Source organism: Scytonema sp. HK-05 (genome assembly GCF_963872035.1).
Classification (GTDB): Bacteria; Cyanobacteriota; Cyanobacteriia; order Cyanobacteriales; family Nostocaceae; genus Kalymmatonema.
In genome coordinates this window covers 57,672-115,342 of the sequence record NZ_CAWMYC010000092.1, presented here as the reverse complement: position 1 = coordinate 115,342, position 57,671 = coordinate 57,672, and the positions used below count along the sequence as shown (strand labels likewise).

Sequence of the window (57,671 nt, the reverse complement as noted above, 5' to 3'; positions counted from 1 at the left end):
CTCTTTTAGCTTTGAAATGCCACAAGCAAAAGCTAAAAGAGCAAAATAGTCTTTTATGGACTTTGCCCCCGACTTCATTCGGGGGCTTTTCGTTGCTTTTTGAGGGTAGTTAGCGAAATAAAAATTATAATATATAGCGGTTTTCAATTGGGTGCAATACATCAAAGAATTAAGGAACGGCAGATGGACAAACCATTGCACGCAGATGACCTGTACTTCATCCGGATACACCTATATATAGCAGCAATATTGGCGTCAGAAGTCAGAATATGGCCTCCCTTGCCCGCTGCTTTGTACGCCTAGCGGGGGCGCTTTGCGCTTACAGGAGTAAAAGAGTCTCTATATCTAACTTTGAGGCTTCCACTTGTTGCTAATTGATGTATTTTAGGTAGAAAATACCTTGACAATAGAATTTGAAATTTGATAATATCACAACCCTAATTTATATGTTATGATAAATAGGGATAGCAATTGTTGCGTAAGTGAAATTTAGCAATATATTTTTCCTTGGGTTGTGTACAGGGCAATTCAAAGCGGGATAACCTGCTGATAATAGTAAGGAAAAACAGCTATTTAGTGACTTATGTAGATAAGCAAGTGTGCTGAATGCAGCGCAAGCTTCGCCGATTCCTTAATGAGGTTAAGTAGTCCTTGAAAATTAAAGCGTTGGATATCCAGGTTGGCGATCGCATCGTTGCGTATTGCAACAACAGAATGCAGATCTGCACTGTGAAAGAGATCATAGACCCTGGTCAGATAAATATCACATTATCAGTATTTACTGCTGAGCATTATCGCAAATCAGTCTCACGCGTAGTCCGGTTCCAGGGGGACGCTTTGGTTAATTTGGCAAGCTAATCAACCAGACATGATATAAAAAGTGCTTTCTAAAATAGATACATATGTGGGGCAGCAACTATAGGTAGTTGCTGCCCCAAAGATACTATTCGCTATTCTCCTTTGTTTATTTACGCAGGAATCAAGACTGTATCAATAATGTGGATCACACCATTATCAGCAGCAACATCCGGCGTTGCGACATTGGCATCATTTATCTTGACGCCATTGGAAGCGTCAATTTTGACTTCCGTTCCTTCAACTGTTTTAGCTGACTTCAGCTTAACCACGTCAGCCGCGAGGACTTTGCCTGAAACAACATGATACGTCAGGATTTTGGTCAGCTTTGGAATGTCCTGAAGCAATGCGTCTACCGTGCCTGCTGGAAGCTTAGCAAAAGCATCATCAGTAGGTGCAAATACGGTGAATGGACCAGCGCCTTTAAGAGTATCTACCAGACCAGCAGCTTTGACCGCAGCAACTAGGGTACTGAAAGAACCAGCATTAACGGCAGTATCAACAATGTCAGCCATGTGTTTTACCTAGTTTTGTGTAGTCTGTTAACAAGTATAAACTACTTTCTCAGAAAAGATACAGAAAACTGGTAGGTTTTTAGGAGATTTTATTGCATTCTTGACGACGTGAATTTATGGGAAATACGTAGCGTCTCGTATTGCTTACTGACGATCAGGTGTGTTGCCGATATCAATTTGAACGCAACTTGGTATAACTAATTGAAAACTGCTGTAATGATAATCAAGGGTGGCAGGTCAATCCTTGCGAGTTTGTAATTCCTCGTAGTCCTGTGGTGTATCGATATCAATGGCACCTGCGGCAAAGGGGACAGGAAACACCTCATGAGAGTATTTCTTGATGACTTGTTTTGCTCCTGATGTAGCTTGTAAATTCATCAGGTCTGAAAAAAACTTGCGGCTAAAAAGAGCGGGTACACCCAATGTTCCGGCATATTCAGAAGCAATAATTCCCTGACCTGTAGAATGGTAAGCAGCGACAAGTTGATTGATAACATCAGATGAAACGAATGGCTGGTCACAAAGTGTCAGCACGACTCCCTCAATTTCTTCACTAGCAGCGTTTAGTGCTGTCATACCAACTTGAATTGAAGCACCCATCCCCTCGTGCCACTGTGGGTTTTCTACCACCATAACCGGAAGCTGGTTAACCTCTTGGCGCATTTTTTCTGCATAAGCTCCCAGGACAACTACAATTGGCTTACAAACTGAGGCAATTGCAACTTCTACAGTTTGACGCAGGAAGCTACGCCCTTCAAAGTGTAGTAATTGTTTAGGTGTACCCATGCGAGTTGATGCGCCAGCCGCAAGCACGATCGCTCCAATTGCTGAGGCAGCATTTTCTACCTGTCGCGGGTTTATCATATACTGATGCGTTGCTGAGTGGACTGGATTGCTTGAACATCTAGTTCATCAATGCGATGATGAATCGGTCCAATTCTATCTCTCAACAACCCACCAGCACGTTTGGTAAGGACAGCCTGAATCTCAGCAACAATAGAAAGCGCAATTTCTACTGGTGTATCAGCCCCAATGTCAATACCAACCGGAGCGTATAATCGGCTAAGCTGTTCTTGAGTGTAGACCATTCCCTCTGCGTGCAAATCTTCAAGTAATTCTACGGTTCTGCGTTTTGGACCAAGCACACCAATGTAGCGTACCGCAGATGGCAGCAACATTTTGAGGAGTTCTCTGTCGTGGAAGTAGTTATGTGTCATCACAATCGCTACTGTGCTATCTTCTAGCAATATATGTTTATAAGCAGCTTCTGCACTCGTGAGAATCAAGCTATCAGCATAAGGAAATTTTTCTTGGGTGAGATAGGTAGGTCGATGGTCTACGACAGTGACGTGCCAACCTAGCTCTTTAGCAAAGTGTAGAACAGGGATAGCGTCTTGACCTGCCCCAAAAATGAGTAGTGGTGTTGGCGGTTGGATGAATTCTATCAAAACTTCTGCACGACCTGTTGCTAACTGGTAAGTTTGAACTTTTGACTTTTGCTGTTGCAAGGTAGCTTGAGCATCCGCAATCACAGCTTCGGTTAAAATAGAGTCTGCAATTTCATTGGTAATATTTTTATCTGGGTAAAGCATCAGGTGATTTCCCACCTTTGCCTGAAGTTGACCTTCTACACAGAAAACTGTTGCCAAAACTCCTGAATGTCTGTTAATGAGACACTCGCTGATAAATGTTAATTGTTTATCCAAACGCTCAATGAGAACATGAACTGCGCCATTGCAACCCAGCCCAAGTGCCCAGATAATTTCCTCTGCAACTTCTGGGTCATATTTCACCAAAGTTGGTTCACCTGAAGCCATGACCTGTTTGGCGTGTTCAAAAACGTCACTTTCCAGACAACCGCCACTAATAGAACCTGTCATGCAACCATCTTGAGTCATGAGCATTCTAGCACCAGGTCGTCGGTAAGTAGAACCTTTGACCTTGACTACTGTGGCAAGACCTGCAATTTGACCACGACTTTTGAGGGCAAGGAAGTCGGTAACAATATCTTGTAATTCTTTCATGTTTTTAGGAGATTGACTAGGAATTGGGGTTTGTAGTAGGCGCTTTAGCGCTAAAGCGCTTACTACGAACTATCAAGACTACTAGTACACGACGGCGGAAATAAAGCTACCATTCAAAAGCAGCGAAAAGCCCACAGAATCAGCCTTTTGACTTTTGACTTTTGACTTTTGACGAACGCCTTGCGGTACTAGTCCCTTTACAGCAGCTTGTCAGGGGTAATTGGCAGGTCGCGAATGCGCTTTCCTGTTGCGTGATAAATGGCATTGGCAATTGCTGCAGCAACGCCAGTAATCCCGATTTCGCCAACACCGCGCACGCCCATTTTACTGATATGTGGATCGGGTTTATCGATAAATAGCACATCGATGTCTCCGATATCTGCGTGGACAGGAACGTGGTAATCAGCTAAGTTACGCACGACTAGACGACCGCTTTGCTGATCAAGTACTGTCTCTTCCATTAATGCCATGCCTAACCCGAAGGTGACACCACCAAGGATTTGGCTGCGTGCAGTTTTGTGGTTAAGGATGCGTCCAACATCAATGGCGCTGACGAAACGTGTGACGTGTACTTGTCCTAAGCGGGGGTGAACGCGGACTTCAGCGAACTGTGCGCCAAAAGATTGAAACGCATACTGCTGCCAGTCGGAGTTTTCGTTTTTACCAACGCAGATTCTCACGACTTTGTTGTCTGAGCTTTGTTGTGTTTCTGAAGCAGCAGTGTTTGCGATCGCTTCAACTTCAACTACTGGTAAATTATTGCGTTGTAGAATCTCTGCGTAGGTTTCTCCTCTGGATGGCTCGTTTTTGAGGAAAACTCGTCCGTTTTCGGTTGAAATTGCCTCTTGGGCTGCTCTATACAATGGTGACGACTCGTCATCAATAGCAAGGCGAATCACTCTGTTACGTAATTCCTCTGCTGCTCCCTGTACAGCAGGTGCGACGCTTGCGGCTGACTGTGAACCGCCAGCAACAGGTGCTTTGGGCATGGATGATTCACCCAGCTTAAACTCAATTCGTTCCACAGGAAGCCCAAGGGCATCAGCAGCAATTTGCGTCATGATGGTGTAAGTGCCTGTACCGAGGTCATGTGTTGCACTCGACACGATAGTACGTCCGTCAGCGAAAAGTTGAGCTTTTGCTGACGCTGGAGAACGGTAGCCTGGGAAGGTCGCGGTTGCCATTCCCCAACCAATCAGATAGTCAGAATCCCGCATTGAACCCGGTGTAGGGTTACGACGTGACCAGCCGAATCTTTCTGCTCCTTTCTGGTAACACTCCTTGAGGTGTTTGCTCGACCAGGGCTTACCTGTGTGCGGGTTGACATCAGCATGGTTAATGATGCGGAGTTCTACGGGGTCAATTCCTAACTCGTACGCTAACTCATCTAGTGCCGATTCTAACGCGAACGTACCTGGTGCTTCTCCAGGTGCCCGCATAAATGTCGCAGTCCCAGTGTTGACTCGAACCAAATTATGCGCCACTTCTAAGTTCGGGCAAGCATACAGTATTCGAGTCATTAACCCACACCCCTCAACATATTCACCAACTTCGGCAGTTTGCAATGTTGTTATATGCCGAATGGCGGTGAACTTTCCGTCTCTTGTTGCGCTTAGTGTAAGTTGTTGAATTGTACGGGGACGATGACCGCAAGATGTAAACATCTGCTGGCGCGTAACCATAAGTTTGACCGGACGACCTACTATACGCGCGGCGACTGCTGCTAAGATTGTGTGCCACCACGTATAACCTTTACAACCAAACCCACCGCCAACAAAGTGCGAAATGATACGAACGTTTTCGTTAGGGATGCCGAGTGTGTGTGCCACAACATTGCGTGCACGAATCACGCCCTGCGTCGCATCGTAGACTGTGAGTTGATTGCCGTTCCAAACAGCGATGGTAGCCGACGATTCGATTGGGTTGTGGTGTTCAATTGGGGTTGTGTAAGTCTGTGAAATCTTCACCTCGGCTTGGGCAAGTGCTTTGGCAACATCACCCCGTTGCACTTGCAGTTCTTCACCAAACAACTGTTCCGGTTGGTATGCCTTTGGTAATTCTTGTTCTATATTAACGGTTGGCTTCTCTTCCTCGTAAGTGACACGGACGAGCGAGGCGGCATATTTCGCTTGCTCCAACGTTTCGGCGACAACCACAGCGATATGTTGCCCGTCGTAAAACACTTTGTCTGATTGGAGTGGTACCAGGTTCTCACCGGGCTTGGGTGAGTTTCCTTCTGTTTGGTTGAGTTTTGGCGCGTTACGGTGGGTAATAACGGTTAGCACGCCTGGTGCTTTTTCTGCAACAGAAGTATCAATGTCTTTAATCCGACCTTTCGCAATGGTACTTTGGATCAGCACAGCATGAGCGATGTTGTCTTGCGGAATCTCTGCTGTATAACGAGCCGCACCCATGACTTTGAGCCGTCCGTCAACGCGGTTAATTGGCTTACCAACAACTTGCTCTGTTTCTTTTGGGGGGGAAATAACACCTGTCATGCTTGACCTCCTGACATTGCTGCTACCGTCTTGAGTGCTTCTTCTAAGGTCCGCTTTGCTAACTCAATTTTGAATTGATTGTGTCGATATGGTCTCGCTTCCCGCATTGCTGCATTTGCTGCTGCTGCGAAAGTCTCTTCTGTTGCTGGCGCGCTGACTAACACTTCTTCTGCTTCCAGAGAACGCCACGGTTTTGTTCCTACACCACCAAGAGCAATCCGGGCATTGCGAATCACTTCGCCATCTATTTCGAGTACCACAGCTGCGGATACCAGCGCAAAGGCGTAAGATGCTCTATCACGTACTTTTAGGTAGTGAGAACGCCAAGCAAATGGCATAGCTGGCAAATCAACTGCTGTAATAATCTCCCCGTGTTCCAGCACTGTTTCCAAATGCGGCGTATCACCAGGTAATAGGTGAAAATCGCTGATGGGAATGCTCCGCTCACCTGTTGCTCCCTGTGTCTGCACAACTGCATCAAGCGCCACAAGTGCAACACACATATCACTGGGGTGTGCGGCGATACAGCGATCGCTTGTGCCTAAGACTGCATGCATCCGGTTGAAACCTTGTAGGGCGGCGCAACCTGAACCAGGCTGACGTTTGTTGCAGGCAAAGGCTATGTCGTGAAAGTACGGGCAGCGTGTTCTCTGCATGAGATTTCCGCCGACAGTTGCCATGTTCCGCAGTTGAGCGCTGGCTCCCGCAAGAATAGCTTCTGACAGCACAGCATAGCGTTCTTGAACTATCGAATTATAAGCAACATCGCTGTTTCGTGCTGCCGCTCCTATACGAATACCACCGTCCTTGGTAACAATTTCTGTGGACGGGAGTTTGCGAATATCTACGAGTTGGCTTGGCGTATGCACGCCTTCCTTCATTAAATCAAGCATGTTGGTGCCACCTGCAATGAACATTGCCTGTGACTCGCGGCTTACTGTGGCGATCGCTTCATTTGAGTTAGCGGCGCGTACATAAGTAAATGGGTTCATCGGTTTTGCCTCCGTTATTTTGCTTGAGGTGCTGAGGCGTTCCCGTTCGAGTTTTGCTCGTTGTCACACACTTCACGAACTGCCGCAAGGATATTTGCGTAAGCACCACATCGGCAAATATTGCCGCTCATTTGTTCGCGAATCTCAGCATCAGTTTTCGCCTGTCCTTCTAAAAGCAGTCCTACAGCAGACATGATTTGTCCTGGAGTGCAGTAACCGCACTGAAAAGCATCGTGGTGGAGAAATGCCTCTTGGACTGGGTGCAAATCTTCACCCTCGGCTAAACCCTCAATTGTGGTAATTTGTTCCCCATCATATGAAACAGCCAGCGCCAAGCACGAGTTGATACGGTGTCCTTCAACAAGTATCGTACACGCACCGCACTGTCCGTGGTCACAGCCCTTTTTCGTACCGCTTAGTCCGATGTATTCCCGGAGGACATCGAGTAGTGTGACGCGTGGATCTATCTGCAAAGTGTGTTCTGCACCATTAATATACAGTGTCACCGGGATGGTGTCAGAAGGCGCACAAGAGGTAAGTTGCGAATCGACTGGAGGTATTTGGTCGAGTATTGAGACGCGCTCTGAAGTTGCTGTGTTTGTGTTCTCCATTGGTGTCTGTCCTTAAAGATAAATCCTTTGATTTTTTCAAAGTTTTAGTATGATTTTTAGCAATTTATAGCGCGGGGTTTTCAACCTACTTCTTATAAACTCTAGCTTGCAGCAACAGCCGATCTACTCAAATTTTCTTTTAAGCCAAAACCTCAGTCTTAAGGTAGATCCTCATTAGGCAATAACTCAGATTGAATAGAACAAACCGTGTATGCATACGGATAAATATTCATGAAGCGCGATGCCACTGGTAAGTTTGTGAACAATTGGGCCTCAGAAACGAAACAACGAGTTAGCGTATCTCTTACCAGTACAGCGTGGCGATCGCTCGATAAGGCAGCTCACAAGCGAGGAATTTCTCGTTCTGAAGTGATTGAACACTTTGCCCGCAGTCTAGAAAATGAACAACATCTTGATGCCAATGTTCAGACGGGCAATGCTCAAAATGCTTTGCCACAAGAATGCATCATTGAGCAACAGCACACTCAACTCATCGCTGCTCAAGAAGCTGAGCGCAAGGTGGCAATAATCCTTGAAAGCATTACGGATGCCTTTGTTGCCTTTGATCGCAATTGGCGCTACACCTACGTGAATCAAGCGGCGGCTGAAATTTTGCACAAAACGCCAGAACAACTGATTGGAAAACACGTTTGGAACGAGGTGTTTCCCGATCTGGTGGGTGGAGTAGCATATCAGGAAATGCATCGAGCAATGGCACAGCAGGTGCCAGTTTCCTGGGAAGAATTTGGGGAGCCTGTTCAGCGCCCTTTAGAAGTGAATGCCTATCCGTCTGCTGAGGGTATAGCGGTTTATTTTCGCGACATTAGTGAGCGCAAGCAGGCTGAGGCAGAACGGGAACGGTTGCTGCACGAACTGGAAACTGAACGTACTCGGTTTGAAGCGGTTTTGCGACAAATGCCTGCTGGTGTGATGATTGCCGATGCTGCAACTGGCAAATTGGTTCTCGCGAATGAACAAGCCAAAGAGATTGTTGGGTACGGCTATGAACAATTGCTGGAACTGAACGAGTACGATCGCATCGTTTCATACATTCCACTTCGTTCTGATGGTCAGCACTATACTCATGAAGACATGCCCTTGGGGCGATCGCTTCAAACAGGTGAAGTGGTTTCTAATGAAGAAATGGAGCTACACCGGGAAGACGGTAACCGCATTTTCATCAATTTGAACTCAGCACCAATTTTAGATAACCGGGGGCGGATTGTTGCAGCTGTTGTCGTTTTTCAGGATGTCACTGAGCGCAAAGTTGTAGAGCAAGCGTTACGTGAAAGTGAATCTCGGCTACGAGGTTTAGTTGATGCGAATCTCATTGGCATTATTCTTGGCGATTTTCAAGGCAATATTTTAGAAGTCAACGACGCTTGGCTAGCTACTTTGGGTTATACACGCCAAGAAGTTTTATCTGGAGCTGTAAACTTCCTTGAAATTACCCCACCGGAATTTCGGCACTTAGACGAGCAAGCAATGGCACAGATGAAGCAAGTCGGTAGCCATGCGCCGTTTGAAAAAGAATACATTCGTAAAGACGGCACTCGTGTCCCGGTCTTGATTGGAACTGCCTACCTGGGAGGAGCAGACGATATAGGAATAGGATTTTTAATTGACTTGACAGAGCGCAAACGATTGGAATCAGAACTGCGACAGCGAGAGCAACAGTTTAAAATGGTGGCGGAAAATGCCCCAGATATTATTAGCCGAATGGATGCAGAGTTTCGCCACCTTTATGTCAGCCCTTGTGTAGAACTGGCAACGGGGATTCCATCAGAGCAATTTATTGGTAAGACCAATGCCCAGCTAGGAATGTCAGAAGACATCAACAGCATTTGGGATGACAGTTTGCGGCAGGTTTTTGGAACAGGTCAGGAACAGATTATTGAATTTCGTTTTCCGACTCCAAAAGGTCTTCGATGGTATCAATCGCGTATCGTCCCTGAATTTGCAAGTGATGGTTCTGTTGAAACGGTACTGAGTATTGCTCGCGATGTTACCGATTACAAACAGGTTGAGCGGGCATTACGAGAGAGTGAAGAGCGTCTGCGGCTGGCACTTGCAGCAGCACAGATGGTTGGATGGGATATGGATTTAATCACAAATCATGTGGTGTGTTCTCCGAATGCGCTAGAAGTTTGGGGCGTTCAAGAAGGCACGGCAGAAGAGTTTTTTGCGGTTATTCATCCAGATGATCGACAACGGATAATACAAGCGGCGCAACGGGCGATTGCTGGAGAACTGTCCTACAAGCAGGAGTACCGGGTGATTGCTCCAAACGGCATTGTCCGCTGGCTCAACAGCGTGGGACGAGTTTATCTCGATGCGACTGGACGGGGAGTTCGCATAATTGGCGTTTCCGTCGATATTACAGAGCGCAAACAAATTGAAGCACAGCGCGATCGCCTTTTAGAACGAGAACAGGCTGCCCGTCGATCAGCAGAAACTGAACGCAAGCGGTTGCATGATATCCTGATGCAGTTCCCTGCCATGATTGGAATTGTGACAGGTCCGGATCTTGTCTATGAATTTGCTAATCCAACCTATCTGCAAGTGGCTGGGCGGACTCGAGACATTATCGGTAAATCGATGCGCGATGTTTTCCCAGAGCTAGAGGGGCAAATTTACTTTGACGTGGTCGAGGAAGTTTACCGGACGGGAGAAACGTTCATTCGGGATGAGTCGCCCGCTTACTGGGATCGCAACGGCGATGGTGTGTTGGAAGAGGCATTTTTCAACTGCGTCTTTCCGGCTTGGCGGGATGCTGAGGGAACAATTCAAGGAGTTTTGATTTATAACATTGAAGTCACCGAACAAGTACGAGCAAGGCAACAAATTCAGCAACTGCTCGAAAATCTTCAACAGAAGGAGAGACAACAGCAATTCCTGCTTGAATTAAACGACGCGATTCGTGCCATTCAAGATCCGAAAGAAATCATGTGGCAGGTTGTTCGTGCGACAGGACAACACTTCCAAGTGACTCGCTGTACCTACGGTGAAATTGATTCCACGCAGGAATACGTCATCGTCGATCGCGATTTTTGCAATGGTGTCATCAGCGTGGCTGGTAGTCACCACATGGATTCCTTTGGTTCTGAAATTATTGCCGAGTTGAAGCAGGGCAAAACAATCGTTGTCGATGATGTTGATGCAGATCCACGCACGCGCGGATCTGCGGCGGCTGCTTTTGATGCCATTCAAACAAAATCTCTGTTGTGTGTTCCCTTGGTGAAAGAAGGGCGATTTGTAGCATTGTTTGTATTGCACCATGTTTCCCCTCGTCAATGGACACAAGAGGATGTGGCGCTGATGGAGCGAATTGCTCAAAAAACCTGGCTAGCCGTGGAGCGATCGCGCGCAGAAGAGGCACTGCGCGAAAGTGAGGCGCACCTGCAACTGGCGGTGAAAGTTGGACGCATGGGCACATGGGATTGGGATATGCAAACTGGCGCACTGCTTTGGTCGGAAGGACACTTCACGGTGCTAGGTCTGCAACCGAATGAGTGTGAACCTAGCCACGAGGTTTGGGCAAGTCGGATTCATCCGGATGACTTAACACAAGCCGAAGCAAAATTTGAGCAAGCCATGCAAGGCTTGAAGGAGTATCACCACGAATATCGCCTGCGTTGGTCGGATGGCTCGATTCATTGGGTAGAAGTGAGAGGAAAATTTACTTACGATTCTGAGGGAAATCCTAAACACTCGATTGGTGTTGTCATTGACATCACAGAGCGCAAGCAAGTTGAACAAGAACGGGAACAGTTGCTAGAGCGAGAACGAATTGCCCGTGTTCAAGTCGAAGCCGCGCAACGCCAACTGACAACCATTTTTGAAACTTCTCCGCTGGGAATTGCTTTGTTAGATAGCGAGCAGCGATTTATTGCCATTAATGAAGCATTAGCCCAAATCAACGGATTAACCCGCGAACAACACTTAGGGCATTCAATTGCCGAACTGTTTGGTCAATCAGATCCACAGCTAGTTGAAGTATTTCATGAAATTTACACCACAGGTAATCCCTTTATCTCACCTAGCTTTGCGGTGAATGTTCCAGGACGCAGCGATCGCACTCCCGGTTACTACAACGTTTACTATTTGCCAACAACGAACTCAAACCATCAGGTAGAAGAGGTTTTAGTGTATGTTGTAGACGTGACAGAGCAAGTACGGTTAGAGCGTGCTCAACACTTTCTTTCGGAGGCGAGCGCAGTTCTTGCCTCTTCGCTCGATTATCAAACCACCCTGGAGCGAGTGGCACAGCTTGCAGTACCTGCATTGGCAGATTGGTGTACAGTGCATATGGTTGAAGAAGATGGTTCAATCGAGCAAATTGCCGTAGCTCACACCGACCCTGCCAAACTCGAATGGGCGCACCAAATCAGAGATAAATATCCCCTCAATCCCGATGATCCTCGCGGCGCTGCATTGACATTGCGAACTGGGCAATCAGATTTGTTAGCGGATATTCCAGATGAATTGCTCGTACAAGCAGCCCGTGATCCAGAACATTTAGAAATTTTGCGCCAGGTTGGGTTCAAATCTGTGATGAGTGTGCCACTACGAACCCAAACGCGAATTCTAGGTGTCATTTCCTTTGTCTCAGCTGAGTCTGGACTACAATACGATTCAATCGATTTGCAACTTGCAGAGGAACTGGCTCACCGTGCTTCTTTAGCGATTGATAATGCTCAATTGTACCGGGTCGCTCAACGCGCTCGCGCCAAAGCAGAAGCCGCTAACCGAGTTAAAGACGAATTTCTCGCGGTGCTATCCCATGAATTGCGATCGCCTCTTAATCCGATTCTGGGCTGGACAAAAATACTGCGAAGTAAGCGGCTAGACCCCACAAAAGTTGACCAAGCCTTAGAAACAATCGAGCGCAACGCCAAGCTGCAAGCGCAACTGATTGAGGATTTGTTGGATGTCTCGCGCATCCTGCAAGGAAAAATGACGTTAAACGTTGCGATCGTCAATTTAGCTGCAACAATAGAAGCAGCACTAGAAACGGTACGACTGGCAGCAGAAGCCAAGAACATTCAAATCCAGACCACACTCAACCCAATTTCAGGAACCGTTTCAGGCGATGCGAACCGGTTACAACAGGTTGTCTGGAACCTCCTTTCTAATGCCGTGAAGTTCACACCATCTAGAGGACGAGTCGAGGTACGACTCGAGCAAGTTGGCACGTATGCTCAGATTCAAGTCAAAGACACAGGAATTGGCATCAGCCCAGAGTTTTTGCCTTATGTGTTTGAATACTTCCGGCAAGAAGATGGCACAACAACACGAAAATTCGGCGGGCTGGGATTAGGGCTGGCGATCGTCCGCCATTTTACTGAACTGCATGGAGGAACCGTTCAGGCAGATAGTCCGGGACAAAATTTAGGGGCAACATTCACCGTCCAGCTACCGTTAAACGTCGTTGAGCAGAAGTTATCTTCTTGTAATGACAGCCAGAAAGAAAGTGTAACAGACCTAACCGGTATTCAGATCTTGGTTGTGGATGATGATGCGGATATGCGGGAGCTGGCAGCATTCATCCTGACGCAATCCGGCGCACAAGTGACGACAGCTGCTTCGGGAGCACAAGCATTAACCCTGTTGAATCAGTGTGTTCCCGATTTGCTACTGTGTGACATTGGTATGCCATCCATGGATGGCTATTCTGTGATTCGGCAAATCAGAAAATGGTCAGCCCGACAGGGAGGAAGTATTAAAGCGATCGCCCTCACTGCTTATGCGGGAGAAATAAACCAGCAACAAGCCTTAGCTGCTGGATTTCAAATGCATATCTCCAAGCCTGTTGAACCAGAGCAGTTAGTGCAAGCAATTGTCCAATTGGTTCATCCCATCAGGCGAAGCAAATTATTGAAGCCTTGATTTTTCCGTTAGCTATTCTCATAAATTTATAACTATTGACAATCCTCTCCCTCGTTCCCAGGTTTTGCCTGGGAATGCTTTTTTGGAGGCTCCTGCCTCCTCTAAATACGAGAGGCAAGAGCCTAGGAATGACGGCGTTCCCAGGCTCCTGCCTGGGAAGAGCAGATCTGCGGAGGAATCCTATATATATAGGGGTTCTTGCTTGAGTGCAATACAAATTTTGTGGGGTGGGATTGGCACCATTGGTGTCAACTTAAGGTGAAAGCGCTCGTTTGCAATGCTTTGAGAGATTGCCTTGTTCCCAGTCAGAGACTCGGAATACCATTGGGAGACTCTGCCTGCTTTAAAAGCGGCAGAGCCGCTTCAAGGGCATTTCCAGGTGAAACCTGGAAACGAGATTAAAGACAGGGTTTTGGCTTAAATTGACACCAATGGATTGGCACCCGCCCAGATATAGGACGGGCAGGATGCCCATCCCACAAGAATTAAGAACTGTGTTCTTTTCAATTGAGAACTGCTATAAATTCCGCACTTTAACGTTATCTACCACTTAAAAGCAACTTCTTCATAATTTTTCAATAGTATTTTTGCTAAAATTGATATAATTGCTCAAACATTTAATTTGCCTCTTAAAAAGTCAGGAGAAAGAAAGAGAAAACTTTCTGTTAGAGCCTGTCTAAGCTCTTTTCAGTGATATTATTAGCTTCACCGAAAGTTGAATTTTAAATTTTCATTTTTTAATTGCAGTAGCAAGTTTAAAATGGAAGTAGAAAAACTTTTTACTCGCTCCAATCTTTTTCTTAAACCTGTGTTCAACAACATTTGCTTATGAACTTCTCGTCAGCGCGGCAATATTTTGACCAAGAAATCCAGCAGCCTGATGAGCATATTGACTTAGCAAAGGCAGCTTTATATATTGCACAAGAAGAATACCCTAACATCGACACAGAAGAATACCTCAATGCCTTTGATACAATGGCTTTGGAGCTACAAGAACGCTTGCCTTCCCAGAGGTATCCTCTGCGAGTTATTCAAAGTATCAATCAGTATCTCTACGATGACTTGGGATTTGCTGGCAATGTGGAAGATTACTATGATCCGCGTAACAGCTACTTAAATGATGTCATTGAACGTCGATTGGGAATTCCTATTACCTTGGCACTGGTTTACTTGGAGGTTGCCCGAAGAATAGACTTTCCTATGGTAGGGGTAGGAATGCCAGGACATTTCGTGATTCGCCCAGACATTGCGGATACAGAAATTTTCATTGATGCGTTCAATGGCGGCGAGATTCTGTTTCCTCAAGATTGCCAAGAACGGCTGAGTCAATTTTATCAACAACCCGTGCAGCTACAACCGGAATTTTTAGCAACAGTGAGTAAGAAGCAAATTTTGGCACGGATGTTGGCGAATCTGAAATATATTTACTTGAATCAACAGGAGTTGGAAAAAGCTCTAGCAGCGGTTGAACGGATTTTACTGCTGTTTCCTGGTGCGTCACTAGAATTGCGCGATCGCGGTCTTTTATGCTATGAACTTGGTCTATCTGATCAAGCTGCTAACGACTTGGAAGCTTATCTGGCAAAAGCTCCCCATGCTCAAGATGCTGCTACGATTCGGCAGATACTGACTCTGCTGGGGAGGATGAGTTAAATCACAACTATCAAGATATAGCGGGAGGGTGAGAACCCCTACCTTTTAATCCGGGGATGAAACCCGACTCGACGGGTTTTAACCCGGCGTTTCTTTTTCTTTCCGGAATCCTCTACAAAATAGCGTATAATTTCGTAGGCGGTGATGAAACAGTGTTGACTCTAACTTACGAGTACAAAGCAATACCCACTTTGGAGCAAATCCAGCAGATTGAGCATACTTTAACGGTGTGTCGTAAAGTCTGGAATTTTGCTCTACGAGAACGCAAAGATTGGCTTAATTCTCGTAAGTGCGCTGTTAACGCTTGTTCCATTGTTTCTGAATACATTACACCAATAGACACGCCCTACCCCAATTACTACGAGCAAGCCAATTCATTGACTCGTGAAGACAGCAGAATTTTCGGAACTTAAAACTGTTAATGCTCAAGTATTGCAGCAAGTTCTGAGGAAATTGGAAACCGCTTTTGTGGATATGAGTCGGAAAAAGATGGGTTTTCCGCGATTTAAGAACAAATACCGAATGCGGTCGTTCGTGTATCCACAACTAGGGAAAGGTCAGATTCTTAAAGGCAACCAGATTAAGCTGCCACAATTGGGGTGGATGGAATACCTCAAGTCTCGTGAAATACCCGATGGGTTCAAAGTGAAACAGGTTCGGGTTGTTCGCAAGGGGTAAACTAAATCTACTTAAACCTATGTAATAAGCAGAAGTGTCTTAAATTGCTGGTTTCAACCGTACTGGTTACTGCTTTTAGAGCGTTGTCGTTCAATCGGTTATGAACTTCCAGCCATCGGCGCTTAACCGTACCCGCTACCCCTGCGGGTGATACTGTGCTTCAAGTTTGAGTACGTTTGCTTTAAACTTAGGTAAGAGCCACCCAAGGTTAAGAGCATCGGTAACAGACTTACCAATAGAAGCCAAGTACTGCACAGTCCGAGTTAATAACTCAGATTCAACGTCACCTGACCTCATGAATCGGGTGATGTTGTTGTCAGTGCCTCGAATGCGGATATTTCTTGCCGCATTCAGATCAGCTTGTATCACGTCCCCCGTATAACGGATAAAGCGATCCCCCTCTCGACGACCTAAAAGCGTCCCGCTTTGGTGATCAACTTGCGACGTGTAAGCAGGATTTACCGAAAAAATGGGTCTAAAGCCCCGTCCTTCGTTTGACGGCTTTTTCTTTGTCTTCAGACTTCTGATGAGTTCTCTTAATACATCAGTTTTTGTTCTGCCAACTTCGGAGCAGTAGTCTTCAAGAATTTGAAGTTCATACTCTTCTACTCTAAAATAAGCATCGTTTCTTCATATTATTGTACAGCTTTATTGTGTACAATAGTAGCATGAGAACACTACGATTTAAGTTGTACTCACACAAACGAAATAAACACCTCAAGCGAATGATTAACGCTTCTGGGATGATTTATAACCATTGCATTGCTCTGCATCGTCGGTACTACAAGATGTGGGGTAAGCATTTGAATTGTGCTCTACTTCAATCTCATATTGCCAAATTGCGGAAGCGTAACCCGTTCTGGCAATTAGTGGGTTCTCAAGCAGTACAGGATATCTGTCAACGCATCGAGAAAGCATACCAGTTATTTTTTAAACACAGCAAAAAAGGAGTTAAACCGCCGGGATTCAAGAAGGTCAAGAAGTATAAATCATTCACCCTAAAGCAAGCAGGATACAAGTTTCTAAGTGGTAATCGAGTTAAGGTTGGGAACAGAGTTTATCAATTTTGGAAATCTAGGGAGATAGAGGGGACAGTCAAAACTCTAACCATTAAACGCACACCGCTCTTGTGAATTGTTTATGGATGTCGTGGTTGACGATGTACCTGAACCAGAAATCAAATTCACGACTGGTAGAATAGCGGGATTTGATTTTGGTTTAAAGACATTCCTCACCTGTTCTGACGGCTCCAGTATTGAATCTCCTCAATTTCTTAAACAGTCTCTCAACACCATTAAGAAAGCGAGTAAACAACATTCCAAAAAGCTAAAAGGGTCGTCCAATCGAGAACGGGCTAGAAAGAATTTAGTACGCAAGCATGAGGATATTTGTAATGCCAGACGTGATAGGTGAGTGGAAGTTAGCACACGACTTAACTAATAAGTTTGATGTGCTATGTTTTGAAACACTCAATCTTAAAGGGATGCAACGTCTTTGGGGACGAAAAATCTCAGACCTAGCCTTTGGGGAATTTCTACAAATTCTAGAGTGGATTGCCAAAAATATTGGCAAGCAGGTCATATTTATAGATCAATGGTATCCGTCTAGCAAGACTTGTTCTAATTGTGGACACGTTCTAGAAAAACTGGATTTGTCTATAAGAGAGTGGCGTTGTCCATCCTGTGAGTCGGTGAACGGGAGGGACGAGAACGCAGCGCGCGAATATTTGTGCAGTTGGGGCATCAACTGTTGGGTTAGGCGATGTAAGACGGGCTGTGCCTGCAATTGCTGTTTGAGCCTAGAATCCCCGTCCCTTTTAGGGCGGGGAGTATGTCAATACTGATAGAGTAGATCCTGTCTCCAACGAGATTTTCTCAATTGAAGCTTGTAATTCACCTTTCATCCATTGGTTCAGCTTGCGGTTGATGTGCTTGGCTTGTTGCTTTCCCGTCAGGGGTTGGGTGAGGTCTTCGCAAAAGATTTCAACGGCTGTTGTGATGCTCCGTCTCAAATCAAAGCGAATAAAATTCTGTATGGTCGCTTTTTCTCGGTGTAAGCGACGTGATTTTACCTTGTGCCCTAGGTTGTTTTTAAGGATAGTTGCAGATTTAGATGGCTTGCTTTGTGCGTGGGCAAATAACCTGTAGCGATTGCAGTTGGTGTGAGTAATGCGATTAGTTTTCGCTGTGAGTAGTTTACCCAATCCCGAAGCAATTTTAGTGCCATCACAGGTGTAAAAGCCTTCTGTGTAACCCTTGTCAATGCCTAGTTTTTGAGTTGGTAACCCGTGTGGTAATACTAGAGGTTTGCTGCGAGTGCAGTGAATTTCTAGAGTGCCTAATGTAGTGCGAATGAGCCGAATTTGACCTTTAATTATGTGGCGACAACGCAATTTTAGAGTGATGCGTTTACCTTTAATTAATCCTGCAACTTCTAGTTGTATCGTGTTTCTGGTCAATCGCTTACAGGAATATCCCCCACCTTGATACACGATTTGATTTCTAACAAACGTGTACCCTTTGAGGTATTGCTTCCTAAATTGACGATGCAGCCAGTTGTCAGCAGTTGGGTTAGTTTTGAGTAAATTTATTAGTCGTTTGCGTTGTGAATCGTCTTTAGCTCTGCGGTAAATATCACGAATTAAGAAAGTTTTAGCCGCTTCCTGTTGTGCTACGACGCTGAAATGGTGTTTGTTGAAGACATTGATTTCCGCACTTGGGCAAAAGGGATGTTGGGTAAACACACTTTAGATGCAGGGTTTGGGCAGTTTGTTTCCATTCTGCAATGGGTGTGTTGGAAACGCGGTGTGTATTTTAACAAAGTGGAAAAAGATTACACCGGGCTTCGCCCCGCTTCGCTAACGCAAGTCTGTCCACAATGTGATACTCACACTGGAAAGAAAGAATTGAAAGACAGGATTCATTCTTGTCAGTCATGCGGTTACACTACACATCGTGATGTGGCAGCTGCACAAGTGATCCGAAATAGAGGGATCTCGGCGCTGGGACGCAGCGTGGAAGAAAATGCTTGTGGAGACGGTCTGACGGGGACTGGCAACAGTCTAGTTAAGAGTCGAAGAAGCAGCGAAGTTGCGGTGGAGAGGCATCTGTTCAGAGTGCCTCGTAACATCCTTTGAGAATCACCGTGGCTGTCTTCCCGGTGAGTACGTCAACCAAGTTGCTGTACTTGCTCTGCAACACGCTTGAGGCGTTGCAGTTGAGCTTGCATATCTTCTTTTGTCCAATTTTGGGCAAACGTTTGGAAACCCCAACTCACCAAAGGGTTGGGAATCTCGAATTCAAAGCGGTTAACAAGACGGGTTCCTTTGTCTATCGGTTGACATTCCCAAGTATCGCGCCCTTTAAAAAAACCTTGGAACTCCCACACAACCAAACCCGGCTGTCTTTCCACGACGGTGCTATTCAATGTAGGTTTGATAACTGGTATTTGAATCACGAATCGACTTTTACTACCGACATCAGTACTCCATGTGCCCACAGGTTCGCAACGCAAAACAGGGTTTAGCCAGCGATGCATGAGAGCTTGTTCGGTAATACAGCGCTCCACTACTGCCGCTGTAGCATTAATTTGAATCGATTGTTCAAAAACTTGAGACATTGCGCATCTTTCTTGCTATGGCTGCACCTAGAGTAACGCAAAATGACTTTAATATAGCAGATTTAAACAATACGACAAATAACCTATAGATTGAAATTTTTATGATGAATTATCTATGATTCTAAAGTTTCTTGTTTATAAAACGACATAAGAAATAACAACAAAAAAATTAAAAAAAACTCTAGATATCATCTTTGTTTGATAAATTTACTGGTAAATTTATAGACAAAACACTGATAAAATTACCGGAATGTAGGATTATCAGGGTAATCCACATCAGAAGCATCTAAGGTGTTTTCTGCGATAACACTCAACTTTAATTCTGAACAACCATGAACACAACTTGGCAAGGAATATCCGAGGTGATAGAGGTTGGTTTGTCAGTGAAGGTGCAGCAATTTTTGGCACAATCACCAACGTTTCCATCGGAACAAGCCGATACAGTCAATTACCTACAAGGAACTTTACAACAGGTGGTTCAGTTTATGCCCCGTTTGCTGGGTGCAGTCTTAATTTTGTTAATTGGCTGGGTCATTGCTGCTGTAGCAGCTGCTGTCACGCGTTCCCTCCTCAATCGCACCAACATAGACAACCGCATTGCTTCAGGGATAACTGGTGGTGCGGATGTTCCCCAGATAGAGAAAATTCTCTCCAGCTTAGTCTTTTGGGGCATCCTGCTTTTAACAATAGTTGCCGTTTTAGATACCCTACAACTTAGGGTAGCTTCTCAGCCGCTGAACACTTTTCTCAATCAGATTGGTGACTTCTTACCTAGATTTGTGGGTGCAGTGGTTATCCTAGGAATTGCCTGGTTGGTGGCTACCTTAGTCAGGCTGATAACCGTACGCGGACTGCGGGCGTTGCGCATAGATGAACGATTAAATACACCACAAGACGATACTCCTAGTCTCAATCAATTGTCTGTCAGTGAGACTATTGGCAATGCTTTGTACTGGTTTATCTTTTTAGTCTTTCTCATCCCGTTGCTTGATAGCCTAGGGTTAAACCAGGCATTACTACCGGTACAAGTTCTTGTCACACAGATTATCTCAATTCTGCCCAATATCTTGGGTGCGGCATTAATTGCTGTAGTTGGCTGGTTTATAGCTAACGTAGTGCGTCGGATAGTCACAAACTTACTGGCGACAACAGGAATTGACAATTTGGGAAGGCAATTTGGACTCAGTGGAACATCAGGAACGCAATCCCTATCGACCATTATTGGCACAATTGTCTATGTCTTGATTTTGATTCCTGTCGCAATTGCGGCACTCAATCAGCTGCAAATCGAGGCAATTTCCGTGCCGGCAATCTCGATGCTGCAACAGATTCTTAATGTAGTGCCGGCTATCTTTACAGCGATCGCTATTTTGATTATTGCCTATTTCGTTGGGCGATTTGTGGCGGAACTCGTAACCAGTATCCTCACAAGTATAGGCTTTAACAATATTTTCTCTGCTTTGGGTCTGCAAGCACCAACCAGAAGAGTTGTGATTCCACAAGAACCAACAGCACCCTCAGTTACAACCCGCACGCCATCGCAAATTGTCGGCATTATCGTCCTAGTCGGCATTATGCTGTTTGCAACTTTGGCGGCGGTTAATATTTTGAATATTCCGGCGTTGACAGCACTGGTTAGTGGCATTGTGATCGTGTTGGGGCGGATTTTGTCTGGATTAGTGGTATTTGCTGTTGGTTTGTATCTAGCAAATCTTGCCTTCAACATCATTACCAGTTCAGGCGATCGCCAAGCACGGATTTTAGGACAGATAGCCCGGATTGCGATCATTGCCCTCGTATCTGCAATGGCGCTGCAACAAATTGGTGTTGCCAGTGATATTGTGAATTTAGCTTTTGGACTTTTAGTTGGGGCGATCGCAGTTGCTATTGCCTTGTCCTTTGGATTGGGCACTCGCGATATTGCCAGAACCCAAGTCCAAGAATGGCTTGACTCTTTCAAAAGAAAAAGTTAAGTAAACAAATTGCCTTGAAGACTGAGAGAGGACACAGAGAAAGTCAAAAGTTAAAAGAATTTCTAACTTTTGACTTTTCGTCATCTTACAGCTATTTTCAGTTAATTGAACTACAGATTTTCGTAGGGGTAAAGGCTAGCCGTGCCTTTACCCCGTGGTTTATTTACTTGAAAAGCGCTCTCCAGAAAAAAACATTGCGTTTCCCAATATCACAACCTGTTCTATAACAAAGAAAGTTGAGTCGCTGAATTATTGATTACATAAGCAACTGGCTTGTTAGTTTTTCTTACCTTACCCTCTACAACAGCCCTGTTTAACCAATCCTCCAACTGTGATTGTCTGACATTCAAAGATTTGGCAAGAGATTTTGCATCTATTGGTTGTTGTAAATGATTGAGGATGAAAGGTAAAACAGCTTCATAAATGTCTTTTGGACTATATAAAACTTCTTGTGGGTGAGGATTTACGATTTCACTTTCTGAAGGTTCATGCGTGAGAGTCTCTGCAGTTTCTTGAGGTGTCGTTTTGATTTCAGCAGTCTGTACCGATTCAACACAAGATGCAGCTGTTGCCAAAAGTTCTCTCAACGAATCATTCCAAGGTTCAACTGGAAAAGATTTTGCTCCCAGATTGTATAGTTGTTGATTACCTTCCAATACATTTGGATGCATGCGTACAAAAACTGGGATATCCTTGAACCTTTGGAGAACTTCCGCAGCACCCGCCCAAGTACCACCCTTACCCACCGACGAACTGACGACAAGGGCATAATCAGCAAAAGCATAGATATATTTGTTTCGCCCCATTGCATTACCAGTATTGAAACCTGCATCAGGATCGTAACTAGAAACCAACAGAAGTCTGCCCTCTCTGATGTTGGAACGATACTTGCTATTAACCGCCGCCTTACTCAAACTATCCGCCAGCACACCAAGAGCTGTTCCCCCAGCATCCAATACCCCCAACATTGCTGCTTGATCAACTCCCCGCGCACCACCAGATATCACCTGTATTTCTTGTGCTGCACAAGTTTGCGCCACTCTTTGAGTATAGCCAAGCCCCTCTTCATCCACATCCCGAGAACCGACAATTGCTAATCCTCCTGTAGAAATCAGTTCGATATTGCCAACTCCGTAGAGAATTGCTGGTGCTAAATGTCTCAGTCTTTGCTTGAGGCGCTTGGGATAGTTCGTGTCACTTCGTCCCAACACCCACAGTCCCTGATTTGTCCACTTCTCAACTGCTAAACTCAGCATTGCACCCCTTTCTAGTAAAGCTACCAACCTGTTGGGGCTCACTTTACTATCAGTTATTTCTTGTAACTGTTGCTTTGCTGTAGTCTCAAGTAAATCTGCTGGGCGCATCTGATTTTCCCGCAACCAGTCAGCTAAAAAATTATACTCACTCAGGGTTAGGGGTTGAGGTTCAAGTTGACGATTTTGTCCAAAGCTAGCACACAACAGCAAAATGGCTTGAGTATCTGGCGGTAGCACATGATTTAACATGATTTTCTAATCACCTTGACTGAATGTATTAAGTGCTAATGCCACAGGGTAAACCAATCCACAACCAGCACGACGCAAAAGTGCCGCAACTACAGTCAAAGTCCAACGGGAATCAACGATATCATCAACTAAGAAAACAGAATTGTTCATTCCTTTCCAAGAGTCAACCGCAAAGGCATTATCCAAATTATTAGCTTGTTGGTAACTGTTGCTCATATTTTTTTGTAACTCAGTTGCGCGAATTTTTCGCACAATTGGCATAAAGGGTATGCCTAATTTATCAGCGAGCCGTTGAGCAAAATTCGGCACAAGTTCCGGACGATTCAATGAGGGGACACAAGTTACCCACGAGGGAAAGGGCTGCGGTTGCCAACGTTGAATCATTTCAAAAGTCCCCTGTACGAGTGCATCGTCAAAATGATTATCTTGATATTTCCCTTGTTTGACTAATTCTCCCCAACCTGCATCACCCCATAGAGATAATGCTCTTCCCTCCTCTGCTTTTAATTTATTCTGAATGTTGCCAGAAAAGCCATAATTTGGCAACGCTTGTGCAGCCCATCTTTTGCGTGGTTCAATGATTTGGTCAGTACGACGTAAATACTGAATTGCTTGATTGACAAGCTGTATTGAGCAGGTTTCAGGTAATAAAGGTTTGCCCAAACACACGGCACATTTGCCACAAGCAGTTGGATTTGGATCATCTAACTCTGCCGCCAAAAAAGACATCAGGCATTGTTGGCTATGCATATATTCCAACATCCTAGCTTGTTCTTGACGCCGGATTTGTATGATTTTTTCAATCTTTTCTGCGTCGGGTTGATAATTGACTGCTGTAGCATACCATTTTGAATCTTGCTTAATAACAGGAGCAGGAGATTCCAACGACAGCAGTTTCAAAACTTTATCAATTTGCCCTCTAGAAAGATTAAGTTTTTGTTCCAATTGTGGAATAGAAAGACCATCTTCTGCTTGATTGAGAACATTTAAAACTTGGTGTGTATGGACTTGTGGTGGGAAAGCAGTCCTGATAAAGTAGTTGGTAATTTCATCGTCCTCATCACCGCTCAGAAGAATTCCGTATGCTTGGTCTACTGCTCTACCGGCTCGTCCTACTTGCTGATAATAGTGTACAACAGAACCAGGGCGTTGATAATGAATAACAAATCCTAAATCTGGTTTATCAAAACCCATTCCTAAAGCTGTCGTTGCCACTAATGCTTTGATTTTGTTTTTGAGAAGTTGGTCTTCTAATGCCTCACGAGCATCACTGTCTAACTCGCTATGGTAAGCTTTAGCATTAATACCTTGAGTTCTTAACCACTCAGCAACTCGGTCAGCATCTCTAACAGTTAATGCGTAAATAATACCACTCCCAGGTAATTTAGGAAGATGTTCTGCTAACCATGCCATTCTTGCTGCTGGACTCGGTATATAAATATTTTGCAAATGCAAACTTTTTCTGGTTAAAGCACCTCTTGACACACGCAATCTTTGTCCCAACTGAGTGATAATATCTTCAACCACTCGATTATTCGCTGTAGCGGTTGTGGCAAGGGCTGGGATATTTTGAGGCAGCGCTTGTAAAATTCTCACAATTCGCCGATAATCAGGGCGAAAATCATGTCCCCAGTCGGATATACAGTGGGCTTCATCAACGACAAATAAACCTATTCTTTGAGATATGGGTAAAAGAATTTTTCTTTGAAATTCGTCGTTAGCCAATCTTTCTGGAGAAATGAGCAGGATGTCTACTTTTCCTGTTAGCAATTGGGTTTGTACAAGTTCCCACTCATTTGTATTGCTGGAGTTAATTGTAACGGCTTGTACACCAATTCGTTGTGCCGCTGCAATTTGGTTTCGCATCAGAGCAAGTAATGGTGAAATCAAAAGAGTACAACCAGCACCTTCGTCTCGTAACAAGCGCGTTGCTAAAAAATAAACTAGACTTTTGCCCCAACCAGTGCGTTGGACGACAAGTAAACGCGATCGCCTCTCAATTATCTCTTCAATTGCTTCCCATTGTCCAACGCGAAAATCAGCTGTCGGGTTATCCAGCGCCTGACGTAGAAGTAATAGCGCTTGTTGTTGAAGTTTTGTTGCCATAGATACACAGTGCCTGATTGTTTCTTCTGTTTTATCATTGGAAATAACCAGCACCAATCTCTTGAACTGCTAGCTTTTAAGCTAATTAGCGTTAAAGTAAGTATTCTATAGCGATTCTGGTGTTGCGTACACTACGGGTAGGGCACAGCATTGCTGTGCCCTACCATCTTCCTGTATTGCATTCAATTGAAAAAGGCTATATTGCCTTGGTAACATCTTCGTTGCTTTTCCCCCAAGTTCCAAGACTTGATTTCGGATAAATTTCTATAATACTCTGCGTTAGTCAAGAAGACTACGATTAATTGATAAAATTACCGTATTTTAGTTTTGAAGGGTGACAACCGCACTTACAGCAGTTTTCACGTATTTGAACCACACTGTAAGGGCACAGCATTGCTGTGCCCCTACGGCAAATGTGATCTATTTACCTGAAAATAGCTGTAAAAAGAGCATAGTTTGGATGAAACAGGAATTTCTCCTTATCAGGTTACATGCACATTCGACCAGGGGACAGCAGCGCTTTGCACTTCCCACGGGTTTGAGGTCCCCCACCACCTCGCTCTAGGGTGGTTTTTGTTTCGCCACTGGGATTGCCCATCTTTCCCTATGTTTGCAACCAACCATCAATCAAGCATAGAGCGGGTTTCTGCTGCCTGCTGGATCATACCTAGCCGCTGGAAACCATCTATAGCCTTTTTTGCCCATTCATAACTTTTCTCTAAATTTCCCCTAGCTTTCTCTAAGCTAGCAAAACAGCGTTGGTAGTCAGCAGTGAGGCGTTTGTCTTTATTTCGTTCTGCTACAGCTAAACCCATATTCAAGAGTTTTTCAGCCTCGTCCAGTTCAGCTTGCTTTATTGCAATATTAGCTAGTCTGTTTTGAGCATAGCTGGCTCTACGCTGCCAACCAATTTCCTCTGCCTGTGTTTTTACTTGTTGATAAAGTGTTTTAGCTTGGTCATAATGACCTTTTAAATACTGAATTTCTGCTGTGTAGTAAGCAATAGTACTTGAATAACGGATAAGATCTTTCTCTTCCAGATGAGCATTTCTTAAAAGGTCTTCCTTAATGTTCAGCCAGTTGTGGGCATCTTCATATAGTCCTTGGCGAATGCGTAGCGCAGCAAAACTTTTAGCTAAGTAATCTTGAACACTGAAGTCGGCATACTCGCGCCTATTCCATGCTTCGTTAAAAATGTGCTCAGCTGCTTCCAGATTCTGCTGTTGACCCATTAGAGTGAGTGTCCAGCCTTTTCTTGACATTGCATAGAACCAAGTTGACCAATCACTCTGTCGATCTGATAGCTGAATTAACCAATCCAGCCAGAATATTCTTTCCGCCCAAAATCCATAGATGTTAGTGTAGCGATTTACAGGTTTCCATAGCTCTTTGACATCATCATAGCGATCTTGGTCAGCACACCAGTACAGCACTGCCAGAAGGTTTCCCCACTCCCTTTCTAGGTAATCATATTTGATTTGCCAATCACCGGAATCTTCTCCTCCGTATTTACGGGCAAAACCCAGATACCACTTTACCCAACGTTCTCGTGCTTCTTGCTCAAAATCTGCATGGGCTGCGAGTTCTGTCAGGGCATATTCGCGGGTGAGAGAAAGCATCCCATATCGCTCTTTATGGTGACGCACTAGGGAAAGTTGCTGGAGTCGAGCCAAGCCTTTATTCACGGCAATGGGATCTGATTTCAAACCAGCAACTTCTGCTACAGCATCACAAACTGGAGCATTGCGGAACATCGCTAGGGACATTAACAACTTGTGGGCTGGTTGCCCTTGTAATGGTTTCACAGAACCATCAAAGCAAAAACGAGCTACGTCATCAGGAAGTGGATCTGACAAATTTAATATTGTTTCTAAGGAGTAGCCACTCGCTAGTTGACCAATCACATAAATTAGAGCTATTGGGACTCCCCCAATGTGCTTGTAAATCTTTCCTGAATCTTCTTGGCTGAGTGTTATTTCTTTTTCTGTAGCTTGTTGCTGAATTAGTTTGAGGCTGTCCTCTTCTGGTAAACAGTCCAGACGCATTGAAGCATACATCACTACCTGTTCACGGGTTGTGATTACTGCTTTAGCTGTCGGCGGCAACTCAGATAGAAAAGCGATAACCTCATCTTTGTCCTCAATAGTTTCTAGGTTGTCTACAATCAGCAAGGTATGTTGATTGCGAAGGCTTTTATATACTTGGTAAAGTTGCTCTTCTGGAGGTGACTGGGTAATAGTTGGATCATCTAAAGTATGAGCAATTTCCCTGTAAATATCCCTCAAAGTTCCCTGCCTCCGAAGCCGTCGCAAAATACCTGTCGGAAATAACCAACTTTCCTTTGCTGAGGTAAAGATAATTGCATCAAATATTGGTACGTCAGCGCGAGATTGACCATGCTTGGCTTCCCAGCACTGGTAAGCAGCTTCCAATACGAGTGCAGTTTTACCCACTCCTCCGATGCCATCAACAGTGATAATCGGCGCACGGTAACTAAGAGAAATCTGTTTCAGTAACTGGCTAAGTTCTTTCTTTCGACCAATAAATTCTTGGTAGGTTTGGGAAGGTAGGTTGCAGTAGGGACGTAACCGCAATGATTCTCTAGGGGCTTTAGGCAAAAGTTTGAGCCAACAATCGTCTTGCTGATGAAAATTGTATTGTAGTTCTTTGAGTTCTCTAAATTGCGAGAAAATGACCGTTGTCGGTATTGCCCGTCCACCCATATCTAGACTGCGGTCACGACTCAACCTGACAAGTCCACAAATTTTACCAGTCCGTAAATTCAGTAAAGGTGCACCGCTCATACCAGGACGAACTTGACCTGATTTGAATTTAATTAACGGAGGAGCGCTACTAGAACCTTCACATTCAAAAGTTGCAGGTTCGCCATTAGAATAGTCGTCAGTATAGCCATAACTGTATAATTTATCACCTGGATCTACAGATTCACCAAGATAAACACAAGGATGATCGGGAACTAGCTCACATAACTCTAGTAGTGCCAAGTCAAAGCGAGCATCCTGTGATACAGTCTTTATGAAAGCCGTATAACTCTGATCCTGCCAGGATACATTGATTTGTCTGCCGCCTGCATCTCTAATTACATGGGCACAAGTGACAATAAGTCTTGGTGCGACAAAAAAACCTGTTCCATGTCCTTCTTCTCCAACGACATTCAATCGCAATGTACACTGTGGTAACAGTTCAAACAACGGCTGATTCATCTTGGTTTGACCTTAACTGTTAAGGTGTTCTTGATTTAACCCAAATTAAGGGGTTGAAATGTCTTGTTTCTCCCATTCTAAAGTAAGTTCCAGATTCGCCTTACTTGACCCTTTAACAATAAGTGTCGTCAGTTGTCCTGATTCTACTGCCAATTCCAGCGCCAATTTAACAATGGCTTTTGTTGGTTGGATATGCTGTAATGGAGCTGCAACAGCTGCTGCTATTCCCTCAATCACATCACCAACATCTTCAAAAGATAAAATCTTGCTTGCTACTTCCTCTTCACGACGCAGCAATGTTGCTTCAACTTTTACATTTTTACCATTAGGGAGTTTTACTGTAACTATCTCCGTAAGCTCTAGATTGGCCTTCATTGTCATACAAGTATATTTACTTAAAAGTAACGCTCTGGTTGATTTATACAGATTTTTAGCTTTTTCTTAAGAAATTACGAGCAGGAGTTGCTTTTAAAAGGGTGTATGTAGAGTAGTTTAGATGCAACAGGATTTAATGTCGAGTGCTAGAGCTTGCCCGTGAAGTCACTGTAAAGTAGTAAGTAGGAGGACATAAATAAGGATAATCATGTTATTACGAACACGAGAGAGTGGCGTGAAGCGTTCCTAAATCCTTGTACTTACCTCCCTTGCCTGGTGACGATATATGTACTATAGTTTCCTTCTAACTTGAAAATCTTGCTTTTAAGAGAATTGAACAAAAAGAGTTTGAACGATGAAATTTAGAGTAAGTTATTGGATAATTACTCACATTTTCACCAATTATGTATGCCACGAAATTTGTAGTTATTTTTCGCGAATCAATTACATTTTATTAATGGCATCACCATTTAATAAAATGTAAACATTGATTTTATCTCAGACAAGCAGTTTAACGTCATGTAAAAACTATGAGTGACCAAACTATACAAATAAATGGCAGAACAGCCAAGGAAGAGGAATTAGAAAAATCTAGTGTATATATGAATGCACTAGAACGATTAACGTCTGTGTTCAGCGAACGCAGTTTTTTTAAACACACACCAGAGGCGCAAGCAAAATTTGTTGTTGAAACTCTAGATGATTTAACTCAAGATGACAACTTATCGTTTGCTGGCTTGGTCTACCTTTTATTATCTAATGACGATATACAATTAAAAGACAATAAAGATACTGAAAACCTTGGTTCTGATATTAATAAGTGGCTAAAAGATTTAAAAAATTTATCGAATGTATTGACGATATTTTCTCTAAAGGGAAAAATAGTCAATAATATAGAAAATATTCTAAATAAAGAAAAAAGATGTTTTTTGGATGATTCTGATTTAGACAAAATAATAAGTCTTGATGAAAATACTGATGTAGAAGAAATAATTATGATGATTTTTGTCATTATGAGTCAGGAACAAGATATCCGCGCTCTAGTTGTTGAACTTGTGTGTAGGCTATCGTTTCTCATACATATAAAAAAATGTATCTATTGGCATAATCAACCTATTAACGAACCTTTAAAAAGTTTTCATAATAAATCTGTTAATGAAAAGTTAACTTTCAAATTTTATGTTGCTTTTGAAACTTTTAAAATATTTGTTCCTATTGCAAATAGGTTAGGGATGTGGAGTTTAAAATGGCAGTTAGAAGACCTTTCATTTAAACAAATTGAATCTGACATATATTCTAAAATTGCAAAACTACTTAATCAAAAACGTTTGCAAAGAGAAGATTACATGAAATACTGTGTCAGTTATTTAGAAGGAAAGATTTTAGAAGATGAAAAAAACTGTATAACCAAAGACAAATTTTCAATTAGTGGAAGACCAAAGAGCATATATAGTACTTATACAAAAATGAAGCAGCTTTATAGCTATGAACACAATATTTTAAATAGAAAGATATCATTTCAAGAATTTAACACAGTATTAAAACAGGATAGTGATACTTTTGAAAAATTATTTAAAGGAGTTCATGATTTGTTTGGCGTTAGGCTAATTTGTGACTCCCTTGAAACTTGTTATCAAGTTTTAGATATTATACAACACAATTTCAAACGACAATCTACTTTGCTGCGGAAATATGGAGAATTAGCAGATTACATTGCCGTACCAAAGCCTAATGGTTATAAATCAATCCATTTGGTAGTTCATGCACCTGTAGAAAGTAAATTAAATATTCAAGATGACAGTCAAGATGAGAGAAAATTAGAAGTTCAGATTAGAACCGACAAGATGCATAAAGAAGCAGAGTATGGTGTTGCTGCTCATTGGAAGTATAAAGAACTTGGTTACTCACAGAGTACTAATGAAGAAGACTATGTATTTACTGCCTTGAAGGAATTCATAGACAAAAAAGGTGTTCCTGCTGCAAGGGAATTGCTTCAAAAAAAAATAGATACGACTCCTCTAATTTTTTGGTGTAAATGGTATCAACAAAAAATCCACACAATAGTTGATAAGAGTCACCTAATTTTTTTGTCAAATTTGTATCAAAAAAGACAGAAGCGTCAGCAGGATGGAGGAATTGATAGTAATACTTTTGAAGGAATTAAGCACTTTTTATCTTGGTTAATAAGTCTTAATTATTACCTCAAAAACAAAAGAGTTGAATTTGGAGCCAAAATATATGTTTTTACTCCAGAGAAAAATGTTGTTTCTCTTAAAAAAGATTCAACGCCTGTAGATTTTGCTTATCGCATTCATACAGATGTTGGAAACCACTGTATCGGAGCGCTTGTCAATGAAAAGATAGTGCCTCTATCCACGCCACTTCAAAATGGCGATCTCGTGGAAATCATGACCCAAAAAAGTGGTCGTCCGAGTTTGGATTGGCTGAATTTTGTCCAAACTTATACGGCGAAGAACAGAATTAAGAACTGGTACAAACGTTCGCGTCGGGAAGAAAATATTGCTCGTGGTCGAGAATTATTGGAAAAGGAATTAGGTAAGACAGGTTTTGAAAATCTTCTGAAGTCAAAATCTATGCAGGAGGTAGCAGAAAAATGTAACTACCAAAGCCTAGAAGATTTACTTGCTGCATTAGGTCATGGAGAAAAAACTACCTCTGTCAATCAAGTAGTAAATTTAATGCAAGAAAAACTCAAAGAGCAAGCAAAGGAGCGTGGATGGAAAATACTAGAAAAAGTTTTGATAAATCAGAAAATGAAAATCCGACAAAAATCAGAATATTTGTTAAATTTAGCTCAGCGATTTAGTTTTCAAACAACTGATGATTTACTTGCTGCTTTGGGAGAACCTGAAAGAGCAATAGCAGAAAGAAAAATTGAAAAACCTATCGATATAAATGAAGTAGTCAAACAACTACAAGAAGTTTTAAAAGGAAAAGTTTCACTCGAAGAAGTTCCTGTTAAAAATAACTCTAACAACCCTAATGCGAGCTCTGATAGCCAGGATCCTATTAAAGGAATTGAAGGACTAACTTATTACATAGCAGGTTGTTGTCAACCTATACCTGGAGAGGAGATTATCGGCATTATTACACAGGGTCGTGGCATTTCTATTCATCATCAAAAGTGTAAGAACGTCCATAATTTATTATTATCTAGTAATCGTTACTTAACTGTTAACTGGAATCTTGAGAGTCAACAAAAATATCCGGTAGGCATTCAAATTGAGACTAATAATCGTATAGGAATATTGAAGGATATTACATCATATTTAGCAAAAAATAATATTAATATTAGTGAAGCACAAGTCAAAACCTATTCAGGTGAGAATAAAGCGATAATCTACCTATCTATCGATATTATTAACCGTGAACAACTTGAAAAGTGTGTAGCATCTGTCGTAAAAATTAAAGATGTTGTAGAAGTACGTCGTGTAAGGGAAGTGGACATAGATTCTGTCAAAATGACTGCTCAATAGTTCTAGAGAAATATCTCAGGCTGCAAACTCACAGTAAATACCTGTTCATTAACTGTTTTATTAACTGTGCTATTTGAGGTAAAGTCTAATTAACACAGCAAAAACAAGCTTTTTTTGATACTTTTGGGAAAAAAAGCGATTTTCTTTCTGTAGCCCTTTTGCAGCAAAGTTTTCAGCCTTTGCATGGTGGAATTCAATTTCTTGGACTATACCCAGAGCTTGTTTGGTGAATTTTTCTGCTTGGGGCAAATTCTGCATTTGTCCATTGAACTGGGATTTCCCCGTGAACAAATTGTAGTAAGCGCTAAGCGTGAAGGCAGCGCTTACTACGAACCCATCAAATCAAACTTGATAGATTACTAGGGATAAAGACCGCGATCGCTCAGCGCTTGAGCAACACGACCGACACCCAGGGTGTAAGCTGCTAACCTCAGAGGAATTTGCCGTATCTGAGATTGCTGGATAACTTGCCGATATGCCTGCACCATTAAGTATTCCAACTCCTTATTAACGCGCTCCTCATCCCAAAATATGTAGGAAATACCCTGCACCCACTCCAAATAACTCACAACGACACCACCAGCATTTGCCAAGATGTCTGGTAAAACCGTTATACCCCTTGCCTCTAGTGCTTGGTTTGCCAACAGAGTAACTGGACCATTAGCCGCCTCTGCTATAATTTTTGCTTGGACTTGATTCGCATTGTCTTCAGTGATCTGGTTCTCCAAAGCTGCCGGAATCAAGACATCGCAGGGCAAAGTCAGTAAGTCTGCGTTGCTAATTGGTGTTGCTTGCGGGAAACCAACAACACTCTTGCGGTTTTCGGCAGCATAAGCTTTCAAGGCTAGGATATCTAGACCATCTTCACAAAAAACTCCTCCAGAACCAGTAGAGACAGCTATCACTTTCGCTCCTGCTTGGTGTAGCAACAAAGCCGCTGCACTTCCGACATTCCCGAAACCTTGGATGGCTACTCTCGTTCCCACCAGTGACTGACCTTTGTCTGCCAGCGCCTCGCGGACAATCAACATTGCACCGCGTCCGGTTGCCATTTCTCGTCCTCGCGAACCACCTATAGAAATCGGCTTACCAGTTACAACCCCAGGCACAGCATGACCGACATTCACAGAGTAGGTGTCCATCATCCAAGCCATCTCACGGGCAGAAGTCCCCATATCTGGTGCTGGAATATCTATCGAAGGACCGATATCTTTAATCAACTCACTGGTGTATCGACGGGTGATGCGTTCTAGTTCACCAACGCTGTAGCGTCTCGGGTCTAAAGCAATACCTCCCTTAGCACCTCCGTAGGGAATACCCAAGAGCGCACATTTCCAGGTCATGAGCATTGCTAGGGCTGAGACTTCGCGCAATGTCACCGCCGGGTGGTATCGAATGCCACCTTTGTAGGGACCTAAAATATCGCAGTGCTGTACCCGATGTCCAGCCAGAACCTGCACTTCTCCGTCATCCCGCTTTACAGGAATGGAAACCGTGACCACCTTGCGCGGGTGACTGAGAACCTCCAAAAGACCTTGGTCTAGGTTCAATTCTTTTGCCGCTTGTTCTAGGTAACTACAGGCTTGGTCATATGGGCAAATATGCGCAGGAGTTGGAGCCTCCAGCGATCGAACAGACGATGAAAGCATAAGATTTTCTCCTCTTTGCGGTCTCGCCGCAGAGACTATGAAAGTATAGAGTTTTTCTATTCGCGGTATCTTCGCGAACTAGATGTGTATGCCTAGCGTAGCCTTTTTTCTAAAAAAAGATAGGAATTTTGTAAATTTCGTTACAGTTTTATTTTTGCTTTGCGTTTTGTTCCAAAAATGTAAAGCTCAGAACATTATGGCAACCTAAAAAAATAAGCAAGTTTCTGGCTGGGTATGTCTCCTCAATGGCAGACATTACCCGCAGCTACTTGCAGAAATGGGAGCTTATATCAATTTGAAAAAAGAATGCGACAGATACACAGCGTTAGTCATTACGAGCGTGTTCAAACTCATAGATATAGAATAGCCTGCTGAACTTTTTTAGCTGGTATCCCACCACTGCAAACAAGATGCCACCCGCAAGCGTTAACCAAAATCCTGTTGGAGGAACTGTGAATATAGATGTACCTGAAGCAACTTGCATCGCTATTGTTCTGGCATCCAAAATCACTGCGACAAACAAGCACACAACAGCAGCTACGTAAGCCAACACAGTGAGGCGATTGATGTTTTTTAAGGCATTTTGGCAAACTGTACAGTGCTGAGTATGAGTTGTCCAGACATCAAAAAGTTTCTGTTTGTCTTTTTCTGCTGAAGGTACATCATGACTATATCCTTCTACCCAAGGAATACCACCGCCACCGCGCTTCTCTAGCCACTGACGAAATGTGATTACCATCTTGTCTTGAGGATTTGGTGTAAATACGGCATCCAGCCATTTACCCTTTCTCCTGTGGGCAATAATTTTTTCTTGGTAATGCAGAAATACCATATCCTGGTGTAGGAATAGAGATGCTAACACATGACCTAACCAAGTTGGCAGTGGTAGCCCAAAGAAGGACAAACCTTGGGGCATCTTCCCTTCTGGATTTTTGACGAACACCTGGCAACCAATATGACGACACCAGCCAGGACGAGTTGGAGTAGCATACAAAGCCAGAATTAACTGCCCACCATCTTTAGAGGTGGTGGCAATTCTCATGTAACAGGGCGGTTGAAAGTCATGAATTGCCTGTACTATGTTGCCTTGTGTGGGTTGAATTTCAAGGGCGAACCCTTCTTGAGTAGATATCTGCCGCACGGGAATCATGTCGTAGTACTTGGCATCTTTGTAGCGATCGCCTGTAATACCGTGATGGGAAACAGGTACATGGGCAGGATCTGAAACATTTTCCATAAAGTACTCCCATCCATAGGGCAAATCGCGGAAATTCCAAAACGACTTCACGACTCTACCTGAGTGATCTTCTAGTTCTGCAACGATGCGTGGTGTCACCAATTGGCTTTCTACCTTGGCTTGCTCACCTGAGGAAGCCCATACCCATAATAGCCCTTGGCGTTCTTGGGTAGGATAGACAACTGCACAGGATTTCTGGCTCTCACAGTGCTTAGCCGCAGTCTCTTCATCTTTAGACTGCGGCATACTGACACAGTTTCCTTGAGCATCAAACCGCCAAGCATGGTAGGCACATAAAAGTGTACCATCTGATTCAACTCGACCTTCAGAAAGCGGGACTAGTCGATGGGGACAAAAGTCTTCAAAGCAACGCCATTTACCACAGCCATCACGCCACAAAACAATATCCTTGCCCAGCAATTGCATGGCGTGGGGTCGTTTAGGATCAAGATATTCTACTGCAGCTACAGGATACCAGTGCTTTGTCCATTGGAATATTCCTTCCTCTGTCTGCAATTGCTCGTTAGTTAATCTCGTTAACGAACTCATATTATCGATATTTCCTTGCAGCATAGTCTCACAGATGATTGGTGGGTGACGCCATTATTACTATGATTTGACGTTAAATTACTGGAGCGGTGTCACCCACCCTACTTAAAATTTCTTTTATAAAGACCTTATTAGCCTTAACTTAGTGGCATTCCATCAAGACCCTTACGACCTACGATGTACCATAACCCAACTGAGTGGCGAATGTAATCTATTTCTGTAAAGCCTGCTTTAGCAAACTCATACTCAAAATTGAATTGGACAAAGTCACTTAACCAGGGTTCTGGGAAAGAAACATTCAAAGCATATTCACCGCGATATGTATCTGTGTATAAAACCCAACCACCAGGCTTGGTAATCCGATACATCTCCTGGAGAGTTTTCAGCGTCCACTCTTTCGGCATCTCGTGGAACAACAGTGATGCAGTCACTAGATCAAAAGAGTTGTCAGGATAGCCAGTGTCACTAGCGTCAACCTGCTCAAATGTTGCCCGGTTGACAAGCCCAGCTTTGCTAAACTTATACTTACTAATGACGAGCATATAAGGCGAAATATCAGTAATACTAAAAGTCGCCTGTGGGAACCGTCGTGCCAGAGCTAGCGCTCCTGATGCCGTACCTGCACCTAGCTCTAGTACAGTATTAATTTGAGCATCAAGCGGAATCAGTTCAGCCATACGCTCACGCATTTGTTGGCAACTAACATTGTGGCTCTTTTGCAAAATTACATCTATACCACAATCCCAGCCAAGACAGTTCTGGGGGTTGGTGTACGCGTCAGTAACCCCATGAATGGGCGCATGGATGTAGTCAGGGTAATATTCGTGGTCAGTACGGTAGCCTTTGAGTTCCTCTGCCCAATCAATTGAACTGTACTGCGACATTACCAAGGGCATGATTGTGTTAAGGCGTTGAAATATTTCAGTTCTATACGCTTCTTTTTCCTGTGCAGTCCATCTAGGCATAAACAAATATCTCCTAATTCAGTGTTCAAACGACAAGATGTCATTGCTTCAACTTTGCTATATCGAATTTCGTATTATTTCCCAGTTTCCTAGCAGCGCTTGGACACTAGGAGGCAATTGATGACAGCTTCTGACTAAACTTTCATACGGGAGCCTTATGTGAACCAATTAATTGCAGAAAATGAGGATAAACGTGTCTAGCTTTGTCTAAAATTGAAGGCTTTTGACTAGGAATTAGCTACCTAGTAAATACTCAAGATTTGGTTGTCAAAACGCTTTGTGGGTTGTTGGAACTTTTTTGTATTGTTAAAACTTTCCACCAAGCTATTGGCAAAGTCAACAACTTCCGGGGCATAGGAACATAAGCCCTGCGGTTGAAAACATCATAGCCGTTGCTCTCAATCACATCCAATATCCTTCGGTATAACATTAGGCTGGCAAAAACTGGCAATCGAGCATCCCGACTCAAGGCAGGAATTCCCTGTTCAGCTAGGGTATAGAAATGTTTGGCTCTGTGAATTTGCCATTGCATCAATTGCCGCCACCGTTCGTCGATGACTCCCTGCAACAGATCAGCTTCAGTATAACTAAACTGGGCTAACTCTTGAAGGGGAATATAAATCCGACCACGGCCAGCATCTTCGCCCACATCTCGCAGAATATTAGTCAATTGATTAGCAATCCCCAAAGCAATTGCTTCTCGGGATACATCTGCCCCGGTTTTTTCCACCCCCATGACAGCCATGGACATCAGCCCAACTGTACCGGCGACTCGGTAACAGTATAAATGCAAGTCGGTAAATTTTTCGTAGCGGCAGCGTTCTAAGTCCATTCGCTGCCCTGCAATCATATCTCGAAACGGTTGAATGTCTAATGGAAAGTGTGCCAAAGTGTCTGCCAAAGCTAAATCTGGTTCATCCTTCGGTTTACCTGCAAAAATGGCTTCTAAATCCTCTTCCCAAGCAGCTAAAGTACTTAGAGTCGTTGGCTTCGCCTGATACTGATCCACTAGGTCATCAGTGCGGCGACACCAAGCATAAATAGCCCAAATGGCTCGACGTTTAGCTGGTGGCATCAACAGAGTGCCCAAGTAAAAAGTCTTTGCGTGTTTCGCTGTAACTTGACGACAGCACTCATAGGCATTTTCTACAGATTGCATATTCATATCAGAATGTCTGATTAAATTTCATAAAAAGATGATTGTTTACTAAATCTCAAGCTTTTTTTATTAGCTTGTGATTTGGTGTCGCTTAACTGATGGTTCGCCAAGTCCCATGAAATCCAAAAGGCACAATATGCGGAAGTTCAAGTACGCACACTGGCTCTTGTTCTAATTGTTTAGCATCATAAATGTGCACTGTACTTTTGTCTTGATTCCCATCAAAGACAACGCTGAGAATCCAGCCTTCATTGTCAGTAAATCTATCTGGTACATAAATCGGCTCGGTTGGATAACAGCCAGAACCAGGTTGAGCCAAGGTGATTTTTCCAGTATCTGCATTCAGGCACACAATACTGTTAAAAATATCGTTTCCAATTTTAGCTTTGTCAGGAACGCAGGCATTTAAATACATTCGTCGGGTTGTGGTGCCTAGTTCAAAGGGAGACACATTGGGAAATTCACAAACAAGATCCAGCAGTTGAATATTCTCACTCACTTTGCCATTTTTGGGGTTGAGCCGTAGCCTCCAAGGCTTGCCATTCAGGGACGTATCAAGACAACCTGTTATTGCTTGTGCGAACAGCTGATTCGGCTGCAAATCTGGATAGCGTACAAAGTCAATGACTGCCGATCCGTCTTTCTCTACATAGCCATTAATGATATGCAATTGATACCAAGCTTCAGTTTGATAACGACCAACTTCTTGTAATGTTTCACAATCTACAATGATAATCTCAGTACCCAAGTGTGGGTGCCACAGGATTGCGTCATTAGGACTTTTTAGCCCTAGCAGCACTCTTGATATATCAATCTCGATTGGGGGGACGAAAAAAATGAGATAGTTTCCGGCTAAGCAAAAGTCATGGAGCATAGAGAATCGCCCCAAAGGAATTTTAGCTTGGCGTCGAATCTGCCCATTGGAACTCATTTTATAAAGATTAATTTTGGGCACAACACCATAGCTAACACCAAAGTTATAGATTTCACCAGTTGTTGGATCTTGTTTAGGATGGGCAGAGAATGGCTGAAAATTTAAACTCAGCCAAGAAGCAACGGAGAATGGCTTTGTTTTTGTTAAACTATTGAACTGCTCAACCCCTAAAGTTTCCAGGGTATCCGGATCTAACACGTAAGGGCTTCCTATTTCCCACAGGGCTAGTAACTTATTTTGAAAGGCTAAAACTGCTGTATTGGCTGGATTTTTTCTTAGTATTCCCCCACCTAACAGCGCCTTTTGTCCAAATCCAGGGTAAAGAAACTTGCCAGCCCTTTGTTCGGCTTCAAAAGCTGAAGTTTTGACGTAACGATATAGACCGATTGCTCCTTGATCAGTGAAGTGAACCGCTAAAATTCCACCATCTCCATCAAACCAATGATTTAAGCGTTGACCACCCCGTTCTAATAGGCCAGCACCATTTTGATAGAATGTTCCTCGTAGTCCCATCGGGACTTTGCCAGAAATGATACGCAGAGGTGTTGGGCCAAATTCTAGGCTAGACTGGGCTAATGCTCTAGCCCACAAAGGTTTACCTTGGGAAAAGCGATCGCGAGTGCCAGCATCTTGCTGAGATGAGGCGGTTTTGATAGCTTTTAAAGTATATTTTGATGCATTCATTGAGCTTGCTACCGTTCATCTCTGGATTCAGAGAATATTATTAGTGGGATAGATTCAAGTTTTATATCCGGGATAATCTAATTTTTAGTCCAGAACGGGGATGAAGTACTGGTACCCTATTCAATGTTAGGTCTTGGTTACGAAGTAGCTCCCAAGTGTAAGAACGTAGCAAATTCACTGTGAAAACTTTGATAATTGTTTGTGCAAAGGCAATTCCTAGACAATTCCGAGTTCCACCCCCAAATCCAACTAAGCTAAAATCTATTTTTTTAGATTCCGTTTGCTCTTGATTAAAACGCTCTGGGTCGAAAAGTTCAGGTGAAGTATAAATCTGAGGGTCGTTATGAGTGCCAGTAATCGAATAAATGGCATTCCAGGTAGCTGGCACGTAATAATCATTAAAGACAAACGGTTTAATAACTCTACGGAACCCTGCACCAACCGGTGGATAGCAGCGTTCAACTTCCTTCAATACCAGGTCTAAATAGACCATTAACTTCAATTTCTCTAACGATAATTTGTCTGTTTGAAAAATTTGTTGTTCAGCTCTTGCCTTAGCTAGGACATGAGGATGCTGTCCTAGCGCCATACACAAAGAAGTTAACATAGATGCAGTATTGGCATTAGTTCCTATCAACAAGGCCAAAGCCTGAGACTTAATTTCTTCTTTTGTTAAACCTTGACCGTCTTCATCCTGAGCTTGTATGAGCAATCCCAGAACATCCTGAGTTGGCTGTTGCTGGCGATGTTGTATTGCTTTGTCAATGTAAGCCAGAATTTGCTCACGCGCCTGCAAAGCTCTACTATAAGGCGTCCAATGCCAACGAATTGGTATAGTAAGTAAACCACGGTTTAGCTCAATAAACAATTTGAATAGGTAATCATTTACCTCCCCTGATTCACTACCAATCAACAATTTACTAGCAATTTCAAAGGTCATTCTTCCCAGTTGGGGAAACCAAACTAAGCTATCTAGCTTTTCCCACTGTTGTAAATAGTTTCGGGAAATTTCTTCTATTTTAGGTAAGTAGTTTGATAAGGCACTGCCATGCAAAGTTGGCATCAGTAATTTACGCTTGCGCCGATGCTCGTCTCCTTCTTGCAATAACAGTACCTTGTTACCAAGCAAAGATTTGAATGTGTCTGGCCAACCGTCATGAGAAAAGCAATCTTTATGGCTAGACATAATAAAACGATTAGCTTGAGAACCAATCATCACTACTGTCGGTTGCCCAAAAATTTTTGTCTTAAAAATCGAGCCATATTTGTTTTGTCGGTTCTTCAAAAAATCTCGCTCTTTTAAAAAGCTAAGGGTTTCACCAATAAGGGGTAAACCAAAACTACCTGGAGGCAAAGAATGAGAAGATAAGTTCATATGTGTTTGAAGTCATCTGGAAATGCCATGCATAGCAATGATGTTTTAAGCTGTGACGCATTTAATATTTATCAACTAAGGGAACTGGATGCCGATCCTACAAGAATTGCCGCTGATCAAGGTTTAATTAGCAAAGACTGAAACTTACAAAAATCGGTATATACCAAGGTGCGATTATAAGCTCTGAGTGTCTTATTAGTATATTTACCCTATCAAGGAGAAAAATCAAGGACAGATAAGACAGTTAAGAAAATTAGAAAATAATTGCTTGAGACAGTTAAGGACTCGTTACCAAGCCCAGAGATGGACAAGAAGTCGACTGTAACCCTCGCTGTTTCTGCTGGGGAGAAAGTCGCAATTTAGCTTTTCAGATAAGCTCTTTTTCGTTGCCAAACAATAGAAACAGCAACACTCCTTGTACGACTAATAAGTTAGTCACTAAAAAGAAAGTTGCTTCCTCTATAGGTAGTCCAAGCAGGTAGAGCCTCGTGGTGTAAACATCAGAAATACTCCAAATCTCATTTGCGATCGCAATGCGATCAGCAATCCACAGATACAGAGTCGGAATAAGCGTGGCATTAAGCCAGATACCCTTTGTTGCCCATATATAGGGTGCACCAATAAACCACTGTAGTGCTAAAATTGGTCCAGCCCAAATCAAAATCAGACCGAGGTAGACCCCCCAGTTCCACTGCAGCATCGTGGCTCCAATCAGCGAGAGTACTAGCCAAAATCCGGTAGCAATTGTACGTACCCAAGGATAAGGCTCCAACGAAGAAATTGGTTTATCTTGGCGATCCAGTAGCCAGTAGAGCCACAGACCCGTTAAAAGGGTTTGTAAGAGGAAAAACAAATATTCTTCTATTGGTACGTAGCCAATGGTACCTATTACTCGTTCCTTGCCATACTCCCAGACACCGCGCCAGACTAGATAATTATCCCAAGGAGTAGTGTATACTAGCGCCATCAGCATAAGAAGAGGTATCCCGAGCCTGGCTCTAAATCCTCCCATTCCCGCCAGTGGTTGCCGTTGAACCCATCCTAATAGAAAAATTGGCGGTAGGATAAAAACTAGGTGAAATCCAAAGTAGTTCATATTTACTCACTGATTTCTTCATCTAAAAAACTCCGGGAGTGTGGAAACTCTGTGTCTTTAGACAAGAGAGGAAACACGACACGACGAATTTATTCGTCGTCAAATATCAATGAGATTGCCGCTACCGCCTTGGAGCTAATTAAGCTGGTGTGCTTTTGTGATGCACTTTCAACGGGACAGTTACCGTTTCAGATCGTTGACTCTGTACGCATAGCAGCGTCTTGAAACTCCCATTGCTGGGGTAATGTTAGCTTCGACAATGTTAAAGGGCGGTACTATCCAAACAACACTGGCTTAACCCATAAACCTGTTTTATTGTTCGGTTGTAGAGCTTGGAACTAGCTACGCATCCCAAGGTACGAACTTGAACACTTCCCATTAACGTAGTACTCAAGGTACTTAGTCTGGTAAGCTAGGGCTTCAATCAAAACGGAGTTTGTCGAAGCCCCCAGATTGAATCTGGGGGTTGCTTACAGTTACTCACCGATATCGAAGAGTGGAAGCCCCTGCATTTATGCATGGGTAGGAAACCCGTTGCAAGAGCGTGTCCGTCAGGGCTTAGGAGAATTCATTACATAGCAAGGTGCTATAAACTCTGAATGTCTTATACCTATATTTACCGCTATCAAAGAGAAAAATCAAGGACAGATAAGACAGTTAAGAAAATTAGAAAATAATTGCTTGGGACAGTTAAGACAGTTAAGACAGTTAAGAAAATTAGAAAATAATTGCTTGGGACAGTTAAGACAGTTAAGACAGTTAAGAAAATTAGAAAATAATTGCTTGGGACAGTTAAGACAGTTAAGACAGTTAAGAAAATTGGGAAATAATTGCTTGAGACAGTTAAGACAGTTAAGACAGTTAAGAAAAGAGTAATTACGAAATGCAACAGAAAATAATCTTCAACAGAGGAAGGAAAAGAACTTCTCTGATGTATGCCTAGGGCTACCACAAGCTTGGTAATTCTGCCCATCTACTCAAAAAGAATTTATCAAATTCACCAATGGTAAAGAAATATTGGTAGAGACTGCATCGTGTTGGAAATGGAAACGAGTACTAAAATACGCAGCTACTTGAAAGCTAGTTAGCGCTCTTGTGCTCATTACTAATGAGTAGAACACAACGCAGTGTAGGGGCACAAAGCATTGCTCTGTACCCCTACCATGTGATTTATAGTTTATCTAAATGAAAAGCGCTGTATTATTTAGACAAAGCGACCACTAGACTCTTTGCGTCGAATCCCAATCACGCAAGGAAGTGGTGGTCCCTCAGAATTGCCCTCAATATTACTGGGCCAGTTACTACCACGCGGTATACTGCGTTGTTGAGTGAACAGGGTGCCATCCAAGTTCAGTATTTCAATCTCTCGGCTCAGGGTTTGCTGAGGGGTGAATGGAACCTCTTCACCAGGGTGCTGCACAGAAATAATCAGCGTATCGCCAACGAAAGTAGGTCCAGTGAACTCACAGCGCGGTGGTCCATAAGCAAAGGGTACAACTTCACCAGCATCAGGACCACTGGTAGGAATGAAGAACAGCCAGTTATTACCAAAAACTCCTATCAAGTCAGAAGTCCTGACATTGAAATTAGAATCATCGGCACTAGGTGCGTTAGCACCCACAACCCTATGGTCTACCCGTAATGGTTCTGGGTTAGCACCTGTGGTGAAACCATTGTGAGCTTCGGTGGACATATCAGTGCAACCCCAAATATTACCCTGGCTATCAAATGCCAAGTTATCTACGTTAGCAAAGCCATTTCCAGGTTCTGCCCCTGCTTCTCCTCCCTTAGCAAATCGCTCCCAACGGAAGGTTGTCCCTGTGCTATCTTGGCTATCTTCGATAATCTTAAAAAGTTCCCCTGAAGGTTGTGCAGCGTTGACAGCAGCACTGTACTTGGAAACTATAAAGATTCGAGAATCGGGATATCCATCTCCTGATGGCGCACCGTCTGTATAGGCGATAAAGACTTCTCTGGGATTTCTGGGGTTGATTTCAATATCTTCAGGACGAGCAGTTGGTGTTGCTCCGGCTAGATTGGCAGCTAAGAAGGCATCAACCAGCACTGCACCCTGACTAGTGTAGAAATCTGACAGCTTCTTACCTTGGTAGCCAGGTAAAGCTTCAGCTTCACCGTAAGAAGTCACAGCCCCAGTTGTTTGGTTAGTAACCTGCGTGATTGTGACAGTGATTGACCCGCCATTTGAAGTTTGTCCTGCAATACCGCTGCGTCTTGGTAGACGGGTATTACCACCACTAGAAGCCCTGCCCAATGCGGCAACTTCCACAGAGGCAAGAGTTGATGGTGGAATCGGATTGGTGGGAGTATTTAAGTTTAGGGGAATCCATTCACCCGTACCGTCAGCATTGTAACGGGCGACATACAGAGTGCCGTCTTCAAATAAACGGCTGTTGTTTTTATCAGTGGGAGAAGTCACTGTACCAGAACTGACAAACTTCCAGGTGTGACCCCCGCGTCGGTCATCACCCATATAGCCCACTAATGGTTTTCCAGCTTCCACGCGCACAGCAATATTTTCATGGCGGTAGCGACCCAAAGCTGTGTGTTTGCGAGGGCGGAAAGAAGGGTCAGATGGGTCGATTTCTACCAACCAGCCGTATTTTTCGCCAACTAAACCAAATGCAGCCCCCGTGGTGCCTTCAACGTAACCCGTTTGGGTACCGTTGGGGTTTACATTTTCCTGAACTCCAACGAAAGAGCTTGTAGTTGCTTGGAAGTTCTCCTCAGCAGTCAAGATGGTTCCCCAAGGAGTTGTACCGCCAGAACAGTTGAATCCTGTGCCGATGATTTTGTTACCCAGTCCGTCAGAACTGAGATTGAAGACTTGGCTCGCAGCTGGTCCAGTACCAATGAGATAATTTTCGTCTCCTTTCTGGTAGTTTCTAGAACCCCAAGAGGTGACATCTTTGTATTTATCCGTGCGTTGGCTGTTGATTCGTAAACCAGAAAGTCCGTGGATGCGTCGGTTCTTGGGGTCACGCACAACAGCAAAGCGTCCATTGCGGTCTTCGCGGGCAATCCTTACGACAGAACCGCCTATGTTATACATGAATTCACCCAAGACTTCGATATTGGTTCTGTCTTCGGGTAAATTTCGTCCAATAATTAGGGGGTAGGATGTGGGGAACCCTCCTAAACCACTATCAGTTAAGAAACCGGGTACAGTCGTAGAAAATGGGTAGGAAATGTATTCGTGATTGTTCCAGAGGTAGCCGTCGTTCGGGTTTCTGCCATCGACGGGAATAAAGCTTGTGTAGTCGCTGTTGTAGCCGAAGTAATCTTCTTGGTTGGGGAAGACGCGATCGCCCCAACGTACAATTACATACCGTTCGTATTCTGGTGGTACCACAACGTCATCAACCACGTTATAGTCACTTAGCCCTGCATTAGCAGAGGGTTCTAATACGTTTCCCTGCCCAATTCCTGTTGGTAAGTAGCTTTTTTGCTGCGTGTAAATCGGTAAAGGATGGGGCAAACGCACTGGGGTAAATTTCAGGGGTGTAACCGGCTCAGCAGCGATCGCCCTATTACCGCCAAAAAGTTTTTCCCCGAAAGCAGGAGCTAGCACAGTTGCACCAGCACTCGCTCCGAAGAAAGCTAGTAGCTGTCTACGTGTAAATTTGGACATTCAATTCCCTCTTAATTAGAAATACTTAAAATCAATACCCTCAAAACCTTTTTTACTATTCATCTCCTCAAGATGGATAGCATCAAACATGACAATATTTTGATTCTTATTAGCAAACCAATTAAATAATATTCAGAGATTAATCATCATTAAAAAATCCTATTCCTTAGTAGAACCAAAGATAGTTTATCACCCTTTTGTAGTAAAAAATATCAATTTGATTTCTAAATATGTCGGCATACCTTTTTCTTACACATCATCCAATAGATATATTCATGATCTACTCAAAAGTCTTATTCTATAAGCTTTACTTTTTCTTATCTGTCATTTAAAAAAAGATTAATCTATTGTTAACCTTGGCGTTATCGAACTTAAGATATATAGAAAGAGAAAGGACATTATTTATATAAATTTCCTATAAAAACTCTAGAAAACAGCAGGATTAAAAGTTTAAAGGCAAAACTAAGGAGTTACCGATGAAGAGAGTTTTTTCGACTGCTGTTACGATGTTGGTAAGTTTTGCCTTACCTACGACTGCTGAAGCTGCAATTATCAATGGTGGCTTTGAAAATGCCTTAGAGAACTGGCAAACATTAGGTGAATCAAGATTCGAGACCTCAGCTTTTGGTAGTCCAACAGTAGAAGGAAATTTTCAAGCTTTTCTATCAACGGCTTTCAACGAAGTTGTTGGCGTTGATGGAAATGGAAAAGAAATTCGAGGAGGAAATGCAGCTCCTGCCACTTACATCACTGGCATTGCTGAAAATTCCTTAGAAGGATTTTTGGGTGTATCGCAATTCTTTGGAGATGACTTTCTAGCAGAAGCAATTGAGGGTTCTGCTATTAAGCAAACCTTCACAGCAAATGCAGGACAAACTCTATCATTTTCTTGGAACTTCCTCACGAATGAGTCGGTAGGCAATGATGCCAATCCAGATTTTAATGATTTTGCTTTCGCAACCCTGAGTGATAACTCTCAAAACTTGTTTTTCAGGTTAGCTGATACCACCACAACATTTTTAGCTAACGGTTCCAATACCAACTTTTTTGAAGAAACGGGATTGAAAACTTTTTCCTACACCTTGCCAACTGATGGAGAATACACTTTAGGTATTGGGGTTGTGGATGTCGGTGAACCAACAGTTATTTCAGGGCTACTTATTGATGGGGTTGGGGTGCAAGCGATTCCTGAAACAAGTTCAACAGTGGGTTTCCTGCTTTTAGGAGCTGTAGGAGCAGTTTCTGTCCTCAAGCGTAGCCGAAGGAAAACTCTCAACGGATACGTTGAGAGGGGAGTAAGCAGCAATTAACAGTTACCAGTTATCAGTTACCAGTGACCAGTTAATCCCCATGAATAAACTCGCTGTGGATTTTGACTCTTGATCAACTTTTTTCTTTTTCCACAAATGAATTTGGGGGCTTTGTACCCCAAGCGCTCTGCAGCGAGAAGTCTATCTATTACCTGGTCACTGTTCACTGTTCACTGTTCACTGATTCGGTAATATCATGTCCGGTTGAAGACTTATTATTAAGGCAGCAGAGGGGCAAGGAGGCAGGGGAGCAGGGGAGAAGATTTTAAGGTTTTTGCACTCCTGCACGGAAGAATAACTAATTAACCGGACTTGATATTACATTTGGTTTTAACCTCAAATATGTACAATAAATCATCGAAGCATCAAAGGGGAAAGTTGTGTAGCGAATGATGCTACACAAATACTCATTTTTCACCGCTTCTAACGTGCTTAGATGATACAAATTTTTCATGCCATAATAGTAATCGGGAATTATTGCCTATTTTTGCCATACTAAGGTCAACAACGCAACGTGACTTGCCAATGCACTACACTCAATGTATCAGTGACGCGTGAACCCAAGCAATTTATCGCCTCACTCGTACGGTTAGGCAAGTACAAGTTGACAAGCGAAGTCGTCCGCGAATGGGTGCGCCTACTTCAGCCGCAGGTACAGTGCCGAACTCCCATAAGCAAAATGCTCAAGAATGATCTCAAGGAGAAAGGGCACTCATGAAGGACGAGCATCAATCAAACCCCTTTCCTGGACCAGGTGAGATGAGGGCACGTATGCGTGCTTTCGACTGGGCAAGCACAAGAGTTGGTCCTGTCGAGGAGTGGTCGCAAAGCCTGAAAAGTAATGTCAAAACCCTGCTCGCGTCACGGTACCCGATGATCCTGATCTGGGGCCCCAATTTTATTCAGTTCTACAATGACGCCTATTCCAAGCTGATCGGTGATAAGCATCCTGCCGCTCTCGGTACCGATATTAGAATTACGCTAGCCGAGGCGTGGGACACCCTTGGTCCAATGATTAACGAGGTCATGGCAACCGGCGTGGCGAACTGGGTTGAAGCACAGATGCTTGTCTTGGAGCGAGCAGGATACCGTGAGGAGTCCTACTTTAGCCTCTCTCATGCCCCCGCTGAGGACGATTCAGGCCACATTGTGGGTATGTTTGGCGTTTGCAGTGAGGTGACGCAGCAGGTTCTGGGCGAGCGGCGGTTACGACTGCTTCGGGATCTTGCCTCGAAAGCAGGCGAGACGCGGAGTGTAGAAATGACGTGCCAGGACGTAGCAGGAGCGATCGCAGAACACCCGCTTGATGTGCCGTTTGCGCTGATTTACCTGCGTGAGCCAGATGGAAAAACTCTCACACTCCGCTCTTGTGTACAGATACCGGAGGGAGAAATACTTAGCCCAGTTTCTTTGGATATTACAGCACCAGGAACAGATGTATGGTCGCTGGCACAAGCAGCGACAGGTGAAACTGTCCTTGTTGAAGGTGTAGAACGGTATAGTTCACTACCAGGTGGTCCTTGGAACGAGCCAACCCGTGCTGCTCTTGTGATGCCGATCGCTTCATCAAGTCAAACGGCACCCCTTGGCGTTCTGGTTGCTGGAGTCAGTCCTAACCGAGCGATCGACGAAGGTTACAGATCGTTCTACGAACTGCTTGCGGCTCAAGTATCCGTTGCTGTGCGTAATGCACAGGCGTACGAGGAGGAGAAGCGGCGGGCTGAAATGCTTGCCGAAATTGACCGGGCAAAAACCGTCTTCTTCTCGAACGTCAGTCATGAGTTCCGCACCCCGCTGACTTTGATGCTCGGTCCGTTGGAAGACGCGCTTTACGACCCGCAATTACCATCACCTCAGCGAGAGCGCATTGCCGTTGCTCACCGCAATAGTCTAAGACTACTGAAACTTGTCAATACGCTTCTTGACTTCTCGCGTATCGAAGCCGGTCGAATGCAAGCCGTCTACGAACCTACAGATCTGGCGGCGCTGACGACGGATCTTGCAAGTGTATTTCGGTCAGCGATCGAGAAGGCAGGGTTACAATTGGTGGTTGATTGTCCGCCCTTGAACGAGCCAGTTTATGTAGACCAGGACATGTGGGAAAAAATTGTCCTTAACCTACTCTCGAACGCTTTCAAATTCACGCAACAAGGTCACATTGCGGTTCGCCAACGTGTGGTTGGGGAAAACATTGAGCTTCAAGTCGAAGACACAGGTAGCGGTATTCCTGAGTCTGAAGTGAGCAACGTCTTTAAGCGGTTCCATCGCATTGAAGCAACCCAAGGTCGAACCCATGAAGGCTCTGGGATAGGTCTTGCGCTTGTGCAAGAACTCGCCAAACTCCATGGTGGTAGTTTGCGTTTACAAAGCGTTTATGGTCAAGGAAGTACTTTTACTATCTCAATCAAGCGAGGCAAGCAGCACCTCCCCTCTGACCGAATAGCAAGTGGAAGCACACTGACCCCTACAAGCATTCGAGCCGACGCATTCGTTGAAGAAGCGCTGCGGTGGTTACCCGATGATATGGACAATGTGGAACCATCGGAGATCCATGAAATGCAGGGTTCGCGACCTCGGGTACTTCTGGCAGACGACAACGCAGATATGCGTGAGTATGTGCGAAAGCTTCTGAGTACAGAATATGAAGTTGTTGCTGTTGCAGACGGCGAAGCAGCCCTAGCAGCAGCACACCTCGAGGTGCCAGATTTGGTGCTCAGCGATGTGATGATGCCGAAACTCGACGGGTTCGGGCTTGTTGCCCAGCTTCGCGCTGACGAGCGTACACGTTCTGTACCAATCGTGCTTCTTTCGGCTCGTGCGGGTGAAGAATCGCGTGTGGAAGGACTTGAGGCGGGAGCGGATGACTATCTGGTGAAGCCGTTTAGCGCTCGAGAACTCTTAGCTCGTGTAAAAGCAACATTGGAAACAGCCCGGCTGCGGCAGGAAGCCGCCCGCTCCCGCATGGAGATTGAAGCGGCTCAGGAACGGGCAGCCATTCTTGAACGAGTCAGCGACGCCTTTTATGGTCTTGACCGACAGTGGCGATTTACGTATGTGAATCGGCGATGTGAGGAGTACCTCGGCAAAACACGCGAAGAGTTGCTCGGAAAAGTACTGTGGGAAGTATTCCCTATGGTAGTTGGCTCGCTGTTTGAAGAGCAGTATGAGCGGGCAGTAAGCGAGCAGGTAACGGTACACTTTGAGGTGCTGTCCCCTTTCTCCAATCAATGGCAGGAAGTGCATGCTTACCCCTCTGCTGACGGGCTTTCGGTGAATTTCCGTAATATCACTGGGCGCAAGGAATTAGAGGAGCGGCGCGAGGCGCTTTTGGAAAGCGAACGAGCAGCTCGTGCAGAAGCAGAGCGAATTGGGCGTCTCAAGGATGAATTCCTCGCAACCGTTTCCCATGAGCTGAGGACACCGCTGAACGCAATCCTTGGTTGGTCTCAGCTTTTGCGTAAGAAAACGCTTGGTCCTGCGGAATTTAGAAAGGGGCTTGATACCATTGAGAGAAACTCTCGAGCGCAAGCACAGATTATCGAAGACCTTCTCGACATGAGCCGAATCATTTCGGGCAAGCTTCAACTTAACGTTAAGAATGTCAATCTTCGCTCAGTGATTGAAGCGGCGATCGAATCTCTCCTTCCCACTGTGCAAGCGAAGGACATACGGCTTCAAACAATTTTTGATGTGCTTCCTAGTTCCATAAATGGTGATCCAGGGAGACTCCAACAAGTCGTGTGGAACCTCCTCTCTAATGCCATCAAATTTACCCCTAAAGGTGGAAGGGTGCGGGTGTCGCTTGAACAGGTGAACTCATATGTTGAGTTAACAGTAAGCGATACAGGTCAGGGCATAAAGTCTGAGTTTTTGCCATACGTTTTCGACCGTTTTCGGCAAGCAGATTCTTCTACAACACGAAAGTTTGGCGGTTTGGGGTTAGGGCTTTCAATTGTCAAGCAACTCGTTGAGCTTCATGGAGGAAGCGTACAAGCAACAAGCCCTGGAGAGGGACAAGGAGCGACGTTTAGTGTAATGCTTCCGCTTGCTTTAAAAGAAAGCGAGAGTGATGAGCAAGCAGTTGAACAAAGTTTTGATGATCACACGCTAATGACAAGCAAAGGTATCCAAAAGAACCTTGAATATACGAAGGTTCTCGTAGTCGATGATGAAGTCGATACTCAAGAGTTGCTAAAGAGAGTCCTTGAAGAGTGCGGAGCTAACGTCCTGACCGCTTACTCGGCAGATGAGGCGCTTGAGCTTGTACAAAGGTACAAACCTAATGTAGTAGTCAGTGACATTGGTATGCCCGGAAAAGACGGGTATGATTTTATCCGCACACTACGGGGGCTTCCATCGGATATGGGAGGAAATATTCCGGCTGCAGCAGTCACTGCCTTTGCTCGTTTTGAGGATCGAATTCGTGCCTTACGCTGTGGTTACCAAACGCACGTTGCTAAGCCAATCGAGCCCGCAGAACTGATTGCGGTTGTTGCATCTCTGGCTGGTCGTCATGACTGATACATTTATACAGAGGGATTGGATGGCGATTAGCTAACTCTTATCCCGGAACAGCAGGCACCTCTCGAAGCAAGTCGGGTTCGTTGTGTATAAATGTAATTTGCAATGTCCCTAGTAGCTCTTTCTTTTTCAACCTCGAGCCATTAGGACCCATGAGTTGCTCCAGGCTCTCTTGGCTCAAATGCAGACCTGTCTGTTGCAGAGATGCAGCGAGTTTGTCCAAGTTGGCACTCGGCACCTCAAAGTTAATGCACGTTAAGATGTTCGAGTACAGGTGGAAGTCAGTAATCCAAGCTCCTGCTTGGTTAATCGCCTCACTCACACAAGCAGTCATCTGAATCCGTTCTGCTTTGGTAAAGCCATCTAGGCGTAAAAAGTGTTGCTCAAACACAAGCTAACCTCCGAAGTAAATCATATTATCATGTCCGATGAAATAAGCATTCCAATGTATGAGTGCCGACCGTCAAAAGGTTATATCCTGAGCGTTATGAATGTTGTCTCTTTCAGGTGATTGGGAACGTTAGGCTGATGCACCATCTTTTAAGTTAGTCTGATTTTCAATTAATTCAAAAAATTGCTCTATCTGTTTAGTATCACGAATGTGATAAACATTTTTGATGCTTTGAGCCTGCTCGATATACTCACGATATTTTGGGGTCAAATATTTGTGACATAACCAAAGCACGCGGTAGCTAGTAAGCGAACTCCTCAATATTGGGCTCTTGGAGGGCCAGCCTTCTGGCGGTTTAAAGAAACCTGTGATGAGTCGTTTAGTTACCCACCATCCATGTACATATATCGGTAGATCAACAAAAACCAGACTATCCGCCTCGTCCAATCGTAGCCAGACGGTTTCCATGCAACCAAACCCGTCAATAATCCATCGGTCAGTAACTAAAATTTGCTGATGAGCCCGCTTATACTCTTCATGTGGAACCTCAGTGCCCCCTGATTGATATTGAATCTTATCCAAGGCATAAAGTGGCAAACCAGTGATTTGGGACAATCTCTTGCTTAGAGTTGATTTACCGCCTCCACTATTGCCAAACACCGCTACTTTTTTCATCGTCACTCTCCTTTTAGTGCTATCTACGTCACCTCGTAGACTAAATTGAGTTATCAAACCCAGCAATCCCAGTCCTTAGAATGCCTAACAAATGCTTGTACCGGACAGGCGATCGCCCTTTGGGCGGCTCCTCTGAAGCATCTTATACAGCAACGGAGGGGCGGTTGCCCAAGAAATTCGTCGGCGTTGCCTAACCTTCCCTCAGTTACGTATATTAGTTTGATAGTTTTGACAAGACTTCACCCAACTGGGTGACCTAACTGGGTGAGTAGACTTCACCGAACTACAAAACCCTGTATCTAATTGGATACAGGGTTTGTTTTATCAACATAAAAGGTAGTTGTCTAATGTAGTACCGTAGAGGCGAACGTAGCAAGAGCAATCTTGGCTATGTTTACCCTAAGTTAAAGGTCTGGTTTTTGCAACCATCTGGCGACCATACCCGCCAAAACTCCACCTAAAATTGGGAAGACGATGAAAATCCAAAGCTCACCCAGTGCCCAACCCGGAGTGAAAATAGCGGTAGCTAATGAACGCACAGGATTGACACTTGCATTTGTTACGGGAATGAGGATAAGATGTGCTCCTGTGAGCGCTAAGCCTATGGGGATGGGTGCAAAAAGCTTAAGAGCGCGAGAAGATGTGACGCTCAAGATGACCAGGACAAAGCCAAAGGTCACGACAAATTCGGCTAATGCACAAGCCCACCAGCTATACTGACCAGGGGAGTGAATGCCAACCCCATTAGAACCAAAGTTCGCTGCTGTTGTAAACTCAGGTTTACCCAAGCAAATCAAAAACAGGATAGTAGATCCCCAAATTGCGCCGACAACCTGACCCCCGATATATGGCAAAACGTCCCGCAAAGGAAACCGATTAGCTACCCAAAAACCAATTGTGACTGAAGGGTTGATATGACATCCGCTGATATGACCAAAAGCATACGCAGCACTCAACAAGCTTAAGCCAAAAGCGATCGCCACCCCAGTAACTCCAACCCAAGGTACTGTACCAGAAATAACCGCAGTACCCACGCCCATCAGAACCAACCAAAGTGTACCTAGAGCTTCCACAAAACATCGTTTTGCTAACGAGTAATGATTCATCACAGACGTCCAGACCTGTTTCTACTACAGTTCACCATATCTGGCTCGACGCGATTGATAGTTGTGGACATATTAACCAGGCGTTCCAGGTTATCAAATACAAATTTACTCAGTCAAGAGTTTCCACGCCTGACGCTTAGAGTCAAGCTTTCGCCGCACCTGTAATGTATCTATCTGTGGCATATGCAACTCGACTAATTCCACTGTTTCCCGAACCAGTTCTTGAAGTGCATTAGCTGCAGAATATGCGGGTGTATGAAACAGGCTTTCAAGCCTTAAGGATAAGTTATCGGGAACAATATTCATTTTTTCGATAAATTTGCCCATTCTTTTAAACTGAAATGTCGAGTAATACAATCGGTTCAGCCCGGAAAGAACCCCAAGAATGTTTTGTGCAGCTTCAACGAGTATCTGATGCTGCCACAATGTAGCATCCCGTGTTGCAAAATAGTCTTGTTGCAAACCCCAAAGAGGGAAAAACTGTAAATGCCTTTCTACCATCGCCTGTGCTAGTGCGTCTGGGTAGCTAGCGGCTATGCTCTGCCATTTTTGGATTAATTCTTCTCCGTGCAAGGGAATGCAAATGAGAATTCCAGACAATGCTTTTTGCATAGGAGAGGTAACATCAAGCTCAGTCAAAATGGTTGCCATATCCTGCTCCCACGTAGCTATAGTTGTGTGACCAATTTGGCATTCTACACCGTTGACAAAATAAGCCTCTACTAAAGCGCCATAACTCCTGTCACCGAGAAACCAGATGCGCTCTGAGCCGTGATTTTGCTGACGTGCAATTTCTAGTTCTTCTTCAGATGGGAGTTCTTCATAATAAATGCTCATGTCTATATCTGAGTAATAGTCACACTGCCCTTCAGCAGCAGAACCTGTAACCATTGCTGCTTTTGCTTTAGGGTTACTGATATAAGCCTGAACATTGTGTTTTGCCAGTGCCAAGAGATAACTGCTTGCAGATTTCATCTCTTCAATGTGTTGCATTACGCTTTTCAATTAAATACAATACACGAGAATTGTAGGGGCACAGCAATGCTATGCCCCTACCCGTGGTGTACGCAACTGCTGCCTCTAATGTCAAAATTAGGACAGTACTCTCCAAGTATACGTTTCCTGTCTTTACCAGCTAACGAAGAAATCACAAAAAGCACTCAGAGGTAAAATTCCCATGCAACCCATAGGGAACATGATGCTTTAGATGCAACCTGGCAATAGGTCCCTTATTAAAATCTTTTGCATCCAAAATCACTACATCTGAGCGATGGTACTCGGAGTCATAAACCAAAGCCAGCACCCAGCCATCATCTTCCCTTTCAGAGTTAGGACGCGGTACAAAAACTGGCTCGCCAGTAAAACCACGCGGTGCAGCACTCCAAATTTGTCGTTCTCCCGACTCTAAATCAACTTTGACCAATGCTTGTGGGGGAGCAGTACCCGTTGCAGCATGAGCAGCACAAATATAAAAATAACGATAAGGATGACCAACTTTTTGCGGATGCATACTGGGAAAGTCACAGTGACGGCTATCGAGCAATTCCCTTTGCACTGTCTTATCCTTGAGATTGAGATAAAACCGCCATAATTGTCCGGGCTTGATAGCATCAAAATCGACTTGTCGGAAATCGCTTTCTGGTTCTAAAGTCGTTGGTATAGATTCGTAGCAAATCGAGTCAACTACAACTTCCTCCCCCATTTCATAAGCATTAACGTGGTGGAAGATAAAACCAGACTTAGCTTCTAGAGTTTGAACTCCCTTTGCTTCGGGGTCACGAGGAATGATGGTAATGCGAGTTGGTTGATGTGACTGAAATTTCATACAATCGGCAACAGCACGCATTCCCAAAACAAAAGGAATGACATCTAAGACAACAGGATTTTGAAAGAATATGCAGTAATTAGGGGTAATGGTAAAGTCGTGAATTGGGGCGAAACCCGGAACACTATGAGCAGACTTCCTAACCATAGACCCTTGGAGATCTTGCTCGAAAATCGTGATCTTGCTAGATAGCCCGAGTTTCATTGAAAAGTTCACTAAGCACGGTTCACCACCTTTTTGAGCGCAACTGGGATCTAACCGGGGATGCGCGCCAAAACCTTCTCCTTCTGACAAAACACCTTTAAAGCGTTCTTTGCCCAAAGTTTCCAACGTATAGGGATCAAGGCGATATGGCTCGGCTCCTTCCCAAAGTGCCAAGAGTTTACCCCCCCAGTAAATCACATTGGTGCTGGCAGTATTTTTGATTTTTAAGTCGAAGGCGTTAGATAGCCAACCACCAGGTTTTTGGGTTCCAAACACACCCCGATAAAGAATTTTGCCAGCTTTTTGCTCTTCTAAATACTCTTGAGTATGGATAAAGCGGTTGCGGAAGTGAGCATGACCATTGGAGAAGGTGATCCGGCAAATCATTCCATCTCCATCAAAAGGGTGATGAATGCGTTGTCCATTGATATCTAGCAAACCGGGACCATTCCGAAACAACGTACCGTGCAAATCTGGCGGAATTTGTCCTTCTACATCATCAATCCAATAATCAAACTCCTGCTTTAGGGATTCATATCCTCCCTGCCAATCTTCGTGAGTGTAAGATTTATCAGAAACTGTGGAGACACCTTTGTGAAGTTGAAAACTCTGCATATGTGTATATATTGAGTTTGGTGTATGAGTTCACAAGCAGTTATGACGGCACTGCAAAACGCATCGTGTAGCAACGGATGATTTAACAACCGTTGCCTTATTTATTTGTTTATTTGCTATTCAACTGGTTCAGACTCTGGCTGTCGCACCATCAAGTTTATTTGCTATTCAACTGGTTCAGATTCTGGTCGTCGCACCATCAACTTAGATATGAATTCAGGTAAAAATGATTGTTCCCTACTCTTTGTTGAAGTTGGTTGCAACTTTGATGTTGTTGGTGTCTCGGTTTGGGAGTCGGCACCAGGTAGCCAGTTAATAAATGGCAACGGTAGCAACGTGCTGAGGTTAGTAATGATGACCAACAGCCATAGGGAATCAAAGTTAGTTGCGGTGATGCCCAACAAATACATCAATCCTGCCCCCAATTGGTGGGACACCAGTCCAGCCAAATTTGTGACGGACATCAACAGGGCAAATAATGTCGCTTCTATTCCTTTTGGACAAAGCCTCGCCGCTAATACCAATACTGGCATATAAGCAATTTGCCCCATCACAGTCAAAATGAGGCTATCACCCAAACTGAACCAGCGGTCATCTATACCTAAAGCACGGTTAGCATGAGTCACCAACAGCAGCATGGTCATTCCCAGTGCTGTTGAGAATACAATACTCCAAGCAAAAATGACGCGAAAGGGAACGGTTTTGAGAAAGCGTTGAAAAATCCAAACACCAACAAGGGAAGCAACGCTTGTCACCAAACGTACTCGTCCCAGAAATTCTGGTTCAAAGTGCAGTTCATTGGTTGTGAAGAAGAAAAAAGCGGATTCGGCGCTTGGTGTCGCTAGCGAAATAAAGAGAAATACTGTCGGTAGCCAAATTGCTTTTTGAGTAACGGCTGTGCGTAGTTGTTGTAGCTGATGCCTAATTGACTCGAAATTTGAATGATCATCCTCGCTGGCGTCTTTGCTTACGGGCGGCTCAGCAATCAACCATGCAACGGCGGACACCAGAAGCGGAAATGAAGCAGTAATCCAAAAGACAGTCCGGGTAGTGAAATGCTCTAGGAGCATACCGCTGAAGTAGGCTGTTATCAACCCTCCTAAGGCTGTAGTTCCCCAGGTTAGGGATTGAAGAGAACCAGCTTGGGCTTGTGATTCGGCTCTTGCCCTTTCGACAACCAGTGAGTCAACAATCACATCGCTAACGGCGACGGAGAGGGAACCAAGGGCGATCGCCACCACAGCGGCGATGGGTGTGTGAACTATTGTTGCAAGACTCACCCAAGAAATCGCTCCCAGTATCCCAGATAAAACTAGGTATGGACGCCGTCGGTAGCCGAATATGGGCAAGCCATCAGACATGAAACCATATAGTGGCTTGATAATCCAAGGAAGGACAACAATCCCTAATAAAGCTGAAACTTGCGCCGGGGTTAACCCCAGTTCATCTTTAAAGAAGAAGCTGATGGCAAGACGTCCCAACCCTAAAACGCCTTGAACAAAGTAAACGGTAAGAATAGCGACTAACTCGGTAGTCGGTTCGTTACCGAAAAAAATCTTTTCTTTTACTGAGTCTTTGACCTTGGACAAGCCAGAGGAGGAAACCAGCATTGATAAATTATTTTTAAGATTTATCGACTTTTATATATCATAGCTATTTTCTCAGAGTCACGCTGTGGCTCGCCGAGCCACAATTGTCTCAACTCTCTTTACCC

39 protein-coding genes and 1 pseudogene (1 of these 40 only partly in view) are annotated in these 57,671 nt (G+C 44.1%); 11 read left to right on the top strand and 29 right to left on the bottom strand.

Features of this window, described 5'->3' with window-relative positions:
• Positions 1–968 precede the first annotated feature (968 nt).
• The 6 genes from AACT52_RS12665 to AACT52_RS12640 all read right to left on the bottom strand — a co-directional run bounded on the left by AACT52_RS12665 (position 969) and on the right by AACT52_RS12640 (position 7,495).
• Positions 969–1,370 (bottom strand): fasciclin domain-containing protein, encoded by a 402-nt coding sequence (locus AACT52_RS12665; protein ID WP_073626569.1) that lies wholly within the window; start codon positions 1,368–1,370, stop codon positions 969–971.
• A gap of 237 nt (positions 1,371–1,607) precedes the next feature.
• Positions 1,608–2,234 carry a nucleotidyltransferase family protein gene (locus AACT52_RS12660; RefSeq protein ID WP_073626567.1) on the bottom strand — a complete coding sequence of 209 codons (627 nt, stop codon included), beginning with the start codon at positions 2,232–2,234 and terminating at the stop codon, positions 1,608–1,610.
• Positions 2,231–3,394, bottom strand: coding sequence for an XdhC family protein (locus AACT52_RS12655; RefSeq protein WP_073626565.1), 1,164 nt, complete (start codon positions 3,392–3,394; stop codon positions 2,231–2,233). Before AACT52_RS12655 ends, AACT52_RS12660 begins: the two co-directional genes overlap by 4 nt.
• Positions 3,395–3,591: 197 nt before the next feature.
• Positions 3,592–5,892 (bottom strand): xanthine dehydrogenase family protein molybdopterin-binding subunit, encoded by a 2,301-nt coding sequence (locus AACT52_RS12650; protein WP_073626563.1) that lies wholly within the window; start codon positions 5,890–5,892, stop codon positions 3,592–3,594.
• Positions 5,889–6,884: an FAD binding domain-containing protein gene (locus AACT52_RS12645; protein ID WP_073626552.1), complete on the bottom strand. Its 996-nt coding sequence runs from the start codon at positions 6,882–6,884 to the stop codon at positions 5,889–5,891. Before AACT52_RS12645 ends, AACT52_RS12650 begins: the two co-directional genes overlap by 4 nt.
• A 14-nt stretch (positions 6,885–6,898) precedes the next feature.
• Positions 6,899–7,495 (bottom strand): (2Fe-2S)-binding protein, encoded by a 597-nt coding sequence (locus tag AACT52_RS12640; protein WP_083629955.1) that lies wholly within the window; start codon positions 7,493–7,495, stop codon positions 6,899–6,901.
• A gap of 231 nt (positions 7,496–7,726) precedes the next feature.
• Between AACT52_RS12640 and AACT52_RS12635 the strand changes: the two genes are divergently transcribed.
• The 4 genes from AACT52_RS12635 (at position 7,727) to AACT52_RS12620 (ending at position 15,715) form a co-directional block, all read left to right on the top strand.
• A complete protein-coding gene (locus tag AACT52_RS12635) occupies positions 7,727–13,384 on the top strand; it encodes a PAS domain S-box protein (RefSeq protein WP_073626550.1) in 5,658 nt (1,885 codons plus the stop codon).
• Positions 13,385–14,212: 828 nt separating this feature from the next.
• Positions 14,213–15,037 (top strand): SirB1 family protein, encoded by an 825-nt coding sequence (locus AACT52_RS12630; protein WP_073626548.1) that lies wholly within the window; start codon positions 14,213–14,215, stop codon positions 15,035–15,037.
• 56 nt (positions 15,038–15,093) lie between these two features.
• A complete protein-coding gene (locus AACT52_RS12625; protein WP_073626546.1) occupies positions 15,094–15,450 on the top strand; it encodes a helix-turn-helix domain-containing protein in 357 nt (118 codons plus the stop codon).
• Positions 15,422–15,715, top strand: a complete 294-nt coding sequence (locus AACT52_RS12620) for a hypothetical protein (protein ID WP_073626544.1) — start codon at positions 15,422–15,424, stop codon at positions 15,713–15,715. The genes AACT52_RS12625 and AACT52_RS12620 overlap by 29 nt, the downstream gene beginning before the upstream one ends.
• Positions 15,716–15,850: 135 nt before the next feature.
• Here AACT52_RS12620 and AACT52_RS12615 read toward each other — a convergent pair whose 3' ends face one another.
• Complete coding sequence (locus AACT52_RS12615; RefSeq protein ID WP_083629954.1) at positions 15,851–16,084, bottom strand: hypothetical protein; 234 nt, start codon at positions 16,082–16,084, stop codon at positions 15,851–15,853.
• A 299-nt stretch (positions 16,085–16,383) separates the two neighbouring features.
• Between AACT52_RS12615 and AACT52_RS12610 the strand changes: the two are divergent.
• A pseudogene (locus AACT52_RS12610) lies at positions 16,384–17,511 on the top strand (RNA-guided endonuclease InsQ/TnpB family protein).
• Positions 17,512–17,531: 20 nt separating this feature from the next.
• On the opposite strand, the gene AACT52_RS12605 reads toward AACT52_RS12610, so the two are convergent.
• The gene (locus tag AACT52_RS12605) at positions 17,532–18,458 is read right to left on the bottom strand and encodes a hypothetical protein (protein WP_198940796.1); all 927 of its coding nucleotides are present in this window, start codon (positions 18,456–18,458) and stop codon (positions 17,532–17,534) included.
• Between AACT52_RS12605 and AACT52_RS12600 the strand changes: the two genes are divergently transcribed.
• Positions 18,444–18,851: a zinc ribbon domain-containing protein gene (locus AACT52_RS12600; protein WP_198940794.1), complete on the top strand. Its 408-nt coding sequence runs from the start codon at positions 18,444–18,446 to the stop codon at positions 18,849–18,851. The genes AACT52_RS12605 and AACT52_RS12600 overlap by 15 nt on opposite strands.
• A 32-nt stretch (positions 18,852–18,883) precedes the next feature.
• Here the strand turns inward: AACT52_RS12600 and AACT52_RS12595 are convergent, their stop codons facing one another.
• Positions 18,884–19,333 (bottom strand): SRPBCC family protein, encoded by a 450-nt coding sequence (locus AACT52_RS12595; protein WP_073626534.1) that lies wholly within the window; start codon positions 19,331–19,333, stop codon positions 18,884–18,886.
• Between the two features lie 332 nt (positions 19,334–19,665).
• Between AACT52_RS12595 and AACT52_RS12590 the strand changes: the two genes are divergently transcribed.
• Positions 19,666–21,306, top strand: coding sequence for a mechanosensitive ion channel (locus AACT52_RS12590; RefSeq protein WP_073626532.1), 1,641 nt, complete (start codon positions 19,666–19,668; stop codon positions 21,304–21,306).
• A gap of 221 nt (positions 21,307–21,527) precedes the next feature.
• Here the strand turns inward: AACT52_RS12590 and AACT52_RS12585 are convergent, their stop codons facing one another.
• From AACT52_RS12585 to AACT52_RS12570, 4 genes are all read right to left on the bottom strand, one after another.
• Entirely contained in the window at positions 21,528–22,811 is a 1,284-nt protein-coding gene (locus AACT52_RS12585) for a DNA-processing protein DprA (RefSeq protein WP_073626531.1), read from the bottom strand.
• A gap of 6 nt (positions 22,812–22,817) precedes the next feature.
• Positions 22,818–24,917: a RecQ family ATP-dependent DNA helicase gene (locus AACT52_RS12580; RefSeq protein ID WP_073626788.1), complete on the bottom strand. Its 2,100-nt coding sequence runs from the start codon at positions 24,915–24,917 to the stop codon at positions 22,818–22,820.
• A 623-nt stretch (positions 24,918–25,540) separates the two neighbouring features.
• On the bottom strand, positions 25,541–28,141 hold the full coding sequence (locus AACT52_RS12575) for a trypsin-like peptidase domain-containing protein (protein ID WP_073626529.1): 2,601 nt from the start codon (positions 28,139–28,141) through the stop codon (positions 25,541–25,543).
• A 45-nt stretch (positions 28,142–28,186) separates the two neighbouring features.
• Entirely contained in the window at positions 28,187–28,516 is a 330-nt protein-coding gene (locus AACT52_RS12570; protein ID WP_073626787.1) for a CU044_2847 family protein, read from the bottom strand.
• Positions 28,517–29,046: 530 nt separating this feature from the next.
• On the opposite strand from AACT52_RS12570, the gene AACT52_RS12565 reads away from it, so the two are divergent.
• The gene (locus tag AACT52_RS12565) at positions 29,047–32,013 is read left to right on the top strand and encodes a bifunctional (p)ppGpp synthetase/guanosine-3',5'-bis(diphosphate) 3'-pyrophosphohydrolase (protein WP_073626527.1); all 2,967 of its coding nucleotides are present in this window, start codon (positions 29,047–29,049) and stop codon (positions 32,011–32,013) included.
• Positions 32,014–32,082: 69 nt separating this feature from the next.
• Here AACT52_RS12565 and AACT52_RS12560 read toward each other — a convergent pair whose 3' ends face one another.
• The 9 genes from AACT52_RS12560 to AACT52_RS12520 form a co-directional block, all read right to left on the bottom strand.
• Complete coding sequence (locus AACT52_RS12560; RefSeq protein WP_073626525.1) at positions 32,083–32,271, bottom strand: hypothetical protein; 189 nt, start codon at positions 32,269–32,271, stop codon at positions 32,083–32,085.
• 101 nt (positions 32,272–32,372) lie between these two features.
• Positions 32,373–33,662 carry a Glu/Leu/Phe/Val family dehydrogenase gene (locus AACT52_RS12555; RefSeq protein WP_073626523.1) on the bottom strand — a complete coding sequence of 430 codons (1,290 nt, stop codon included), beginning with the start codon at positions 33,660–33,662 and terminating at the stop codon, positions 32,373–32,375.
• A 325-nt stretch (positions 33,663–33,987) separates the two neighbouring features.
• A complete protein-coding gene (locus AACT52_RS12550; protein WP_073626521.1) occupies positions 33,988–35,448 on the bottom strand; it encodes an aromatic ring-hydroxylating dioxygenase subunit alpha in 1,461 nt (486 codons plus the stop codon).
• 137 nt (positions 35,449–35,585) lie between these two features.
• Complete coding sequence (locus AACT52_RS12545) at positions 35,586–36,413, bottom strand: class I SAM-dependent methyltransferase (RefSeq protein WP_073626520.1); 828 nt, start codon at positions 36,411–36,413, stop codon at positions 35,586–35,588.
• A 253-nt stretch (positions 36,414–36,666) separates the two neighbouring features.
• Positions 36,667–37,578: a phytoene synthase gene (locus AACT52_RS12540; RefSeq protein WP_073626518.1), complete on the bottom strand. Its 912-nt coding sequence runs from the start codon at positions 37,576–37,578 to the stop codon at positions 36,667–36,669.
• Positions 37,579–37,663: 85 nt separating this feature from the next.
• Positions 37,664–39,190 (bottom strand): carotenoid oxygenase family protein, encoded by a 1,527-nt coding sequence (locus AACT52_RS12535; RefSeq protein ID WP_073626517.1) that lies wholly within the window; start codon positions 39,188–39,190, stop codon positions 37,664–37,666.
• Positions 39,191–39,251: 61 nt separating this feature from the next.
• Positions 39,252–40,565, bottom strand: coding sequence for a cytochrome P450 (locus AACT52_RS12530; protein ID WP_073626515.1), 1,314 nt, complete (start codon positions 40,563–40,565; stop codon positions 39,252–39,254).
• A gap of 367 nt (positions 40,566–40,932) precedes the next feature.
• Entirely contained in the window at positions 40,933–41,661 is a 729-nt protein-coding gene (locus AACT52_RS12525; RefSeq protein WP_073626514.1) for a lycopene cyclase domain-containing protein, read from the bottom strand.
• Between the two features lie 1,204 nt (positions 41,662–42,865).
• A complete protein-coding gene (locus AACT52_RS12520) occupies positions 42,866–45,310 on the bottom strand; it encodes a PhoX family protein (RefSeq protein WP_073626512.1) in 2,445 nt (814 codons plus the stop codon).
• A gap of 476 nt (positions 45,311–45,786) precedes the next feature.
• Here AACT52_RS12520 and AACT52_RS12515 point away from each other — a divergent pair, with 476 nt between their 5' ends.
• From AACT52_RS12515 to AACT52_RS12505, 3 genes are all read left to right on the top strand, one after another.
• A complete protein-coding gene (locus tag AACT52_RS12515; protein WP_073626510.1) occupies positions 45,787–46,620 on the top strand; it encodes a hypothetical protein in 834 nt (277 codons plus the stop codon).
• Positions 46,621–47,167: 547 nt separating this feature from the next.
• Complete coding sequence (locus AACT52_RS12510; RefSeq protein WP_158054476.1) at positions 47,168–47,338, top strand: ribbon-helix-helix domain-containing protein; 171 nt, start codon at positions 47,168–47,170, stop codon at positions 47,336–47,338.
• Entirely contained in the window at positions 47,335–51,141 is a 3,807-nt protein-coding gene (locus AACT52_RS12505) for an ATP-binding protein (protein WP_073626508.1), read from the top strand. Before AACT52_RS12510 ends, AACT52_RS12505 begins: the two co-directional genes overlap by 4 nt.
• A gap of 40 nt (positions 51,142–51,181) precedes the next feature.
• Here AACT52_RS12505 and AACT52_RS12500 read toward each other — a convergent pair whose 3' ends face one another.
• The 7 genes from AACT52_RS12500 to AACT52_RS12470 all read right to left on the bottom strand — a co-directional run.
• Positions 51,182–51,532: a hypothetical protein gene (locus AACT52_RS12500; RefSeq protein ID WP_073626506.1), complete on the bottom strand. Its 351-nt coding sequence runs from the start codon at positions 51,530–51,532 to the stop codon at positions 51,182–51,184.
• 129 nt (positions 51,533–51,661) lie between these two features.
• Positions 51,662–52,207 carry an adenylate kinase gene (locus AACT52_RS12495; RefSeq protein WP_073626504.1) on the bottom strand — a complete coding sequence of 182 codons (546 nt, stop codon included), beginning with the start codon at positions 52,205–52,207 and terminating at the stop codon, positions 51,662–51,664.
• 404 nt (positions 52,208–52,611) lie between these two features.
• Positions 52,612–53,313 (bottom strand): aquaporin Z, encoded by a 702-nt coding sequence (aqpZ, locus tag AACT52_RS12490; RefSeq protein WP_073626502.1) that lies wholly within the window; start codon positions 53,311–53,313, stop codon positions 52,612–52,614.
• 105 nt (positions 53,314–53,418) lie between these two features.
• On the bottom strand, positions 53,419–54,306 hold the full coding sequence (locus AACT52_RS12485; RefSeq protein ID WP_233153757.1) for a hypothetical protein: 888 nt from the start codon (positions 54,304–54,306) through the stop codon (positions 53,419–53,421).
• Positions 54,307–54,460: 154 nt separating this feature from the next.
• Positions 54,461–55,957, bottom strand: coding sequence for a carotenoid oxygenase family protein (locus tag AACT52_RS12480; protein ID WP_073626500.1), 1,497 nt, complete (start codon positions 55,955–55,957; stop codon positions 54,461–54,463).
• A gap of 164 nt (positions 55,958–56,121) precedes the next feature.
• Positions 56,122–57,567: a folate/biopterin family MFS transporter gene (locus AACT52_RS12475; RefSeq protein ID WP_073626498.1), complete on the bottom strand. Its 1,446-nt coding sequence runs from the start codon at positions 57,565–57,567 to the stop codon at positions 56,122–56,124.
• Positions 57,568–57,655: 88 nt separating this feature from the next.
• Positions 57,656–57,671, bottom strand: the end of a protein-coding gene (locus AACT52_RS12470) for a beta-ketoacyl-ACP synthase (RefSeq protein ID WP_073626496.1). The gene runs 1,166 nt beyond the window's last position; 16 of the gene's 1,182 nt are visible here — the last part of the coding sequence; the start codon falls outside the window, past its right edge; its stop codon occupies positions 57,656–57,658.

Coding starts and splice junctions, on each gene's coding strand:
- AACT52_RS12665 (WP_073626569.1), bottom strand. CDS start 1,370: ATGGCTGACATTGTTGATACTGCCGTTAATGCTGGTTCTTTCAGTACC.
- AACT52_RS12660 (WP_073626567.1), bottom strand. CDS start 2,234: ATGATAAACCCGCGACAGGTAGAAAATGCTGCCTCAGCAATTGGAGCG.
- AACT52_RS12655 (WP_073626565.1), bottom strand. CDS start 3,394: ATGAAAGAATTACAAGATATTGTTACCGACTTCCTTGCCCTCAAAAGT.
- AACT52_RS12650 (WP_073626563.1), bottom strand. CDS start 5,892: ATGACAGGTGTTATTTCCCCCCCAAAAGAAACAGAGCAAGTTGTTGGT.
- AACT52_RS12645 (WP_073626552.1), bottom strand. CDS start 6,884: ATGAACCCATTTACTTATGTACGCGCCGCTAACTCAAATGAAGCGATC.
- AACT52_RS12640 (WP_083629955.1), bottom strand. CDS start 7,495: ATGGAGAACACAAACACAGCAACTTCAGAGCGCGTCTCAATACTCGAC.
- AACT52_RS12635 (WP_073626550.1), top strand. CDS start 7,727: ATGAAGCGCGATGCCACTGGTAAGTTTGTGAACAATTGGGCCTCAGAA.
- AACT52_RS12630 (WP_073626548.1), top strand. CDS start 14,213: ATGAACTTCTCGTCAGCGCGGCAATATTTTGACCAAGAAATCCAGCAG.
- AACT52_RS12625 (WP_073626546.1), top strand. CDS start 15,094: ATGAAACCCGACTCGACGGGTTTTAACCCGGCGTTTCTTTTTCTTTCC.
- AACT52_RS12600 (WP_198940794.1), top strand. CDS start 18,444: ATGTTGGGTAAACACACTTTAGATGCAGGGTTTGGGCAGTTTGTTTCC.
- AACT52_RS12595 (WP_073626534.1), bottom strand. CDS start 19,333: ATGTCTCAAGTTTTTGAACAATCGATTCAAATTAATGCTACAGCGGCA.
- AACT52_RS12590 (WP_073626532.1), top strand. CDS start 19,666: ATGAACACAACTTGGCAAGGAATATCCGAGGTGATAGAGGTTGGTTTG.
- AACT52_RS12585 (WP_073626531.1), bottom strand. CDS start 22,811: ATGTTAAATCATGTGCTACCGCCAGATACTCAAGCCATTTTGCTGTTG.
- AACT52_RS12580 (WP_073626788.1), bottom strand. CDS start 24,917: ATGGCAACAAAACTTCAACAACAAGCGCTATTACTTCTACGTCAGGCG.
- AACT52_RS12575 (WP_073626529.1), bottom strand. CDS start 28,141: ATGAATCAGCCGTTGTTTGAACTGTTACCACAGTGTACATTGCGATTG.
- AACT52_RS12570 (WP_073626787.1), bottom strand. CDS start 28,516: ATGAAGGCCAATCTAGAGCTTACGGAGATAGTTACAGTAAAACTCCCT.
- AACT52_RS12565 (WP_073626527.1), top strand. CDS start 29,047: ATGAGTGACCAAACTATACAAATAAATGGCAGAACAGCCAAGGAAGAG.
- AACT52_RS12560 (WP_073626525.1), bottom strand. CDS start 32,271: ATGCAGAATTTGCCCCAAGCAGAAAAATTCACCAAACAAGCTCTGGGT.
- AACT52_RS12555 (WP_073626523.1), bottom strand. CDS start 33,662: ATGCTTTCATCGTCTGTTCGATCGCTGGAGGCTCCAACTCCTGCGCAT.
- AACT52_RS12550 (WP_073626521.1), bottom strand. CDS start 35,448: ATGAGTTCGTTAACGAGATTAACTAACGAGCAATTGCAGACAGAGGAA.
- AACT52_RS12545 (WP_073626520.1), bottom strand. CDS start 36,413: ATGCCTAGATGGACTGCACAGGAAAAAGAAGCGTATAGAACTGAAATA.
- AACT52_RS12540 (WP_073626518.1), bottom strand. CDS start 37,578: ATGAATATGCAATCTGTAGAAAATGCCTATGAGTGCTGTCGTCAAGTT.
- AACT52_RS12535 (WP_073626517.1), bottom strand. CDS start 39,190: ATGAATGCATCAAAATATACTTTAAAAGCTATCAAAACCGCCTCATCT.
- AACT52_RS12530 (WP_073626515.1), bottom strand. CDS start 40,565: ATGAACTTATCTTCTCATTCTTTGCCTCCAGGTAGTTTTGGTTTACCC.
- AACT52_RS12525 (WP_073626514.1), bottom strand. CDS start 41,661: ATGAACTACTTTGGATTTCACCTAGTTTTTATCCTACCGCCAATTTTT.
- AACT52_RS12520 (WP_073626512.1), bottom strand. CDS start 45,310: ATGTCCAAATTTACACGTAGACAGCTACTAGCTTTCTTCGGAGCGAGT.
- AACT52_RS12515 (WP_073626510.1), top strand. CDS start 45,787: ATGAAGAGAGTTTTTTCGACTGCTGTTACGATGTTGGTAAGTTTTGCC.
- AACT52_RS12505 (WP_073626508.1), top strand. CDS start 47,335: ATGAAGGACGAGCATCAATCAAACCCCTTTCCTGGACCAGGTGAGATG.
- AACT52_RS12495 (WP_073626504.1), bottom strand. CDS start 52,207: ATGAAAAAAGTAGCGGTGTTTGGCAATAGTGGAGGCGGTAAATCAACT.
- aqpZ (WP_073626502.1), bottom strand. CDS start 53,313: ATGAATCATTACTCGTTAGCAAAACGATGTTTTGTGGAAGCTCTAGGT.
- AACT52_RS12485 (WP_233153757.1), bottom strand. CDS start 54,306: ATGCAACACATTGAAGAGATGAAATCTGCAAGCAGTTATCTCTTGGCA.
- AACT52_RS12480 (WP_073626500.1), bottom strand. CDS start 55,957: ATGCAGAGTTTTCAACTTCACAAAGGTGTCTCCACAGTTTCTGATAAA.
- AACT52_RS12475 (WP_073626498.1), bottom strand. CDS start 57,567: ATGCTGGTTTCCTCCTCTGGCTTGTCCAAGGTCAAAGACTCAGTAAAA.